This is a genomic window from Streptomyces sp. NPDC028928, from assembly GCF_055564915.1.
Genome location: NZ_JBVHVI010000023.1, coordinates 38203 through 92171, shown reverse-complemented (window position 1 = coordinate 92171; position 53969 = coordinate 38203). Strand labels below are relative to the sequence as shown.

At 72.9% G+C, this 53969-nt stretch carries 54 protein-coding genes and 3 pseudogenes (1 of these 57 running past the window's edge); 20 read left to right on the top strand and 37 right to left on the bottom strand.

The features are described from left to right. Positions 1 to 80: the 3' portion of a hypothetical protein gene (locus ACZ4U1_RS37965; RefSeq protein ID WP_467908732.1), read on the top strand. Its footprint begins 469 nt before the window's first position; only the last 80 of its 549 coding nucleotides appear in the window; its start codon lies off the left edge, out of view; the stop codon is at positions 78 to 80. A gap of 1 nt (position 81) precedes the next feature. On the opposite strand, the gene ACZ4U1_RS37960 is transcribed toward ACZ4U1_RS37965, so the two are convergent. Both ACZ4U1_RS37960 and ACZ4U1_RS37955 read right to left on the bottom strand, forming a co-directional pair. After that, positions 82 to 639 carry a PadR family transcriptional regulator gene (locus ACZ4U1_RS37960; RefSeq protein ID WP_467908731.1) on the bottom strand — a complete coding sequence of 186 codons (558 nt, stop codon included), beginning with the start codon at positions 637 to 639 and terminating at the stop codon, positions 82 to 84. A gap of 40 nt (positions 640 to 679) precedes the next feature. After that, positions 680 to 2695, bottom strand: a complete 2016-nt coding sequence (locus ACZ4U1_RS37955; RefSeq protein ID WP_467908730.1) for an NADPH-dependent 2,4-dienoyl-CoA reductase — start codon at positions 2693 to 2695, stop codon at positions 680 to 682. 159 nt (positions 2696 to 2854) lie between these two features. Here ACZ4U1_RS37955 and ACZ4U1_RS37950 point away from each other — a divergent pair, with 159 nt between their 5' ends. Next, a complete protein-coding gene (locus tag ACZ4U1_RS37950) occupies positions 2855 to 3268 on the top strand; it encodes a tautomerase family protein (RefSeq protein WP_467908729.1) in 414 nt (137 codons plus the stop codon). Positions 3269 to 3271: 3 nt separating this feature from the next. Here the strand turns inward: ACZ4U1_RS37950 and ACZ4U1_RS37945 are convergent, their stop codons facing one another. Next, positions 3272 to 3646: a hypothetical protein gene (locus ACZ4U1_RS37945; RefSeq protein ID WP_467908728.1), complete on the bottom strand. Its 375-nt coding sequence runs from the start codon at positions 3644 to 3646 to the stop codon at positions 3272 to 3274. Between the two features lie 97 nt (positions 3647 to 3743). Then, positions 3744 to 4625, bottom strand: coding sequence for a hypothetical protein (locus ACZ4U1_RS37940; protein ID WP_467908727.1), 882 nt, complete (start codon positions 4623 to 4625; stop codon positions 3744 to 3746). A gap of 322 nt (positions 4626 to 4947) precedes the next feature. On the opposite strand from ACZ4U1_RS37940, the gene ACZ4U1_RS37935 reads away from it, so the two are divergent. Next, the gene (locus tag ACZ4U1_RS37935; RefSeq protein WP_467908726.1) at positions 4948 to 7026 is read left to right on the top strand and encodes a SpoIIE family protein phosphatase; all 2079 of its coding nucleotides are present in this window, start codon (positions 4948 to 4950) and stop codon (positions 7024 to 7026) included. Positions 7027 to 7366: 340 nt separating this feature from the next. Here ACZ4U1_RS37935 and ACZ4U1_RS37930 read toward each other — a convergent pair whose 3' ends face one another. Together ACZ4U1_RS37930 and ACZ4U1_RS37925 are read right to left on the bottom strand one after the other, a co-directional pair. Continuing rightward, on the bottom strand, positions 7367 to 8197 hold the full coding sequence (locus ACZ4U1_RS37930) for a putative protein N(5)-glutamine methyltransferase (protein ID WP_467908725.1): 831 nt from the start codon (positions 8195 to 8197) through the stop codon (positions 7367 to 7369). Between the two features lie 206 nt (positions 8198 to 8403). Continuing rightward, complete coding sequence (locus ACZ4U1_RS37925) at positions 8404 to 9465, bottom strand: ABC-2 transporter permease (RefSeq protein ID WP_467908724.1); 1062 nt, start codon at positions 9463 to 9465, stop codon at positions 8404 to 8406. Between the two features lie 84 nt (positions 9466 to 9549). On the opposite strand from ACZ4U1_RS37925, the gene ACZ4U1_RS37920 reads away from it, so the two are divergent. Then, positions 9550 to 9990 carry a MarR family winged helix-turn-helix transcriptional regulator gene (locus ACZ4U1_RS37920; RefSeq protein WP_467908723.1) on the top strand — a complete coding sequence of 147 codons (441 nt, stop codon included), beginning with the start codon at positions 9550 to 9552 and terminating at the stop codon, positions 9988 to 9990. Between the two features lie 33 nt (positions 9991 to 10023). Here the strand turns inward: ACZ4U1_RS37920 and ACZ4U1_RS37915 are convergent, their stop codons facing one another. Continuing rightward, positions 10024 to 10752 (bottom strand): GNAT family N-acetyltransferase, encoded by a 729-nt coding sequence (locus ACZ4U1_RS37915; protein WP_467908722.1) that lies wholly within the window; start codon positions 10750 to 10752, stop codon positions 10024 to 10026. Between the two features lie 245 nt (positions 10753 to 10997). Between ACZ4U1_RS37915 and ACZ4U1_RS37910 the strand changes: the two genes are divergently transcribed. The 4 genes from ACZ4U1_RS37910 (at position 10998) to ACZ4U1_RS37895 (ending at position 14307) form a co-directional block, all read left to right on the top strand. Further along, on the top strand, positions 10998 to 11603 hold the full coding sequence (locus ACZ4U1_RS37910) for a sulfite oxidase-like oxidoreductase (RefSeq protein ID WP_467908721.1): 606 nt from the start codon (positions 10998 to 11000) through the stop codon (positions 11601 to 11603). Beyond that, a complete protein-coding gene (locus ACZ4U1_RS37905) occupies positions 11596 to 12351 on the top strand; it encodes a ferredoxin reductase (protein ID WP_467908720.1) in 756 nt (251 codons plus the stop codon). Before ACZ4U1_RS37910 ends, ACZ4U1_RS37905 begins: the two co-directional genes overlap by 8 nt. Positions 12352 to 12612: 261 nt before the next feature. After that, positions 12613 to 13197 (top strand): Rv1733c family protein, encoded by a 585-nt coding sequence (locus tag ACZ4U1_RS37900; protein WP_467908751.1) that lies wholly within the window; start codon positions 12613 to 12615, stop codon positions 13195 to 13197. Between the two features lie 141 nt (positions 13198 to 13338). Further along, complete coding sequence (locus tag ACZ4U1_RS37895; RefSeq protein WP_467908719.1) at positions 13339 to 14307, top strand: acetylxylan esterase; 969 nt, start codon at positions 13339 to 13341, stop codon at positions 14305 to 14307. A 33-nt stretch (positions 14308 to 14340) separates the two neighbouring features. Here ACZ4U1_RS37895 and ACZ4U1_RS37890 read toward each other — a convergent pair whose 3' ends face one another. Further along, entirely contained in the window at positions 14341 to 14544 is a 204-nt protein-coding gene (locus ACZ4U1_RS37890) for a hypothetical protein (RefSeq protein WP_467908718.1), read from the bottom strand. Positions 14545 to 14857: 313 nt separating this feature from the next. Here ACZ4U1_RS37890 and ACZ4U1_RS37885 point away from each other — a divergent pair, with 313 nt between their 5' ends. Then, positions 14858 to 15601, top strand: a complete 744-nt coding sequence (locus ACZ4U1_RS37885) for a GntR family transcriptional regulator (protein WP_467908717.1) — start codon at positions 14858 to 14860, stop codon at positions 15599 to 15601. Here ACZ4U1_RS37885 and ACZ4U1_RS37880 read toward each other — a convergent pair. The 4 genes from ACZ4U1_RS37880 to ACZ4U1_RS37865 form a co-directional block, all read right to left on the bottom strand. Further along, the gene (locus ACZ4U1_RS37880) at positions 15571 to 16344 is read right to left on the bottom strand and encodes a class I SAM-dependent methyltransferase (protein WP_467908716.1); all 774 of its coding nucleotides are present in this window, start codon (positions 16342 to 16344) and stop codon (positions 15571 to 15573) included. The two genes, ACZ4U1_RS37885 and ACZ4U1_RS37880, sit on opposite strands and share 31 nt — an antisense overlap. Positions 16345 to 16419: 75 nt before the next feature. Then, positions 16420 to 16902: a hypothetical protein gene (locus tag ACZ4U1_RS37875; protein ID WP_467908715.1), complete on the bottom strand. Its 483-nt coding sequence runs from the start codon at positions 16900 to 16902 to the stop codon at positions 16420 to 16422. 118 nt (positions 16903 to 17020) lie between these two features. Continuing rightward, positions 17021 to 17947 carry a hypothetical protein gene (locus ACZ4U1_RS37870; RefSeq protein ID WP_467908714.1) on the bottom strand — a complete coding sequence of 309 codons (927 nt, stop codon included), beginning with the start codon at positions 17945 to 17947 and terminating at the stop codon, positions 17021 to 17023. A 27-nt stretch (positions 17948 to 17974) separates the two neighbouring features. Further along, entirely contained in the window at positions 17975 to 19264 is a 1290-nt protein-coding gene (locus ACZ4U1_RS37865) for a cytochrome P450 family protein (RefSeq protein ID WP_467908713.1), read from the bottom strand. A 371-nt stretch (positions 19265 to 19635) separates the two neighbouring features. On the opposite strand from ACZ4U1_RS37865, the gene rho reads away from it, so the two are divergent. Further along, complete coding sequence (rho, locus tag ACZ4U1_RS37860; protein WP_467908712.1) at positions 19636 to 20784, top strand: transcription termination factor Rho; 1149 nt, start codon at positions 19636 to 19638, stop codon at positions 20782 to 20784. Positions 20785 to 20896: 112 nt separating this feature from the next. Further along, positions 20897 to 21730 (top strand): annotated as a pseudogene (locus ACZ4U1_RS37855) (D-alanyl-D-alanine carboxypeptidase family protein); the annotation flags it as partial. A gap of 59 nt (positions 21731 to 21789) precedes the next feature. Here the strand turns inward: ACZ4U1_RS37855 and ACZ4U1_RS37850 are convergent. The 15 genes from ACZ4U1_RS37850 to ACZ4U1_RS37780 form a co-directional block, all read right to left on the bottom strand. Next, a complete protein-coding gene (locus tag ACZ4U1_RS37850; protein WP_467908711.1) occupies positions 21790 to 23211 on the bottom strand; it encodes a glycosyltransferase family 87 protein in 1422 nt (473 codons plus the stop codon). Next, positions 23208 to 24611: a polyprenol phosphomannose-dependent alpha 1,6 mannosyltransferase MptB gene (gene mptB, locus ACZ4U1_RS37845; protein ID WP_467908710.1), complete on the bottom strand. Its 1404-nt coding sequence runs from the start codon at positions 24609 to 24611 to the stop codon at positions 23208 to 23210. The genes ACZ4U1_RS37850 and mptB overlap by 4 nt, the downstream gene beginning before the upstream one ends. A gap of 132 nt (positions 24612 to 24743) precedes the next feature. Next, positions 24744 to 25682: a glutaminase gene (locus tag ACZ4U1_RS37840; protein ID WP_467908709.1), complete on the bottom strand. Its 939-nt coding sequence runs from the start codon at positions 25680 to 25682 to the stop codon at positions 24744 to 24746. Between the two features lie 49 nt (positions 25683 to 25731). After that, entirely contained in the window at positions 25732 to 27141 is a 1410-nt protein-coding gene (gene aspA / locus ACZ4U1_RS37835) for an aspartate ammonia-lyase (RefSeq protein WP_467908708.1), read from the bottom strand. A gap of 115 nt (positions 27142 to 27256) precedes the next feature. Next, complete coding sequence (locus ACZ4U1_RS37830) at positions 27257 to 28267, bottom strand: asparaginase (protein ID WP_467908707.1); 1011 nt, start codon at positions 28265 to 28267, stop codon at positions 27257 to 27259. A 41-nt stretch (positions 28268 to 28308) separates the two neighbouring features. Beyond that, complete coding sequence (locus ACZ4U1_RS37825; RefSeq protein WP_467908706.1) at positions 28309 to 29748, bottom strand: amino acid permease; 1440 nt, start codon at positions 29746 to 29748, stop codon at positions 28309 to 28311. Then, entirely contained in the window at positions 29745 to 30422 is a 678-nt protein-coding gene (locus ACZ4U1_RS37820; RefSeq protein ID WP_467908750.1) for a FadR/GntR family transcriptional regulator, read from the bottom strand. The genes ACZ4U1_RS37825 and ACZ4U1_RS37820 overlap by 4 nt, the downstream gene beginning before the upstream one ends. A gap of 172 nt (positions 30423 to 30594) precedes the next feature. Further along, positions 30595 to 31431, bottom strand: coding sequence for an undecaprenyl-diphosphate phosphatase (locus tag ACZ4U1_RS37815; RefSeq protein ID WP_467908705.1), 837 nt, complete (start codon positions 31429 to 31431; stop codon positions 30595 to 30597). Positions 31432 to 31504: 73 nt separating this feature from the next. Next, positions 31505 to 31879: a fluoride efflux transporter CrcB gene (gene crcB / locus ACZ4U1_RS37810; RefSeq protein ID WP_467908704.1), complete on the bottom strand. Its 375-nt coding sequence runs from the start codon at positions 31877 to 31879 to the stop codon at positions 31505 to 31507. Beyond that, on the bottom strand, positions 31876 to 32256 hold the full coding sequence (locus ACZ4U1_RS37805; RefSeq protein WP_467908703.1) for a DUF190 domain-containing protein: 381 nt from the start codon (positions 32254 to 32256) through the stop codon (positions 31876 to 31878). Before ACZ4U1_RS37805 ends, crcB (ACZ4U1_RS37810) begins: the two co-directional genes overlap by 4 nt. Continuing rightward, positions 32253 to 32714, bottom strand: coding sequence for a fluoride efflux transporter CrcB (gene crcB / locus ACZ4U1_RS37800; protein WP_467908702.1), 462 nt, complete (start codon positions 32712 to 32714; stop codon positions 32253 to 32255). The genes ACZ4U1_RS37805 and crcB (ACZ4U1_RS37800) overlap by 4 nt, the downstream gene beginning before the upstream one ends. Before the next feature lie 67 nt (positions 32715 to 32781). Beyond that, the gene (locus tag ACZ4U1_RS37795; protein ID WP_467908701.1) at positions 32782 to 33741 is read right to left on the bottom strand and encodes an SMP-30/gluconolactonase/LRE family protein; all 960 of its coding nucleotides are present in this window, start codon (positions 33739 to 33741) and stop codon (positions 32782 to 32784) included. A 63-nt stretch (positions 33742 to 33804) separates the two neighbouring features. Further along, positions 33805 to 34092: an ArsR family transcriptional regulator gene (locus ACZ4U1_RS37790; protein WP_467908700.1), complete on the bottom strand. Its 288-nt coding sequence runs from the start codon at positions 34090 to 34092 to the stop codon at positions 33805 to 33807. Between the two features lie 192 nt (positions 34093 to 34284). Beyond that, positions 34285 to 35847, bottom strand: coding sequence for a glycoside hydrolase family 53 protein (locus tag ACZ4U1_RS37785; RefSeq protein ID WP_467908699.1), 1563 nt, complete (start codon positions 35845 to 35847; stop codon positions 34285 to 34287). A gap of 109 nt (positions 35848 to 35956) precedes the next feature. Further along, on the bottom strand, positions 35957 to 37978 hold the full coding sequence (locus ACZ4U1_RS37780; RefSeq protein WP_467908698.1) for a beta-galactosidase: 2022 nt from the start codon (positions 37976 to 37978) through the stop codon (positions 35957 to 35959). 236 nt (positions 37979 to 38214) lie between these two features. On the opposite strand from ACZ4U1_RS37780, the gene ACZ4U1_RS37775 reads away from it, so the two are divergent. Genes ACZ4U1_RS37775 through ACZ4U1_RS37760 form a run of 4 tightly spaced genes read left to right on the top strand, consistent with a single transcriptional unit; the run spans position 38215 to position 42408 of the window. After that, complete coding sequence (locus ACZ4U1_RS37775) at positions 38215 to 39531, top strand: ABC transporter substrate-binding protein (RefSeq protein ID WP_467908697.1); 1317 nt, start codon at positions 38215 to 38217, stop codon at positions 39529 to 39531. Further along, positions 39528 to 40454, top strand: coding sequence for a carbohydrate ABC transporter permease (locus ACZ4U1_RS37770; RefSeq protein WP_467908696.1), 927 nt, complete (start codon positions 39528 to 39530; stop codon positions 40452 to 40454). Before ACZ4U1_RS37775 ends, ACZ4U1_RS37770 begins: the two co-directional genes overlap by 4 nt. Next, the gene (locus ACZ4U1_RS37765) at positions 40451 to 41380 is read left to right on the top strand and encodes a carbohydrate ABC transporter permease (protein ID WP_467908695.1); all 930 of its coding nucleotides are present in this window, start codon (positions 40451 to 40453) and stop codon (positions 41378 to 41380) included. Before ACZ4U1_RS37770 ends, ACZ4U1_RS37765 begins: the two co-directional genes overlap by 4 nt. After that, the gene (locus ACZ4U1_RS37760) at positions 41377 to 42408 is read left to right on the top strand and encodes a LacI family DNA-binding transcriptional regulator (RefSeq protein WP_467908694.1); all 1032 of its coding nucleotides are present in this window, start codon (positions 41377 to 41379) and stop codon (positions 42406 to 42408) included. The genes ACZ4U1_RS37765 and ACZ4U1_RS37760 overlap by 4 nt, the downstream gene beginning before the upstream one ends. A gap of 254 nt (positions 42409 to 42662) precedes the next feature. On the opposite strand, the gene ACZ4U1_RS37755 is transcribed toward ACZ4U1_RS37760, so the two are convergent. Both ACZ4U1_RS37755 and ACZ4U1_RS37750 read right to left on the bottom strand, forming a co-directional pair. Then, positions 42663 to 43373 (bottom strand): response regulator, encoded by a 711-nt coding sequence (locus ACZ4U1_RS37755; RefSeq protein ID WP_467908693.1) that lies wholly within the window; start codon positions 43371 to 43373, stop codon positions 42663 to 42665. Beyond that, on the bottom strand, positions 43370 to 44215 hold the full coding sequence (locus ACZ4U1_RS37750; protein ID WP_467908692.1) for a sensor histidine kinase: 846 nt from the start codon (positions 44213 to 44215) through the stop codon (positions 43370 to 43372). The genes ACZ4U1_RS37755 and ACZ4U1_RS37750 overlap by 4 nt, the downstream gene beginning before the upstream one ends. A 140-nt stretch (positions 44216 to 44355) precedes the next feature. Between ACZ4U1_RS37750 and ACZ4U1_RS37745 the strand changes: the two genes are divergently transcribed. From ACZ4U1_RS37745 to ACZ4U1_RS37730, 4 genes are all read left to right on the top strand, one after another. Further along, positions 44356 to 45063, top strand: coding sequence for an ABC transporter ATP-binding protein (locus ACZ4U1_RS37745; protein WP_467908691.1), 708 nt, complete (start codon positions 44356 to 44358; stop codon positions 45061 to 45063). Then, positions 45060 to 47369, top strand: coding sequence for an FtsX-like permease family protein (locus ACZ4U1_RS37740; RefSeq protein ID WP_467908690.1), 2310 nt, complete (start codon positions 45060 to 45062; stop codon positions 47367 to 47369). The genes ACZ4U1_RS37745 and ACZ4U1_RS37740 overlap by 4 nt, the downstream gene beginning before the upstream one ends. A gap of 144 nt (positions 47370 to 47513) precedes the next feature. After that, positions 47514 to 47864 (top strand): VOC family protein, encoded by a 351-nt coding sequence (locus ACZ4U1_RS37735; protein ID WP_467908689.1) that lies wholly within the window; start codon positions 47514 to 47516, stop codon positions 47862 to 47864. Positions 47865 to 47938: 74 nt separating this feature from the next. Next, complete coding sequence (locus tag ACZ4U1_RS37730; protein WP_467908688.1) at positions 47939 to 48337, top strand: MarR family winged helix-turn-helix transcriptional regulator; 399 nt, start codon at positions 47939 to 47941, stop codon at positions 48335 to 48337. Between the two features lie 63 nt (positions 48338 to 48400). On the opposite strand, the gene pqqB is transcribed toward ACZ4U1_RS37730, so the two are convergent. The 8 genes and pseudogenes from pqqB to ACZ4U1_RS37690 all read right to left on the bottom strand — a co-directional run bounded on the left by pqqB (position 48401) and on the right by ACZ4U1_RS37690 (position 53484). Beyond that, positions 48401 to 49297 carry a pyrroloquinoline quinone biosynthesis protein PqqB gene (gene pqqB / locus ACZ4U1_RS37725; protein WP_467908687.1) on the bottom strand — a complete coding sequence of 299 codons (897 nt, stop codon included), beginning with the start codon at positions 49295 to 49297 and terminating at the stop codon, positions 48401 to 48403. A 179-nt stretch (positions 49298 to 49476) separates the two neighbouring features. Then, positions 49477 to 49875: an SseB family protein gene (locus ACZ4U1_RS37720; RefSeq protein WP_467908749.1), complete on the bottom strand. Its 399-nt coding sequence runs from the start codon at positions 49873 to 49875 to the stop codon at positions 49477 to 49479. Between the two features lie 285 nt (positions 49876 to 50160). Continuing rightward, positions 50161 to 50469 (bottom strand): annotated as a pseudogene (locus tag ACZ4U1_RS37715) (UTRA domain-containing protein); the annotation flags it as partial. A gap of 128 nt (positions 50470 to 50597) precedes the next feature. Then, positions 50598 to 50666: pseudogene (locus ACZ4U1_RS37710) on the bottom strand (GntR family transcriptional regulator); the annotation flags it as partial. An 82-nt stretch (positions 50667 to 50748) separates the two neighbouring features. Further along, the gene (locus ACZ4U1_RS37705) at positions 50749 to 51312 is read right to left on the bottom strand and encodes a cysteine hydrolase family protein (RefSeq protein ID WP_467908686.1); all 564 of its coding nucleotides are present in this window, start codon (positions 51310 to 51312) and stop codon (positions 50749 to 50751) included. A 40-nt stretch (positions 51313 to 51352) separates the two neighbouring features. Beyond that, on the bottom strand, positions 51353 to 52879 hold the full coding sequence (locus ACZ4U1_RS37700; protein ID WP_467908685.1) for a purine-cytosine permease family protein: 1527 nt from the start codon (positions 52877 to 52879) through the stop codon (positions 51353 to 51355). Between the two features lie 117 nt (positions 52880 to 52996). After that, a complete protein-coding gene (locus ACZ4U1_RS37695; RefSeq protein ID WP_467908684.1) occupies positions 52997 to 53320 on the bottom strand; it encodes a DUF2795 domain-containing protein in 324 nt (107 codons plus the stop codon). Between the two features lie 8 nt (positions 53321 to 53328). After that, entirely contained in the window at positions 53329 to 53484 is a 156-nt protein-coding gene (locus ACZ4U1_RS37690; protein WP_388319293.1) for a hypothetical protein, read from the bottom strand. A gap of 185 nt (positions 53485 to 53669) precedes the next feature. Here ACZ4U1_RS37690 and ACZ4U1_RS37685 point away from each other — a divergent pair, with 185 nt between their 5' ends. Further along, on the top strand, positions 53670 to 53864 hold the full coding sequence (locus tag ACZ4U1_RS37685) for a DUF2795 domain-containing protein (RefSeq protein ID WP_014670942.1): 195 nt from the start codon (positions 53670 to 53672) through the stop codon (positions 53862 to 53864). Positions 53865 to 53969 lie beyond the last annotated feature (105 nt).

Sequence of the window (53969 nt, the reverse complement as noted above, 5' to 3'; positions counted from 1 at the left end):
TCGGCGGCGCCCTGGTCGGCGCGGGGGTCGTGGCCACCGCCTGGGTACTGCGCCGCCGCTCGAAGCCGTACCGGCTCTGAGTCAGCTCTGCTCGCGCTCCTCGGCGGGCAGTTCCGCGAACTCCGCCAGGGCGTGCGTGAGCCACCGGGTCCAGAAGGTCTCCAGGTCGATGCCGGCCCGCAGGACCAGGTGGCGCAGCCGGTCCTCCGGGGCGTCCCGCTCCGGAGGGAAGTCGCGCTTCTCGATCTCCTGGTACTCGGCCAGCTGCCGCCTGTGCAGCTCCAGATGGCGGCGCAGATCGGTCTCCAGGCCCGCGGTGCCGACCACGGCCGCCGCGCGCAGCCGCAGCAGGAGCGGGTCCCGCAGGATCTTGGGGTCCTGTGCGGCGGCGGTCCAGCGGGCCAGTTCGGCGCGGCCCGCGGGCAGGACCTCGTAGCTCTTCTTCTGCCCGCGGGCCGGCTGCGCGGACGGCAGTGTGCGGATGAGGCCCTCGGCCTCCAGCTTCCCCAGCTCGCGGTAGATCTGCTGGTGCGTCGCGGACCAGAAGTAGCCGATCGACTTGTCGAACCGGCGGGTCAGCTCCAGCCCCGACGACGGCTTTTCCAGCAGGGCGGTGAGGATCGCGTGCGGGAGTGACATGGGCTCATCCTAGGGACCGCCCCCACGGCCCCCGCGGTGCCTACAGGGCCGCCGCCAGCTCGGTGCCCTGCTTGATGGCGCGCTTGGCGTCCAGTTCGGCGGCCACGTCGGCGCCGCCGATCAGGTGCGCGCTGCGGCCGGCGGCGACCAGCTCCTCGTACAGGTCGCGGCGCGGCTCCTGGCCGGTGCAGAGCACCACGGTGTCGACGTCCAGGACGGTGCTCTCCTCGCCGACGGTGATGTGCAGGCCGGCGTCGTCGATCCGGTCGTAGCGCACGCCCGGCACCATGGTCACGCCCCGGTGCTTCAGCTCGGTGCGGTGGATCCAGCCGGTGGTCTTGCCGAGTCCGGCGCCGACCTTGGTGGTCTTGCGCTGGAGCAGGTGGACCTGGCGGGGCGGGGCGGGCCGCTGCGGAGCGGCGAGGCCACCGGGCGCCCGGTAGTCCATGTCGACGCCCCAGTGGCGGAAGTAGGTCTGCGGGTCCTCGCTCGCCTTGTCGCCGCCGTCGGTGAGGAACTCGGCGACATCGAAGCCGATGCCGCCGGCGCCGAGGATGGCGACCCGGTCGCCGACGGGGGCGCCCTCGCGCAGGACGTCGAGGTAGCCGAGGACGCGGGGGTGGTCGACGCCGGGGATGTCCGGGGTGCGCGGGGTGACGCCGGTGGCGACGACGACCTCGTCGTAGCCCTCCAGGTCACCGGCCGCTACCCAGGTGTCCAGGCGTACCTCGACGCCGTGGGCGTCGAGCTGGTGGCGGAAGTAGCGCAGGGTCTCGTCGAACTCCTGCTTGCCGGGCACCTTGCGGGCGACGTTGAGCTGTCCGCCGATCTCGCTCCCCGCGTCGAACAGGGTGACGGCGTGACCGCGTTCGGCGGCGGAGACGGCGCAGGCGAGTCCGGCCGGACCGGCGCCGACGACGGCGACGCGCTTCTTCAGCCGGGTCGGCGCGAGCACCAGCTCGGTCTCGTGGCAGGCGCGCGGGTTGACCAGGCAGGAGGTGATCTGGCCGCTGAAGGTGTGGTCGAGGCAGGCCTGGTTGCAGCCGATGCAGGTGTTGATGGCCTCCGGGGTGCCGGCGGCGGCCTTGGCGACGAAGTCGGGGTCGGCGAGCATCGGGCGGGCCATGGAGACCATGTCCGCGCAGCCGCCGGCCAGCAGCTCCTCGGCGAGTTCCGGGGTGTTGATGCGGTTGGTGGTCACCAGGGGCACGGAGACCTCGCCCATGAGCTTCTTGGTGACCCAGGTGTAGGCGCCGCGCGGCACGGAGGTGGCGATGGTGGGGATGCGGGCCTCGTGCCAGCCGATGCCGGTGTTGATGATCGTGGCCCCGGCGGCCTCGACGGCCTTGCCGAGCGCGATCACCTCGTCCAGCGAGGAGCCGCCCGGGACCAGGTCCAGCATGGACAGCCGGTAGACGACGATGAAGTCCTCGCCGACGGCCTCGCGGACCCGCCGGACGATCTCGACCGGGAACCGCATGCGGTTCTCGTAGGAGCCGCCCCAGCGGTCGGTGCGCTGGTTCGTCTGCGCGGCGGTGAACTCGTTGATCAGGTAGCCCTCGGAGCCCATGATCTCCACGCCGTCGTAGCCGGCCCGGCGGGCCAGGCGGGCGGCGCGCGCGTAGTCCTCGATGGTGCGCTCGATGTCGGCGTCGGTCAGCTCGCGGGGCACGAAGGGGCTGATCGGCGCCTGGAGGGGGCTGGGGGCGACGAGGTCCTGGTGGTAGGCGTACCGGCCGAAGTGCAGGATCTGCATCGCGATCCGGCCGCCCTCGCGGTGCACGGCCTCGGTGACCACCCGGTGCTGCTCGGCCTCCGCCTCGGTGGTGAGCTTGGCTCCGCCCTCGTACGGCCGTCCCTCCTCGTTGGGGGCGATGCCGCCGGTGACGATGAGTCCCACTCCCCCGCGCGCGCGGGCCGCGTAGAACGCCGCCATCCGCTCGAAGCCGCGCTCGGCCTCTTCCAGGCCGACGTGCATCGAGCCCATGAGCACGCGGTTGGGCAGCGTGGTGAAGCCCAGGTCGAGCGGGGTCATCAGGTGGGGGTAACGGCTCATCGGGCCCTCCGTGCACGGTGTCGTTCCGCCTCTTGTTGTAGAGGAAGCCCGCCGCTTTATGCAACTAGTTGCACAACCACTCGACGGTGACACCGGCCACTCTGTACCTACTAGTATGTACATCTCGCGCCCACGTTCGCCCCGAAAGGACGCCTCCGCATGCCCTTCGTCCGCATCGACACGCTCGGCACCGACCCCGCTCGCCTCGAGGCGCTCGGCCAGGCCGTCCAGGACGCCCTGGTGGAGACACTGGGCGTCCCGCCCGAGGACCGCTTCCAGGTGCTGACCGGCCACGACGGGGTCACCAGCACCGTGCGCCACGGCGACTTCCCGGGCATCCAGCGGGACGACTCGCTCGTCTTCGTCGCGATCACCCTGCGCGCGGGGCGCGGCGCGGACCGCAAGCGAGCGATGTACCGGCGGATCGCCGAGCTGGTGCACGAGCGCACCGGCACCGAGCCGCGCAACGTGTTCGTCACCCTGACCGAGAACGGCGACGCCGACTGGTCCTTCGGTCACGGCCTGGCGCAGTACGCCCCGGCCGGCGAGGGGCCGGCCGGGGCGCTGCCTTAGGAATCAGCGGTTCTCCAGGCGCAGGTGCAGATCCCGCTCCTGGTCGCCGGAGGCCGTGCAGGTCTCCTGCACGCGGAACATCGAGTCCAGGGTGTGGCAAAAGCGCTCCACCGCCCAGTAGCTGCCCTGCACGTCCGCCTGGACGGGGGAGCCGAGGTGGACCGGCGGACAGCCCCCGCCGCGGGAGTCCGCGACGTCGTACGTGCCGAGCCACACCATCGGACGGGTCTCGTGGAGTTGCTGTGGTACTTCTTCGGGAGCCCGGTCGGAGGCGAAGCAGGCGCTGAGCGCTTCGAAGACGAGCCGGGCGTCGTCCTTGGAATATCCGCTGATCTCCACCGAGACGGTTTCCGGATGCGACCGCTCCGTGTCTGCCATTGATCGCTCCTTTCATGGCCGCGCTGCGGTGGAACGGGGTACCCCGCCGCACCGCGTCCATCCCCTCAGCAAAGCACCACCGACCGCGGGGCACACCTCAGCCGCGGGAGAACTTGTACGTCTTGCTGTCCGTCAGCACGCAGAAGCCGGGCGAGATCACGATCACGCGCAGGGTGCCGCTGCGGCGGTCGTAGTCGATGCCCTCCGCCTCGAACCCGCCGGAGCAGGAGCTGCGCAGCGGCAGCCTGCGCAGCGCGGTGACATGGCCGGAGACGTCCGAGGTGCCGTTCGGCGCGGCCGACAGGTCGATCTGGAGCAGCGGCTTGGTGAGCCCGAAGAGGCTGCCCTCCGGGTCGTCGGAGGAGCACAGCAGGGTGGTCGGCCCGGAGAAGTCGCAGCCCTGGACGTCACGGACGGCGTGGTCCAGGCGGACGGTGGAGGCCTGCGGCAGGTTCGCCGAGGGAGAGGTGGACGGGTTGACGCCCGGGGTCGGGAAGACGAGCAGCCGGATCATCGTGCCCCACTCGCCGGACAGCATCCACTGGCCGTCGGGCGAGATCGCGACCCAGGAGTTGTTCAGCGCCTCGCCCGCGCCGAGCGTGTGGACGTACTCCGACCAGGCACCGCCGGGCGCCCGCACGCGGAACATCTTGGAGTTGCCGGAGTCCCGCTGGTAGGGCTCGATGGAGTAGCCGTCGTAGGAGGCGTCGGGGTCGCCGACGTGGTTCCAGCCGCGGCTGGAGACGCCGAGGGGGATGGTGCCGATGCCGGTGTAGTGGTTGGGGCTGCCCGCGGGGACCTCCACCGAGGTCAGGCCCTGGCTCTCGGTCAGCGGGTCGGCGCGGTCGGAGCCGGTCTCGGTCCAGATGTCGGTCGCGCCGGCGGGCGTGGGCGCGGCGAGGGACACGACGGCGGCGGTGGCGAGGGTGACGAGTCCGGCGAGGACTGCGTGACAGCGTTGCCGGGCGGACGCGGGCATGGCCGACTCCTCGGACGGGGTGTGGGGTGGCACTCGGTCGGCGGACAGTCTGGCGTGGCGAGTTGGTCATGTACAGGCCAATCGCGCACCCTGTGCGTGAACTCTCACGGCCCGCCGGACATCGCTGTACGGTCTCGGCAGGAGGACCCGCAGCGCGTGCGGCACCCGGCGCGGCGACTTCGGCGGACGCCCCGGGCCGGGTTGAGAGATGGTGGAGGTAGTCGGGCGAAGACGTCGGAGAGTCGGGTGTGAGCGCGGTAGAACAAGGGGAGTCGGCACGGGGGACGACGTGCCGTGCGGACGGGCGAAGGCGGTGCGTGGCATGAGTGCAGCCGAGGCTCCGGTGACGGAGAGCGGCGAGCCGGCGCGCGGGCCGGTGCCCCCGGGCGGGCTGCTCGACGTCCTGGGCGTGGCGTCGGTGGTGCTGGACACCGACGGCCGGATCGTGCTGTGGAGCCCGCAGGCGGAGGAGCTGTTCGGCTACACCGCGCCGGAGGCCCTCGGGCAGAACGCCGCCCGGCTGATGGTGCACGAACGGCACAGCCGGCTGGTCGGCCGGCTCTTCGCCGACGTGATCCGCACCGGGCAGAGCTGGGCCGGCGGCTTCCCGGTCCGGCACAAGGACGGCAGCACCCGTCTGGTGGAGTTCCGCAACATGCGGCTGCTGGACGACCGCGGGGACGTGTACGCGCTCGGGCTGGCCGCCGACCAGTCGACCGTCCGGCGGCTGGAGCAGGACGTGGCGCTGTCCGAGCGCATGGTGAAGCAGTCACCGATCGGGTACGCCGTGCTCGACACCGAGCTGCGGTTCGTCTCGGTCAACCCGGCCCTGGAGAGGATCAACGGGGTGCCGGCCGCCGAGCACATGGGCCGGACGCTGCGCGAGGTGCTGCCGATGCTGGACGCCGGCCCGGTGGAGGCCTCCGCCCGGCGGGTGCTGGAGACCGGGGTGCCCGTGATCGACGAGACGCTGGTCGGCCGTACCCCCGCCGACCCGGACGAGGACCACACCTGGGCGCAGTCGCTGTACCGGCTCGAGGACGCGATGGGCAAGGTGCTGGGCGTGGCGGTCTCGGTGGTCGACATCACCGAGCAGCACCGGGCGTCCGTGGAGGCGGAGGCCGCACGGCGCCGGCTCGCGGTCATCGCGGACGCCTCCGCCCGGATCGGGACGACGCTCGAACTGGAGCGGACCGCCTGCGAGCTGGCCGAGGTCGCCGTACCGGAACTGGCCGACGTCGCCGCCGTGGACCTGCTGGACGCCGTGGTCGAGGGCCGGCAGAGCACACTGGGCCCCTCGGAAGCCGCGGTGATCCGGGCACTCGCGGTGCGTCCGGCGGACGGCACGGAGGCCGTGTGCGCCGCCGACCCGCCCGGCCAGATCGCCCGGTACGCGCCCGACCGCCTGGTCACCGAGTGCGTGCGCACCGGCGAGGCGGTGCTGGTGCCGCACGTCAAGGACGAGGACGTGCCGCGCATCGCCCGCTCCCCCGAGGCGGCCGTCCTGCTCGGCCGGGCGGGCCTGCACTCGTACCTCGCGGTGCCGCTGATCGCGCGCGGCGAGGTGCTGGGCGCGCTCGACCTGAAACGCACCCGCAATCCGGCCCCCTTCGACGAGGACGACGTCCTGCTGGCGCGGGAGCTGGCCGCCCGCGCGGCCGTGCAGATCGACAACGCGCGCTGGTACCAGAACGCCCGCGACACCGCCCTCACCCTGCAGCGCAGCCTGCTGCCCAGCCATCCGCCGGTCACCACCGGCCTGGAGGTGGCCTCCCGCTACCAGCCGGCGGGTGCCACCATCGAGGTCGGCGGGGACTGGTTCGACGTCATCCCGCTGGACGGCGGCAAGACGGCGCTCGTCGTGGGGGACGTGATGGGCAGTGGCATCAGCGCCGCCGCGACGATGGGCCGGCTGCGCACCGCGACGACCACCCTGGCCGCCCTCGACCTGGACCCGGCCCGGCTGCTGGAGCACCTGGACAAGACGACCTCGGCGCTGGACCACTCCATCGCCACCTGTGTGTACGCGGTCCACGACCCGCATCTGCGCCAGTGCCGGATCGCCAACGCCGGCCATCTGCCGCCGGCCCGGGTACGGCCCGGCCGCCCGGCGGAGCTGCTGGACCTGCCCACCGGGGTGCCCCTGGGGGTGGGCGGGGTCGGCTTCTTCACCGTCACGGTCGATTTCGAACCGGGCGACGAGCTGGTGTTCTACACCGACGGTCTGGTGGAGACCCGCTGGCACTCGCTGGACGAGCGCCTGGCCACCCTGCTGTCCCTGCTGGACGACCCCGCCCGCCCGCTGGAGGAGGCCTGCGACCTCCTCCTGCGCACGCTGCACCACCCGGACAACCACGACGACGTGGCCCTGCTCATCGCCCGGGCGCAGCAGCTGCCGTAGCCGCCCGTAGGACCTGGAGGGCTCAACGGCTCACGGCGGTCGCCCGCGGCTCCGTGCACCCAGGGTCGGGCGCGGTGCTCACGGCCTCGCGGCCCGCAGCGGTCTCGGCGCCGTCGTCGGCGACTGCGCGGCGGTGCCGGGAGCCCGGTCCGCCCGCGTCCTCGCCGCGCCCGAGGCCGAGGCAGAGGCCGCGCACGGGGCCGCCGACCTGCTCCGCCCGCCCCGGGGCCGCGGGTCCGAGCCGTACACCCCCGGTACCTCGTCCGGGCCGTCAGCCTCGGCCGGAGGGACGCGGCGGGCCGGTCCGCCCGCCGCGACGACACCCGGCGGCGGGGAAACGTCACCGGGCGCACCGCGATGGCGGTAGCTGGGGCCGTACGCCGATCACCACATGCGCGTACAGGTCCTCGTGCACGGCCAGACGGGCCGTCAGGCCCGCCTGCTCAAAGGCCTGTAGGGCGGCCGGTGCCTGGCGTGCGCTGGTCTCGGTCAGCAGGCAGCCGCCGGGGGCGAGCCATGCGGGGGCCCCGGCGGCCACCCGGCGCAGTACGTCGAGTCCGTCGGCGCCGCCGTCCAGCGCGACCAGCGGCTCGTGGTCGCGGGCCTCCGCCGGCAGCAGGGCCACCTCGGCGGTGGGGACGTAGGGCACGTTGGCCGTCAGGATGCCCACCCGGCCGCGCAGGCGGGCGGGCAGGGCGTCGTACAGGTCGCCCTGGTGGGCCCGGCCGCCGGAGGCGACGAGATTGCGGCGGGCACAGCGTACGGCGGCCGGGTCGATGTCGGCGGCGTGCACCTCGGCGTCGTCCAGGGCGGCGGCGAGGGCCGCGCCGAGCGCGCCGGAGCCGCAGCACAGGTCCACCACCACGGTGGCGTCCGGTGCGGCGGCCAGCGCCTGGTCGACCAGGAACTCGGTACGGCGGCGGGGCACGAACACCCCTGGTTCCACGGTGACGCGCAAGCCGTGGAACTCGGCCCAGCCGAGGACGTGTTCGAGCGGCAGACCGGCGGTCCGCCGCTCCACCATGCCGGCCGCCTCCTCGGGGGTGCGGGCGGTGGCGAGGATCAACTCGGCCTCGTCCTCGGCGAAGACGCACCCGGCGGCGCGCAACGCGGAGACGACGGCGGCGGGAGAGGGCCGGGAGAACGGGGGGAACGGTACGGGTGTGGGCATGGAAGCCGGGACCTTTCGGGAGCGCGAAGCCTTCAGGGCGCTCCCGCGGTCACCGCTGCCGGTGTACCGCGCCGTCACGAGGAGAGAGCACCCCAGCCGACACAGCGGTAATGGGTCTCACCTCCTCGCCATCGGGGCCGCGCGTGTCCGCGACCGGACGGCCACTTTATCCCACGGCTCCCGACGGGCCCTCGGGGACGCCGGGTTCAGACGCCGACCGTCTCCTCGACCTCTTCCTCGGCCTCTTCCTCGCCCTCCTGTGCGGCCTTCTGTGCGGCCTCCGCCCCGGTGTCCTGCCCGGCCTGCGTGGTGCGGCGGGCGCGTTCGTACAGGGCGGCGACCGCGGTCACCGCGAGGCCGGCCAGCAGCCAGGCGACCAGGGTCCACACCGTGCGGGCGAGGCCGTCGTCGCCGAAGTAGAGCAGACTGCGGACGCCCTCGACGAAACCGGCGCCGTTCCAGAAGGAGTGCAGGGTGCCGAAGAAGCCGTTCTGCAGTTCGGGCCGGAACAACCCGCCGGAGCTGGTGAAGTTCAGCATCACGAACAGCACCATCATGGTCAGCGTGGTCCACCGCTTCAGGAAGGTGTGCAGGCCGACGCCGATGAAGAGGATGCCCGCCGAGTACAGCCAGGCCATGCCCCAGACGCCCGCGAGGTCGTGGTGGGCGAGGTGGAACACCGGCCCGGCGAGCAGCGCGCCGATACCGCTGACCACGGCGGAGACGCCGAGTGCGAGCAGGGCCCGGACGCGCATGGCGAGGGCGGCGCCCGCGGCGCCGAGGGCGGCGACCGAGGCGTAGGAGCCGATGCTGACCGCGATCAGCAGGAAGAACAGGCCCTGGCCGGTGGGGTCGTCGGCGACGGGCCTGGCGACGTCGGTGACCTTCAGCGGGACGCCGGCCTGGGCGGCGACCGGCGTGAAGACCTTCTCCACGGCCGTGGCACCCATGTCGGAGGCGGCGCTCGCCACCAGCAGCTCGGGTTCCTTGGCGCTCGGCACGTAGGCGCCGGTGACCTCGCGGGACGTGAGCAGGTCGACGGCGGCGGCGCGGGTGGCGACCGTACGGACGTCGAGCTTGTCCCCCGCGGTGTCCTTGACCGTCTGCGCGAAGACCTTGGCCTTCGGGGCGGTGCCGACGACGGCGACCGGCAGGTGGTTCGGCTCGGGCGTGACGAACGCCCCCATGTACGCGAGCCCCATGCCGATGCACATCAGCAGCGGGGTGATCAGGTGCGTGAGCACATGGCGCAGTGCCGGTGACCTCATCGCGCGCGGCCCTCCAAAGGTTGGCTTATACAACTCTCAGTTCAAGTTGTACTATACAACTAGAACGCCGGAGGAGGTATTCCCGTGAGCGCAGCGGAGTCGGCCGTGGAGACGATCCAGCGCGAGATGACCATCTTCGCCCGCCGGGCCCGCGCCTCGGCAGGCCGTATGCACCCCGAGCTGTCCCTGGTGTCGTACACCCTGCTCGGCCACCTGGAGGAGAGCGGCGGCTGCCGGGCTACGGACCTGGCGGCGCACTACGCCCTGGACAAGTCCACGGTGAGCCGCCAGGTGGCGGCGCTGGAGCGGGCCGAACTGATCGAACGCCGGCTGGACCCGGAGGACCACCGGGTCCAGGTGCTGCATCTGACGGAGGCCGGCCAGGACATCCTGGCCCAGGTCACCCGCAGCCGCCGTGCCGCGTTCCGCGAACGGCTCGCCGGCTGGCCGGAGGAGGACCTGGTCCGCTTCGCGGCGTACCTGGAGCGGTACAACGCGGGACCGGCCGGCCCGGACCCGGCCTGAGGCAGTGGCCGGGCCGCGGTAAGCGGCGCCGGGTCACGGCACCGGCACCGCCGCGCGGTCGTCCGCCGGCCGCTGCGGTGCCCGGGCCGCGAGGAACGCGGTGCGGCGGCGCAGGCGGAAGCCGAGGGACTCGTACAGGCGGATGGCGCCCGTGTTCCTGGCGCTGGTGTGCAGGAACGGCGTCTCCCCGCGCTCGCGGATGCCGTAGGCGACGGCGAGGATCAGCCGGGTGGCCAGGCCCTCGCCACGGAACGCGGGGTCGGTGCAGACCGCGCTGATCTCCGTCCAGCCCGGCGGGTGCAGCCGCTCCCCCGCCATGGCGATCAGCGCGCCGTCACGGCGGATGCCCAGGTACGTGCCGAGTTCCACGGTGCGCGGCAGGAACGGTCCCGGCTGGGTACGGGCCACCAGGTCGAGCATCTCGGGCACGTCCGCCGGGCCGAGGCGGACCGCCTCCGGGTCCGGCGCGGCGGCGAGCCCGCCGTCCACGAACTGCACACCCTCGATCCGGGCGGTGACCTCCCAGTCCTCCGGGACCTCCCCGCGGAAACCGGGCAGCGGAACCTCGGAGCCGGGGCCGGCCAGCGCGGCGAGGTCCGCCCAGTCCCGCGCAGCCGGTTCATCGGGCAGCGCCAGCCACGGCGAGACGTCGACCGGGTAGCGCAGCACCCGCCCGCGCCGCTCGGCGAAGCGGGCGTGCGGGCCGGTCAGGGAGGCGAGGGCCGGGTTGTCGAGGACGTGCGGGCTGCTCACGACGCTCATCCGGTCACCTCGATCACCGACTTGAAGAACCTGGAGACGTACGCCTGGGGCATCCTCGTTCCCTCGCTTCCCTCGTGCTGTCGCCGACGCACCGCAGCCGCCGGCACCGATCGGCAAGGAGCGGCGCCGGGCCGGTATTCCCGGCCCCGCGCAGAGTTCATACGGCCGCAACGCGTTCATACGGCGGCAACGAGGGGGCGTCGACCAGGGCCGGAGCACCCGGAGCGACAGCGTACGGTTGAACCATGAACGTCACGCGAGGCTTCACGGGCCGTCCGCGCGTCGACAACCCGGGGCTGCCGCCCGGGCAGTACGACGCGCGCGACGACTGGCCCGTCCTGTCCGCCGAGGTCACCCCGGATCTCGCGCCCGCCGACTGGTCCTTCCGCATCGACGGCCTGGTCGACCGCGCGCACACCTGGGACTGGGACACCGCACACGCGCTGCCCGCGTCGGCGTACGCGGGCGACATCCACTGTGTGACCGGCTGGTCGAAGTTCGGCGTGCGGTTCGGCGGTGTCTCGCTGGACGCCTTCTTCGATGTGGTGCGGCCCCATGGGTCCGCCACCCATGCGCTCGCCCGCTCCCACACCGGCTACACCACGAACCTGCCGCTCGCCGACCTCACCGGCGGGCGGGCCTGGATCGTCTGGGAGTACGACGGCGCACCGCTGCCGCCGGAGCACGGCGGCCCGGCGCGGCTGCTGGTGCCCCACCTCTACTTCTGGAAGAGCGCCAAGTGGATCGCGGGCATCACGCTCCTGGACCACGACGAGCCGGGCTTCTGGGAGAGCAACGGCTACCACGCGCGCGGCAATCCCTGGGAGGAGCAGCGGTACTCCGGTGACTGAGACGACGACTCCCGTGACGCGGTTCGCGGTGCCCGGGCGGATCGCCGTGAGCGAGCGGGCGGCGGCGGTGTGGCAGACCGCCACCCTGACGGAGATCCGGCGCGAGACACCGCGTGCGGCCACCTTCCGCCTCGCGGTACCGGGCTGGGCGGGGCATCTGCCGGGCCAGCACCTACTGCTGCGGCTGACCGCCGCGGACGGATACACGGCCCAGCGCCACTACTCGATCGCGTCCGCGCCGGACGACTTCGGCCACATCGAGCTGACCCTGGACCGGGTGCCGGACGGCGAGGTCTCCGGCTGGTTCCACACCGTGGCGCGGCCCGGTGACACGGTCGAGGTGCGCGGCCCGCTCAGCGGCTTCTTCGCCTGGCCGGGCGACCGGCCCGCGCTGCTGCTCGGGGCCGGCTCCGGTGTCGTACCGCTGATGTCGATGGTGCGGCACCACCGGGCGCGCGGCCTGTCCGTCCCGCTGCGGATGCTGGTGTCGGCGCGCAGCCCCGAGGAGCTGATCTACGCGGCCGAGCTGGGCGCGGAGGCAACGCCCGTGTTCACCCGGAGCGCTCCGCCCGGGGTGCCGGTGGGACGTATGACGGCCGCACATGTGGCGCCGCTCCTGGCCGAGCAGCCCGCCCATGGGTGGGAGGCCTATGTGTGCGGGTCCAACGCGTTCGCCGAGCACGCGTCCCGGCTGCTGGTCGCGGCCGGCCAGCCGGTGGAGCGGATCCGGATCGAGCGGTTCGGCTGAGGCCGAAGCCCGGGGTCCGGCCGAGGTCGAGGGGCGGGCCCGGGGTCCGGGTCGCGCGGGGCGGCACGGCGCGCGATCGTGGGGCGCATGGCGCGTGCCGTGCTCCATATGGGCTGGAACTCGCGGTTCACGGCATGCGCGAGGTGCGCCGAACGGGGTACGAGACGGATGTGGACGCTCGTGTACGTGAGCGGCGGGGGCGGCGGACCGGAGACCCGGCTCCTCCCGCTCTCCGGCCCTGGCGGTGGCGAGGAGGTGGACATGCGTACCCGGGTGCGTGGCTGGCGCTGGCGGCGCAATCCGCTGCGGCGCCGGTCGGACGTCGTGGAGGCGTGGACGGTGCTGGTGGTCGCCGTCCTGCTGTTCGTGGTCGCGCCCCTGGTCGGCGTGGCCGCGGGCCTGCACGCGCATGACCAGGCCCGGGCGCTGGCCGCGGCCCAGCGAGCCGAGCGTCACCAGGTGCGGGCCGTGCTGATCGGCGACGTGCCCGAGCGGGCGTCCGAGGTGCAGAGCGACCGCCGGCACCCCTACCGCGCCCAGGTCCGCTGGACCGAGCCGGGCCAGGGCGTCCGGACGGCGTGGGCCCGGGTTCCGGCGGGGACCCGCGCCGGGGAGCCGGTCTCGGTGTGGTTCGACTCCCGGGGCCGCAACGTCGCCCCGCCGCCGGACGACGTCGCGGTCTGGCAGCACGCGGTCACCATCGGGCTGTGCGCGGCGGGCGGCACGGCCACCGTGGTGGTCCTCGGCCACGCGGTCGAACGCCGGATCGCCCTGCGCCACCGGCTGGCCGAGTGGGAGCGGGAATGGGCCCGGACCGGGCCGCGCTGGACCCAGCCACGGACGTGACGGGGCGGGTGGCCCTTCCACGGGAAGCGTGAGCCATCCCCCTCGCCGCACGGCAGCAAGCGCTTGCTGAACACCTCTGGCAGTCATCCGATCACCCACGTACGGTGGGGCCACCCAGTCCCTTCACAAAGGCGGTTGTTGATGGCCCTGTTCGATCTGCCGCTCGACGAACTCCGCGCGTACCGCAGCGAGTCCACCGAACCGGAGGACTTCGACGCGTTCTGGAACAAGACGCTCCAGGAGGCCCGCGAGCACGGCCTGGACGCGCGCTTCGAACCGGTGGAGACCGGACTGTCCACGGTCGAGGTGTACGACGTGACGTTCGCCGGGTTCGGCGGCCACCCCGTCAAGGGCTGGCTGCGCCTGCCGGCCGGGGCCACGGAACCGCTGCCGCTCGTGGTGGAGTTCCTCGGGTACGGCGGCGGGCGCGGCCTGCCGCACGAGGACCTGCTGTGGGCGTCGACGGGCCGGGCGCACTTCCTCATGGACACCCGCGGACAGGGCAGCGCCTGGGGCGGCGGAGGCGGCACCCCGGACCCGGTGGGCGCGGCGCCCGCGTACCCCGGGTACATGACGCGGGGCATCGACGCGCCCGAGAACTACTACTACCGCCGGGTGTTCACCGACGCCGTGCGCGCGGTCGAGGCGGCCCGCTCCCATCCGCTGACCGACGCGGGGCGGACCGCGGTCACCGGCGGAAGCCAGGGCGGCGGCATCGCCCTGGCCGTCGGCGGGCTGGTTCCCGACGTGGCGGCGGTCGCCCCGGACGTGCCGTTCCTGTGCGACTTCCCGCGCGCCACGACCCTGACGGACCGTCACCCGTACCGGGAGATCGCCCTGTTCCTCAAGACGCACCGCGGCCGCTCGGCCGACGTGCTGCGCACGCTCTCCTACTTCGACGGGGTGCACTTCGCGGCCCGGGGCCGGGCGCCCGCCCTGTTCTCGGCGGCCCTGGAGGACCAGACCTGCCCGCCGTCGACCGTGTTCGCGGCGTTCAACGCGTGGGCGCACCAGGACAAGGCGATCGAGGTGTACGACTTCAACGACCACGAGGGCGGCGGCCCGTTCCAGGAGGCGGCGAAGGTGCGCTGGCTGGGGTCGTACGCCTGAGACCCCGACCTCCGGCCGCCGGCGGGCCGGTGCTCAGCCGAGCAGGTGACTGATGCCGCCGTGGCCGTCCGGCCCGTTCCAGGCCACGGCGGCGAGCCAGATCGGATACCAGAGGATCCGCTCCGGCAGGAACAGACCCGCGGTGAGCCACAGCAGGGGCGGAACGGCGAACAGCAGCAGGCAGCACCAGCCGCTCCGGCCGCCGGCGGCCGGATGTGGTGTCGGGTACTCGGGCACCCGGAGACGGTAGGCGGGCGCAGGCGGCCCGCGCATGAGTACCCGTACTCAGGGGACCACCCCGCTCGCGAACCCGTGCGTCCGCGGTCTTTCGGCCATGCCGCATCGCCGGTGATCCACGGAGAACAGTGCGGGTCGACGCCCTGCCCGCACCCTGCGGGCGGACGTCGCGGCGCCAGGTGACCGCCGCGCGTGCGGGTGGATTTCGGACGAACCGGCAGACCACTCTTCCCCCGTGGTTTAGACCAATGCTAATTGTGGTCGCGCAACGAGCCCGCACGACTACGTTTTGTCACCGACAGGAGGGCGCGGCATGGCCCGCACCACCCCGCACGATCCCCCGCCCAGCGACGTCCGGCCCCTGTACGGGCGGATCGCCGCTCTGCTGCTCGACGAACTGCGCGACGGCACCGTTCCGCCGGGCGAACGGCTGCCCGGCGAGCGGCATCTGGCCGCGCGCTACGGGGTCAGCCGGGAGACCGTCCGCCAGGCGCTGGAGGTGCTGCGCCGGAGCGGTCTGGTCGCCACCGACCGGCGGGGCAGCCACGCCACGCTGCCCGGCCGGCCGGTCGAGACGCCGGAGTCGCTCACCTTCCCGGTGGGCGCCCGGCCGGCGGACCCGTGCGCGGTCGACCGGGCCACGGTGACCTGGGAGGCGCCGCCGCCGGAGCACGCCCGGGCGCTGGGCCTGGCCCCGCACCGGCCGACCCTGGTCCACCGCTACCTGTCGGTGACACCGGACGGGCGCTCGCTGCGGACGGCGGTGACCTCGTTCTCGGCGGTGGTGCTGGCCGAGGTGGCGGAGCTGGCCCGGTACCGTGGCCGGGCCGACGGGACGACGCCCGCGCAGCTGCGGCGGGCCTACGACTGGATGCGCAAGGCCGGGCTGACGCTGCACCACCGGGACTCCATCACCCAGGTCGGCGACGCCTCCTCGGTGCGGGTGACCCGGCGCGTCCACGACCAGTACGCCCGCCCGCTGGAGATCACCGATCTGGTGGTGAACGCCGAACAGGACGCTCTCGTCTACGAGTTCACGCTCCCCGCGGCCGGCTGACCCCCCACGGGCGGGGCGTCGGCTCGGCGGGCCACCACCAGCCGGGCGCGCGGGCTGCCGTCGGCTCGCCGGCCGAACCCGGGCAGCACGCCCAGCTCGACCGTCAGGCCCGCGCGCTCCAACTCGCCCAGCACGGTGCCGAGCCGGAAGGCCCGGTAGTACATGACGAACGGCGGACGCCACAGCGCGTTGCGCACCCGCATCACCGTGTCGAAGCCCAGCAGCAGCCAGAAGCCGGGGTGGGCCGGGCGGGGCGGCGCGAACACCGGGAAGGCGAACCGGCCGCCCGGCCGCAGCACCGAGCGGACCTGGGTGAACAGCCCCGGCAGTTCCCGCGGCAGGAAGTGACCGAACGCCCCGAAGGAGACGACGAGATCGAAGGCGGCCGTGAACGGCAGGGCCCGGGCGTCGCCGCGCACCCAGGCGATCCCGGGCCCGTCCGCGGGCCGCACCCGGTGCCGGGCGATGTCGAGCATGCCGGCGCTGAAGTCGACCCCGGTGACACTGCGGCGGCACAGTCCGGTCAGCACCCGCGTCCCGGCGCCGGTGCCGCAGCACAGGTCGAGCCCGTCCTCGAAGGGGCCGAGCGGCGCCAGCGCCTTCGCCACGGAGTCCAGCACGTCGTCGGGCGTCCGGAAGGGGGTGTGGTCGAACTTCGGCGCGAGCAGGTCGTAACCGTGCTCGACGGACGACAGCGCCTGCACGGCGAGTTCGCGGAGCGTGGGGCCTTCGGGACCGAACATGGCGCCAGCCTATGCTGGGGGTCCGTGCGGCGGCAGAGGCGGCGGGCCGGCCGTGGCCGGTCCCAGCCGCCCCGCTCAGCCGAAGGTGTCGTGGCAGAGCTTCACGATTCCGGGTGCGGCCACGCCGTCCGCCTGGCGGCACAGCTCGCGCATGTGGGCCGTGGCGGGCTGCCGGGGGGCCGGGCGGGGGCGCGGGGCCGGGCGTCGTACGGGCGGCCTGCGCTCCGGGCGGGGGTGTCGCACCGGCGGGGCGGCGGGCGCGACGGCCCGGGGCGGTGCGGCGGGCACCGGTGCGCGGCCGGGAGCGGGGTTGCGCCTCGGCGCGGCCGCCGGACCGGGGCGTTTCCGGTGCGCGTGGCCGGTGCGGACCAGGGCCGCCTGCCCGGACGGCTCTCTCAGCGGCTCCTGGACGACCGAGGGGCGGACGGCCGTGTCGGGCGCGAGGGACTGCCGGGGGCGGGCGGCGTCGGGGACGGGGACGGGGGCGGAGCTGACGGTGGTGCAGCCGGCGAGGCTCATCAGCGCCGCCGCCAGCAGCGGGAGAAGTCGGCGAGGCACCCGCCCACTGTGCCCCACCACCCCAGGTCACGGCCCAAGCCGCCGGGCATCACCACCCCCACGGGCGACCGGCCGGTACGACGGCTTACGGCACCGGCCCGCCGACGTGCCGCGCAGCTCAGTCCTGGAGCCGGCGCAGCGTGGCCTTGGCGTCGGTCTTCAGCCAGTCGGTGACGTCGGTCAGCGCGGGCGGGTCCTTGTCCTTGTCGTAGGAGGTGAGGTAGGTGCTGTAGCTCATCGTGTACGTCACCCAGCCGTCGCGGACGGCGAGTGTGGCGTAACGGGAGCCGCTGGAGGAGCCGTTCGTGGTGTCCTGGCTGACCAGGTAGGCCTCGTCACCGATGCCCTCGACCGGGTCGACGTCGTAATCCTTGTGGCTCTCCCCGTAGTTCTTCCAGGTGGCGGTGAACTCCGGTCCCGGCTCGGTCTTCTTGTGCAGGTCCAGCTGCAGGCTCAGGTAGGCGTCCGCGTACGACGAGCCGGGTTTCTTCAGACTGAGGCTGCAGTAACTCTCGTCCAGCGCCTTGTCCTTGAGGGAGTTGTGGGTCGGTGAGGAGTCGTTCTCGGTGTACTCGTCCTTGAAGGAGGAGTAGTCGGCGTCGGAGCACAGGTTGGAGGGCGCCGAGTAGCCGCGCAGGTCCGCGCTGTCGCCCTTCCCGCCGACGAGGAAGACACCGGCCGCCCAGGCGGCGGACGCCACCACCGCGCCGACGGCCGCCCACAGCACCGCCCGGCCGGCTCCTCCGCCGGCACCGGAGGGGGGTACGGGCGGCACGGGCCCGTAGGGCGACTGCGCGTAGGGGTTCCCCGGCTGCGGCTGCCCAGGCTGTCCCGGTATTCCCGGCTGTCCCGGCTGTCCCGGCGCGGGCTGGCCGACCAGCGTGGGCTGTGCGTAGAAGGCTCCCGGCGGGGGTGACTGAGGGTTCGGGTACGGGTAGGCCGTCGGCTGCGGTGGTACGGCCGGCTGCTGCGCGGGCTGATGGGGCGGCTGGGGATGCTGCGCGGGCTGGTCGGCCGGCTGCGGGGGCTGCGGTGGCGTGGACATGTCGCGAAGATAGTACAGGGTTGGCGGTCAAGTCCCCCGACGTCCGGGATCGTTATGGTCTGCGGACTTCTGCTCCGGTGCGAGCCGTACCGGCAGGCTCCGTACGCTGTTGCCGACGAACCCCGCGTGGGGCACCAGATCCGCTTCGGGCACGGCGAGTTGGAGCGACGGGAAGCGCGCGAACAGCCGCTCCAGCGCGACCGTGGCCTCCAGCCGGGCCAGTGGTGCGCCCAGGCAGTAGTGGGCACCGTGGCCGAGGGACAGATGACGTGCGGCGCCGGGCCGGGCGGAGCGGGTGAGGTCGAAGCGGTCGGCGTCCGGTCCGTGCGCCGCCGGGTCCCGGCCGGCGGCGGAGTAACCGGCGAGCACGGGGGTGCCGGCGGGTATGAGCGTGCCGGCGACGGTCAGGTCCCGCACGGGGTAACGGAACGGGAAGTAGCTGACCGGCGCGTCCCAGCGCAGCGTCTCCTCCACCACGTCCGCCCAGCTCGCCTCGCCCGCGCGCACCAGGCCGAGTTGCCCGGGGTGGGCGCACAGGGCGCGTACGGCGTTGGTGATCAGGTTCAGGGTGGTCTCGTGGCCGGCGATGATCATCAGCAGCAGGGTGCCGATCAGTTCCCGCTGCCCGAGCCGGTCGCCGCCCTCGTCCCGGGCGGCGATGAGCGCGCTGGTCAGGTCGTCGCCGGGCTGCGCCGCCTTCGCCGTGGCGATCTCGGTCAGGACGGCGACGAGTTCCCGGTTGGCGGCGACGGCCTCGACGGGTCCGGTGTCCGTGGCCACGACCTGGCTGCCGAGCCGGTGCAGCCGGTCGCGGAACTCCACGTCCACACCGAGGAGTTCGCAGATCACGCCCATCGGCAGCGGCAGCGCGAAGTGCCGCCGCAGGTCGGCGACCCCGTCGCCGGCCGCGGCCCGCGCCAGGCCGTCGAGCAGCGTGTCGGTCAACTCCTCGATGCGCGGCCGTAGTTCCGCCACGCGGCGCGGGGTGAAGGCGCGGGCGGCCAGGGACCGCAGCCGCCGGTGGTCGTCCCCGTCGGCGGTGGTCATGCCGGGGACGGTGGCGAACGTCAGCAGCGGCCAGCCCTCGGCGACCCTTCCCTCGCGCAGCGCCGTGAAATGGCGGGCGTTCTTGGCCACGTCGGGGTGCTGTACGAACTCCTTCAGCGCGTCGTGCCCGAGTACGGCCATGCCCTCGATGCCACCGGGCAGTTCGACCGGGGCCACGGCGCCCTGCGCCAGCAGCCGGGCGTTGACGGCGTGCGGGCAGCCGCCGGCGGGGTCGAGGCGGTACGGGGTGCGGGCGGGAGAGGGGTCCACCGGATCCTCCTGACGTTTCCCTGACAGGACCATCGATCATCCCACCCCGGGAATAGCCCGATCCGGCGGTTTGTTGAGCCGATCACGGACGCGGCACACCGTCGAGTGGTACCGTGCTATCAGCACCTGTGCACGCCCGTCGTGGGCGCCGGTGCCCGTTTCTCTCCTTCACGCTGATCCGCCCGCCGTTCTCCGGATGTCCGGCTCCCTGCGCGTCAGCTTCCCGGCACCATCTCAGGCAGGCATTCGCCGCCGTACCCGAGGTGCCGTTCCCCCCGCCCGGAGGCAGTCGCAGACGCCTCCCGCTCGCGGCCTCACTCCCTTCCTCCCCGTAGCGCATCCCTTCTCCGTCCGTGAAAGGACCCCTTCTCATGACCACCACACTCGAACACCCTCCCGCGGCCCCGCAGGCCCCGGCCGCCCCGCTCGTCACCGGTGTCCTCGACATCGACGCGCACGGAAAGGGGCATCTGAGGGCCGCCAGCCTCCTTGCCTCCCCCGCCGATCCGCAGGTCACGCCGGCGCTGATCCGCCGCCACGGACTGCGCAAGGGCGACCTGGTCGAGGGCGTCCGGGGCGCGCAGCGGGCCCTGACCGAGGTCGCGCGCGTCAACGGGCGGGCCCCCGGGGAATCGCACTCCCGGCGGCACTTCCGCGACCTCACCCCGCTCCACCCGCACCGGCGCCTCCGCCTCGAACACCCCGCCTCCGGCCTGGCCGGACGCGTCACCGACCTGCTCGCACCGGTCGGCAAGGGCCAGCGCGGCCTCCTCGTGGCCCCGCCGAAGAGCGGCAAGACCGTGCTGCTCCAGCAACTCGCCGCCGCCGTGGCCGGCAACCACCCCGAGTGCCGGCTGATGGTCCTGCTGCTGGACGAGCGGCCCGAGGAGGTCACCGAGATGCGCCGCTCGGTGCGCGGCGAGGTGTACGCCTCCACCTTCGACCGGTCGCCCAAGGAGCACATCGCCCTCGCCGACCTCGTCGTGGAGCGGGCCAAGCGCCTGGTCGAGGCCGGTGAGGACGTCGTCGTCCTGCTGGACTCGCTGACCCGGCTGTGCCGGGCCCACAACAACGCCTCCGCCGCCGGCGGCCGGACCCTGAGCGGCGGTGTCGACGCCGGTGCGCTGCTCGGGCCCAAGCGGTTCTTCGGCGCCGCGCGCCAGGCCGAGGAGGGCGGCTCGCTCACCATCCTCGCCACGGCCCTGGTGGACACCGGCTCCCGTGCCGACGGCTACTTCTTCGAGGAGCTGAAGAGCACCGGCAACATGGAACTCCGCCTGGACCGGGAACTCGCCGGCCGCCGGGTCTTCCCCGCCGTGGACATCGACGGCAGCGGCACCCGGCGCGAGGAACTCCTGCTCACCCCTGCGGAGTTGACGGCCGTACGCGGCCTGCGCCGTGCCCTGCGCTCCCGTGAGGCCGGGCCGTCCGCCCTGGAGACCCTGCTGGAACGGCTGCGCGCCACCCCCGACAACGCCGCGTTCCTGCGGCAGGTCCGGCCCACCCTGCCGGCCGGCTGAGCCCCCGCCACGGGACGGCCGCGGGACGGCCGGGTGCGGCATCCGGGTTGCCCGGCGACCCGAACGGCCCGGGCAGCGTGGTGCACGCGGACCATCTTCGTACGTTGATCGTATGGTCACCGGATTCTCTTCTCGCGCGGCTGTGTCGGCCTGCTCCCTCTGTGTGGCGGGCCTGCTGGCGCTCACGCCGGCCGCTGCCGCCGCCGGACCCCGGGCCGGGGAACCCCTCCCACCGCCTCCCCGGACGGCGGTACCCGCGCCGTCCCTGCTCTACCACTCCGGCACCCAGGTCCGGCCGCACCGCGACACCCCCGAGCTGCCGGACGTCTCGGCGCTGTCCTGGCTCGTCGCCGACGCGGACAGCGGCGAGGTGCTGGCCGCGAGCGACGCGCACCGCGAACTGCCCCCCGCCAGCACCCTGAAGACCCTCTTCGCGCTCACCGTCCTGCCGACGCTGCCCAGCGGGCTCCAGCACACCGTGCGGTACGAGGAACTGGAGGACGTCGGCGAGGGCAGCAGCCTGGTCGGCGTCGAGGAGGGGCACACCTACACGGTGGCGGACCTGTGGCGCGGGGTCTTCCTCAGCTCCGGGAACGACGCCGTGCACGTCCTCGCCCAGCTGGGCGGAGGCTGGCAGGCCACGGCCCGCCGGATGCAGGACAAGGCCCGCTCGCTCGGCGCCCTCGACACCCACGTGGTCTCCCCGGACGGCTACGACGCCCCCGGCCAGGTGTCCTCCGCCTACGACCTGGCGGTGTTCGGGCGGGCGGGCCTGCGCAACCCCGACTTCGCCCGGTACTGCGCCACCATCGAGGCACCCTTCCCCGGTGACGGGTCGTCGTACCCGATCGAGAACACCAACCGGCTGCTGACCGGCGAGGACGGCGTGGCGCCGTACCCCGGGATCATCGGGATCAAGAACGGCTACACCAGCAACGCGGGCAACACCCTGGTGGCCGCGGCGCGCCGGGACGGGCGCACCCTCGTGGTGAGCGTGCTCAACCCTCAGGCCGACGGCGGACTGACCGTGTACGAGGAGGCCCGTGCCCTGCTCGACTGGGGTTTCGCGGCGGCCGGGCGAGTGGACCCGGTCGGCTCGCTGGACGGGCTGCGCCCGCCCTCCCGTACGACCGCGTCCGCCACGCCGGTGGCGGCGGCCGTGGCGACGGACGACGGCTCGGACTGGTCCGGCACCGCCGTCGTCGCGGGGCTCACCGGGCTCGGCGCGGGGGCCGTGGCGCTGGCGCTGCGGGCCAAGGGGGGCCGGTCGTCCCGCGGCTGACCGATCGGCAGGCCGAGCAGCAGGCCCAGCGCGATCCAGGTGTAGAGGTTGCCGCCGAGGAACCCGCCCGGTCCGGAGGCGTCGTCGACCCACAGCCACACCACGCTGGTGCACAGCACCGCGTACAGGGCGGCAGCGATCCGCCGGCGCCCGGCGCGCACCAGCACCGCGAAGGACGGCAGCAGCCACACCAGGTGGTGCACCCAGGTGATCGGGCTGACCAGGCAGGCCGCCGCACCGGTGAGCGCGAACGCCGCCGCACAGTCGCCGGCCGCGGCCGCCCGGCGGCCGCGCCACGCCCAGACGCCGAGGGTCAGCAGGACCGCCGTCGCCCACAGCGGGCGGCCGGTCTCGCCGAGGCGGGCCAGCACCCCTTGCAGCGACTGGTTCGACACGTAGTCGAGGCGGCCCACCCGGCCGGTGTCCCAGAGCGCCTCGGTCCAGTAGAAGCGGGAGGCCGCCGGGTCCGCCCAGAAGGCCAGCGCGGTCGCCGCTCCGGCGACGGCCAGCGCGGTACAGGCCGCCCGCCGGCGCCCGGCGAGCAGCAGCAGGCCGACGAAGAGGGCGGGCGTGAGCTTCACGGCGGCGGCGAGTCCGATCCCGGCGCCCGCCCAGCGGCCCCGGCCGGTCGCCAGCAGCCAGGAGTCGCCCAGGACCAGGGCGAGCAGCACCAGATTGACCTGGCCGAAGCTGACGGTGTCCCGCAGCGGCTCGAACAGGGCGAGCAGGCACAGGCACAGCGCCCACCGGTACCAGCCGTGCCGGCGCCGGCCGGGACCGGCCAGGATCCGCAGGACCGCGGCGAGCACGGCCAGGTTCACCAGCAGGGACATCACGATCGCCGTGGTGCGGCCGAGCAGGGCCAGCGGCAGCATGGCGAGGGCCGCGAACGGCGGGTAGGTGAAGCCGTACGAGGTGCCCGGCACCCGGTAGTCGTAGATCCGGCCGCCGTGGTGTGCCCAGGTGTGGACGGTGCCGTAGTACACGCGCAGGTCGAAGAAGCCGCGCAGCAGCGGCACGGTCGCCGTGAACACGGTCACCGCGGCCACCAGGAGCAGGACGAGCAGCAGCCGGCCCCGGTCCGTGCGCGGGCCCGGCGGTCGCAGCCGCCCGGGCAGTGCCGGCCGTCCCCGCGGCCCCGTCATGCCGTGCGTCCCGGGACCGGGGCGCGGCCGGCCTGGCGGGTCTGGTGCGCCTGCCACAGGACGACCACGCCGAGGACCGCGCCGCAGACCGCGAGCACCAGTTGGCCGGCGTCGGCCGGACCGCCGCTCGGGAGTACGGCGAGGGCGAGCACGCCCGCCGGCGCGGCCACCCGGTGCCGTACCGAGGTGCTGGGCGCGGCGGCGGCGATGAGGAACAGGCCCCACAGCACGTACCAGGGCCGGATGGCCGGGCCGAGGACGGCGACCGCGAGCAGGCTCAGGCCCAGCGCGTACACCGGCCGGGGACGCAGCCGGAGCCATATCAGCAGGACGGTCACGGCGGTGGCCGCGAGGCCGAGCAGATGCCAGGCCGGGACGGCCAGCGGGGCCAGGCCGCTGCCGAGGTGGACGAGCAGGGTGCCGGTGGCGCGGCCGAGCAGGCTGGTCGGTGCCCAGTTGTGCGGGGAGACCGGGGTGTCCAGGGCGCCGATCCAGCCGTAGCCGGTGCCGGCGAGGGCGGTGGCGGCGACCGTGGTCGCGGCGGAGACCGCCGCGGTGCTCAGCGCGGCCGGCAGCGGGCGGCGGCCGGAGCGGACCCGCAGGGCCACGACGGCGAGCAGACCGAGCGCCGCCGGCGCCTTGACCAGGGCGGCGAGGGTGACGAGGACCGCGCCGACGGCGGGTCTGCGGCCCCGCGCGGCCACCAGGCCGGACCCCAGCAGACCGAGCATGAGGGCGTCGTTGTGGGCGCCCGCGACCAGGTGCAGCAGCACGAGCGGGTTGAGGGCGCCGAGCCACAGCGCGGCGGCCGCGTCGGCGCCGCTGTGCCGGGCGAGCCGGGGCAGCGCCACCGCCATGAGGGCCACGCCGAACAGGGCGACCAGACGCATGCCGAGCAGGCCCGCGGGCACCTCGCCACTGGTCAACCCGGACAGCGCGGCGGCCAGGGCCAGGAAGGCGGGGCCGTAGGGGGCGCCGGTGTGCCGCCACATCGGGGCGACCTCGTCGGCGAGCGGGCCGCCGAGCTGCGCCGGGCCGTGGGCGTACACGTCCATGTGGGCGTCGACCATGGCGCCCTGCGCGAGGTAGCTGTACACGTCCCGGCTGAACAGCGGCGGGGCGAGCAGCAGCGGGGCCGCCCAGACGGCGAGCACGAGCAGCAGGGCGCGCGGGGTGGGCGGCTCGGGGCCCCGGACCAGACGGCCGAGGAGCACCCAGGCCGCGAGCAGCAGGACGACGCCGAAGTACACCCCGACCAGGCCCAGCGCCGCCCGCGCCGGGGGCGGCGTCAGGAGGTCCCGGACGGGCAGGGCGCCGGCCGTCTCACCGCCGAGCGCGAGGAAGGCGGTACCGGCCAGGCCCAGCGCCTGGCAGCGGCGGAGATCGACGGGACATGCCATGGCCAACACCGGGGCAGCGTGTCAACGCCGGGTGGCCGGAAGGAGACGCTCCCTCCACCTGCGGGCGGCCCGCGTGTGACCGGCGTGTGAGGAGCGGTGACCGCTGGGGTCCCAGGTGGAGCGGCCCGGTGCTCAGAACACCGACAGGCCGGTGAGCGTGGTGAACCGGTCCAGGGCCGCGACACCGGCCACGGAGTTCCCGCGTTCGTCCAGGCCCGGGCTCCACACGCACAGGGTGCACCGGCCCGGTACGACGGCGATGATCCCGCCGCCGACCCCGCTCTTGCCGGGCAGGCCCACGCGGTAGGCGAAGTCGCCGGCCGCGTCGTACGTGCCGCAGGTCAGCATGACCGCGTTGACCTGCTTGGCCTGGCTGCGGCTGAGCAGCCGGCTGCCGTCGGCGCGGATGCCGTGCCGGGCGAGGAAGCCGGTGGCGAGGGCCAGGTCGGCGCAGGAGGCGGCGATGGAGCACTGCCGGAAGTACTGGTCGAGGAGGACCGGCACCTCGTTGTCGATGTTGCCGTAGGACGCCATGAAATGGGCGAGGGCGGCGTTGCGGTCGCCGTGCGCGGTCTCGGAGGCGGCGACCTCCTTGTCGAAGTCCAGGTCCGGGTTGCCGCTCTCGGCGCGCAGGAAGGCCAGCAGCTCGCCGGCCGCGTCTCCGGTGCGGGTCTGCAGGCGGTCGGTGACGACGAGGGCACCCGCGTTGATGAAAGGATTCCGCGGGATGCCGTTCTCGTACTCCAGCTGGACCAGGGAGTTGAACGGGTTGCCGGAGGGCTCCCGGCTCACGTGCTCCCAGAGTTCGTCGCCCTCGCGGGCCAGGTCCAGGGCGAGCGTGAAGACCTTGGTGATCGACTGGGCGGAGAAGGGCTGCCGCCAGTCCCCCACCCCGTACACCGTGCCGTCCAGCTCGGCGACGGCCATGCCGAAACTGCGGGGGTCGCAGGCGGCGAGCGCCGGGATGTAGTCGGCGGCACGGCCGCGCCCGGGGGTGCGGCTGATCTCCTCGGCGATGCGCTCCAGGACCGGCAGGAAGGGGAGGGACGACGTCGTTGTCATGATCACCATTGTGCCTCCCGCCGGCCCCGGAGCGTCATCGTGCTCGCGTCACCGCACGTCAGGCGGCCGGTGCCCCGCTGCCGGCGACGATCTCGGGACGCAGCAGGTCGGCCAGCCTCTCGGCGGGCAGCAGACCCTTCTCCAGCACCAGTTCGGCCACGCCCCGGCCGGTGACGAGGGCTTCCTTGGCGATGTCGGTCGCCGCCGTGTAGCCGATGTGCGGGTTGAGCGCGGTGACCAGGCCGATGGAGTTCTCCACGGTGGCGCGCAGCCGCTCGGTGTTGGCGGTGATGCCGGACACGCAGCGCTCGGCCAGGGTGCGGCAGGCGCTCTGCAGGTGCGTGATCGACTCCGACAGGGAGTGCAGGATGATCGGCTCGAAGGCGTTGAGCTGGAGCTGCCCGGCCTCGGCGGCCATGGTGATGGCGACGTCGTTGCCGATCACCTCGAAGGCGACCTGGTTGACCACCTCGGGGATGACCGGGTTGACCTTGCCCGGCATGATCGACGAACCGGCCTGCACCGGCGGCAGGTTGATCTCGCCGAGACCCGCGCGCGGGCCGGAGGACAGCAGCCGCAGGTCGTTGCAGCTCTTGGAGAGCTTGACCGCGATCCGCTTGAGGACGCCGGACATCTGGACGAAGGCGCCGCAGTCCTGGGTGGCCTCGACCAGGTTGGCGGCGGTGACCAGGTGCAGTCCGGTGATGGCGGACAGGTGGCGGCGGGCGGCCTCGGCGTAGCCGGCGGGGGCGTTGAGGCCGGTGCCGATGGCCGTGGCACCGAGGTTGATCTCATGGATCAGCTCGACGGCCTCGGCAAGACGGCTGCGGTCCTCCTCGATCATGACGGCGAACGCGGAGAACTCCTGACCGAGCGTCATCGGTACCGCGTCCTGCAACTGCGTACGGCCCATCTTGAGCACGTCACGGAACTCGACGGCCTTGCGGGCGAAGGCGTCCTGCAGTACGGCCATCGACTTCAGCAGTCCACGTACCGCGAAGACCGTCGCCACCTTGACGGCTGTCGGGTAGACGTCGTTGGTCGACTGGCCCAGGTTGACGTCCTCGTTGGGGTGCAGATGCGTGTACTGCCCCTTGGCGTGGCCCATCAGCTCCAGCGCACGGTTGGCCACGACCTCGTTGGCGTTCATGTTCGTGGAGGTGCCGGCACCGCCCTGGATGACGTCCACGACGAACTGGTCGTGCAGCTTGCCGGAGCGGATCTCCCGGCAGGCGGCGACGATCGCGGCGGCCTTCTCCGGCGCCAGCAGCCCGAGTTCCTCGTTGGCGAGCGCGGCGGCCTCCTTGACGGCGGCCAGGGCGTCGATCAGGTGCGGGTAGGCGGAGATCGGGGTGCCGGTGATGGGGAAGTTCTCCGTCGCGCGCAGGGTGTGGATGCCCCAGTACGCGTCGGCGGGGACGTCGCGGTCGCCGAGCAGGTCGTGCTCGCTGCGGGTGGCGGCGGTCATGAGGGTTCAGGTCCTCTTTCCGAGGGTTGAGGGTGAGCGCCCCGAAGGGGCGCGGGGAACTGCGCGATCAACCACAACGGACCCGCGGGTCCGAGACGGCCGATCCAGCGGAGCGCTACACGGTGAGCGGAACCGGATCCAGGGCACGCACGGGCCGCACACACCCCACCGGCTCCCCGCCCCCGAGCAGCGGCTCCCCCGCGAACTCGGTGAGCAGCTCGGGGTCCACGCCCGCGCGGGCCAGCGCGGCGGCCGCGACCGGTACACGGGCCCTGTTCGCCCCGTCGGCGATCTTCACCGCGACGGCCCGGCCATCAGGCAGCGCAGCGACCTGCACGCCCTCGAAGCCGTCCTTGGCGAGCAGCCCGGGCACGGCCCGCATGAGCGCGGCGACATCGCGGCCGGAGCCGGAGGCCATCTCGGCGTGCTCGCGCATCGCGTCGGCGACCCGGGCCTCGGGGGTGCCGGGCACGGCCGTGGTGATCCGGGCCAGGGCGCGGGCGAGGCCGTGCAGGGAGATGGAGAACAGCGGGGCGCCGCAGCCGTCGACGGTGACCCGGGCGACGCGCTGACCGGTCAGTTCCTCGACGGTCGCGGCGATGCTCTGCTGGAGCGGGTGCGCCGGGTCCAGGTAGTCCTCCAGGGACCAGCCGTTGAGGTGGGCGGTCCAGAGCATGGCGGCGTGCTTGCCGGAGCAGTTCTGGGCGAGGCGGGAGGGCAGCCGGCCCTCGCGGATCCAGGCGTCCCGGACGACCGGGTCGAACGGCATGTCGGGCACGTTGCGCAGGTCGTCCTCGGCGAGCCCGGCGAGTTCGAGGATGCGCCGGGTGCCGGCGAGGTGGCGCTCCTCGCCGGAGTGGCTCGCGGCGGCCAGCGACAGCAGTTCGCCGTCGAGCGGGAGTCCGGCCCGCAGCATGGCCACGGCCTGGACGGGCTTGAGGGCCGAGCGCGGGTAGAAGGCCGCCTCGATGTCGCCGAGCTGGAACTGCACCTGGCCGTCGCCGCCGAGGACGACGACGGAGCCGTGGTGGAGGCCCTCGACGACCCCGCCGCGTATGAGGTGGGCGACGGGGGCGTGGAGGGGTTCGCGGACGACGGGTGCGTCGGCGGGGGAACTGCTGTACATCACTGCCTGGGGTCTCGGGTCGGGGTCGGCCGGAACGCGGGTCACGCGTCGGCGCCGGTGGACGTGCGGGTGGCGCGGGCGCGGATGGCGTACCAGCCCGCGACCAGTGCTGCGACGATCAGCGGCAGACAGAGCACGGTGGTGCGTCCGGCGCCGCCGTCGGCGTACATGAGGACCAGGACGGAGGCGAGGAACGCCAGCGTCACGATCTCGGTCCAGGGGGAGCCCGGCAGGCGGTACGAGGGCCGGGTCAGCTCGCCGCTGCGGGTCTTCCGCCAGAAGAGCAGGTGACAGACCATGATCATGCCCCAGGTCGCGAGGATGCCGATCGCCGCGAAGTTCAGGACGATCTCGAACGCGTCGGCGGGGACCACGTAGTTCAGGCCCACGCCGAGGACACAGATACCGCTGGTGAGCAGGATTCCGCCGTACGGGACCTGGCTGCGGCTCATCCGGCCGGTGAACTTCGGGGCGGAGCCGCTCATCGCCATGGAGCGCAGGATGCGGCCGGTGGAGTACAGGCCGGAGTTCAGGGACGACATGGCCGCGGTCAGGACGACCAGGTTCATCACGCCGCCCGCCGCCGGGACACCGATGTTGGACAGGACCGTGACGAAGGGGCTCTCGCCGGCCGCGTACTTGTTCCACGGGAGCAGCATCGACAGCAGGACGACGGAGCCGACGTAGAACAGGCCCACGCGCCACATGATCGAGTTGATCGCCTTCGGCATGATCTTCTCGGGGTTCTCGGTCTCGCCGGCGGCGACGCCGACCAGCTCGACGGAGGCGTAGGCGAAGACGACGCCCTGGATGATCAGCAGCATGGGCAGCAGGCCGTTGGGGAAGACGCCGCCGTTGTCGGTGATCAGGGACGGGCCGGGCTGGTGGCCGTCGACCGGGTGCTGCGTGACCAGCAGGAAGATGCCGATGCACATGAAGACGACGAGCGCGCTGACCTTGACGATCGCGAACCAGAACTCCAGTTCGCCGAAGATCTTGACGGAGATCAGGTTGACGGTCAACACGACCGCGAGGGCGATCAATGCGATCAACCATTGCGGGATGTCGGAGAACATGCCCCAGTAGTGGGTGTAGGTGGCGACCGCCGTGATGTCGGCGATACCGGTGGTCGCCCAGTTGAGGAAGTACATCCAGCCCGCGGTGTAGGCGCCCTTCTCGCCCAGGAACTCCCGGGCGTACGACACGAAGGCGCCGGAGGACGGGCGGTACAGGACGAGTTCGCCGAGGGCGCGGACGACCAGGAAGGCGAAGACGCCGCACACGGCGTACGCGATGAAGAGGGAGGGCCCGGCGTCGGCGAGCCGGCCGCCCGCGCCGAGGAAGAGGCCGGTGCCGATGGCGCCGCCGATGGCGATCATGTTGACGTGCCGGTGCTTCAGGCCTTTGCTGTAGCCGGCGTCTCCGGCGTCGACATGGCCGGACGAGGGGCGCGTCTCGTCTTTGAGGTGCTGCTCGCTCACGCCTCGGGTCCGCCTTCCGTTGGGGGGTCCGTCCGCTGGGGACGGACGATGTCGGTGAGGGTCGTCTCGACGCGGTCCAGGTGGTGGCTCATGGCCTCCACCGCGTCGTGTTCGGAACCGTCGACCAGCGCCTCGACGATCGCCCGGTGCTCGCGGTTGGACTGCTCGCGGCGGCCGCCCAGCTCGTTGAGGAAGGCCGACTGACGCGCCAGTGCGTCGCGGATCTCCTCGATGACCCGGCGGAAGACCGGGTTCTGGGCGGCCTCGGCCACGGCGAGGTGGAAGAGGGTGTCCATCGCGACCCAGGCGGTGGTGTCCGTCTCCCGCTCCATGCGGTCGAGCAGGTGGGCCAGGTGGTCCAGGTTCTCCGGGGTACGGCGCAGGGCCGCGTACCCGGCGACCGGGATCTCGACGTGGCGGCGCACTTCGAGCAGGTCACTGGCCGCGTAGTCGCCGAAGGTGGGGTCCTCGACGGTGTTCGCGACGACGAAGGTGCCCTTGCCGGTCCGGGAGACCGTGAGGCCCATCGTCTGCAGCGCGCGCAGTGCCTCGCGCAGGACGGGCCGGGACACCTCCAGGGTGCGGCACAGCTCGGCCTCGGAGGGGAGCTTGTCGCCGATGGCGTACCGGCCGCGTTCGATGGCGCCGCGGAGGTGGTCGAGCACCGCTTCCATGGCGCTGACGCGCCGGGGGACCGGACCACCTGTCTGGCTGTCTGACAGGTTCACGGGAGCGATCCTGCGGGTTGCGGGCCGGGACTGTCAAGGCGTCCGGTAAGGAAACATTCACGGGGTGCGGTGCCTGAATGCAGGCATCCGCACCCCGTGGGTGACCAGCGGCGTCGGCTCAGCTGCTGAGCGTGCCGGTGGCGAGCAGACCGAGGAGGAGCGCACCGACGACGATCCGGTAGATCACGAAGGCGTTGAAGGAGTGCTTGGCGACGAACTTGAGCAGCCAGGCGATGGAGGCGTAGGCGACGACGAACGAGACGACGGTGCCGACGGCCAGCGGGGCGGCGCCGACGCCCGCGCCGAGGGCGTCCTTCAGCTCGTACAGACCGGCGCCGGTCAGGGCGGGGATGCCGAGGAAGAAGGAGAGCCGGGTGGCGGCGACGCGGTCCAGGTCCAGGATGAGCGCGGTGGACATGGTGGCGCCGGAGCGGGAGAAGCCGGGGAAGAGCAGGGCGAGGATCTGGGAGCAGCCGACCCACATCGCGTCCCTGAAGGAGGTGTCGTCCTCACCGCGCTTGTGCCGGCCCATCTGGTCGGCGGCCCACATCACGCCCGAGCCGATGATCAGCGAGCCGGCGACCACCCACAGCGAGGCGAGCGGGCCGTCGATCAGCGGCTTCGCGGCCAGGCCCACCAGCACGATCGGAACGGTGGCGGCGATGACCCACCAGGCGAACTTGTAGTCGTGGTGGTAGCGCTCCTCGCGGTTGGCCAGACCGCGGAACCAGGCGGTGACGATCCGCCTGATGTCCTTGAAGAAGTACACGAGCACGGCGGCGATGGCGCCGACCTGGATGACGGCGGAGAACCCGACGACGGACTTGTCGTCGACGGGGATGTCCATGAGCCCCTCGGCGATCTTGAGGTGGCCGGTGGAGGACACGGGCAGGAACTCGGTCACCCCCTCGACTACTCCGAGGACGACGGCCTGACCGACGGAGATGGCGCTCATGGGATCCAGTTCTGGGGAGTTGGTCGACAGTGCGGTAGACAGTAATTGCTGTGTCCCGCCGGGTGGCAAGCGCTCAGGCCCACAGGGCACCGGCGAGTGAGACCCCGGTAAAGGCCGCCGCGAGCCCCGCCGGCACGCTTGCCACGACGTTCAGGGCAGCGTAGAGCCCGGAGCCCGCCTCGGTCAGTCGCAGGGTCTCGTAGGAGAAGGTCGAGTACGTCGTCAGCGCACCGCACAGCCCGGTGCCCACCAGGAGCCGCAGATGAGGCCCGGCCACCCCGGCCGAGACGGCGCCGGTGAGCAGCCCGAGGACCAGGCAGCCGACCACGTTCACCACGAAGGTGCCCCAGGGGAAGAGCGAGTCGTGGCGGGCCTGCACGGCACGGTCGGTGAGATAGCGCAGGGGCGCCCCGACGACGGCTCCCGCGACGACCAGCAGCCAGTTCACAACGACTTCTTACCTTCCCGGTCCGTTCCGTCCGGGCCGGGAGTGCGCCCCGGGTACCGGACGACCTCGCACTCCTCCAGGGTCACGAGGCCCTCGCCGACGAGTTCGTCCAGCTGCGGCAGGAAGGCCCGGACCCGCTCCTCGGTGTCCACGACGACCACCGCGACCGGCAGGTCCTCGCTCAGGGACAGCAGGCGGGAGGTGTGGATGCGGGAGGAGGCGCCGTAGCCCTCGACGCCCCGGAAGACGCTGGCCCCGGCGAGTCCGGCGGCGTGCGCGCGGTGGACGATCTCGGAGTAGAGGGGCTTGTGGTGCCAGGTGTCGTTCTCACCGATGTACACGGTGAGCCGGAGGGCACGGCCGGTGGGGGACGTCATCGCTGCCTCCTGATCAGCAGCGCGCGGGCGGCGGCCGAGGCGAGCCACACCACCGCGAGGGCCGCCAGGAGCGTCGCGGCGAGATAGGCGACGCCCAGGCCCGGGCGGCCGGCGTCGACCAGACCGCGCGTGTCGACCGCGTAGGTGGAGAAGGTGGTGAAGCCGCCGAGGACACCGGTGCCGAGGAACGGCCGCAGCAGCCGGTGGGCCGCCCACACCTCGGTGACCAGCACCATGAGCACGCCCATGGCGGCGCAGCCGGAGACGTTGGTCCAGAACGTCGCCCAGGGGAAGCCGCCGGCGGGCGTCGGCCAGGCGAGCGTGAGCGCGTAGCGGGCTACCGCGCCGAGCGCGCCGCCGGCCGCCACGACCGCGACGACGGGCGCCTGCGTACGCCACTCGGGCCGCCGCGCCGGCGCGGGGCGGACGCCGCGGGTCTCCGTCTCCGGGGCTGTCATCTGGTGCGTCTCCTCTTCGGCCCCTGCCCCGACGGGCGATCAAGGCCGGGACCAGGGTACCGCCGCCTCAGTCGGCGGCAGGGCGGGCGCAGACCGCCACCCCCGGCTCCCGGAGACTGCCCAGCACCAGGTGGTCACCGACCGCGCACACGCTGGTGACCATGCGGAAGCCGGAGCGCCGGCGGGTGAGGTGGTGGACGGTGCGGCCCTCGTCGTCCACGGCGACGACGCCGACGGTGCCGCTCGGGCGGTACGGCGCGTGCACGGCGGCCCGGGCGGCGGCCCGGCGGACGGCCTGCGGGGTGCGGTGCAGCAGGTCCAGCGGGGGGACGCGGGGACTGGCCAGGGCGACCCAGACGGGACCGTCGGGGCCCTCGCGCCAGAGGTTGTCCGGCATGCCGGGCAGCTCGGCGAAGGGTTCGGCCTGGCCGGCGCGCGGGCCGGTGAGCCGGCAGCGGGTGAGGCGGCAGGCGCCGGTCTCGGCGATCACCAGGAAGGAGCCGTCGCCGCTCGGGGCGAGCCCGTTGGCGAACTGGAGGCCGTCCAGCACGACGTCGGGTTCCCCGCCCTCGGGGGCGAGCCGCAGCAGGCGACCGGTGCCGGTGTGCTCGACGATGTCGCCGATCCATCGGCGCAGGGGGTAGCGGCGGCTGGAGACGGTGACGTACACGGTTCCGTCGGGCAGGGCGACGGCGTTGCTGCAGAAGCGGAGCCGCTCCCCCGCCACGGAGTCCACGAGGACCCGTACGGTGCCGTCGTCCGTGCCCACGCGCAGCAGGCCGCGTTCCGCGTCGCACACCAACAGGTCGCCGTACGGCAGCAGTTCGAGTCCGAGGGGACGGCCGCCGGTCTCGGCCAGCACCTCCACGCGGGCGGTGTGCGGGTCGCCCAGGTGGTGGACGCGGAGGATGCGCCCGTCCGCGACTCCGGTCAGCACGCGCCCGTGCGGGTCGGCGACGACGTCCTCGGGGCCGCGGCCGCCCAGGGCGACGTAGTGGAGCGGCACGAGTGCCGTGGGTCGGTCCATGTACGGTCCTTCCTCCGCCGGGAGCCTCCGCCCCCTGCCGGCAGCTGCCCGCGGCCGCCGCCGTCACCAGCCCTTCTCGAACATCCGGGCCACCTCGGCGATGCGGATCTCGTCGCGCCGGTAGTAGGTGCGGCAGCGCGTGCGGTGGGTGCGCAGGAGGCCGAGGCGGGTGAGGAAGTCCAGGTGGGAGCGGGCGGTCCGGCTGGGCACGCCCAGCTTGGCGGCGACGGCCCGCGCGGTGACGCCGGTCTCGGCGTGGTCGCGGCGGCGCGCTGCGGGGAAGTGGACCGACGGGTCCTTGAGCCACTCCAGGATGGTCTGCCGCATCCGGCCCGCGGGAGTACCCATCATCCGTCCGCCCTCCCGTTCCCGGCCTCCTCCTACGCAGTGTTCCCACTGTGGACCCGGCGACGCCGTCCCGTCCGGGACTCGGCGCCCGTTGTCCGGTACCGAACGGCAGTGCGACCGAGGAGGGTTCCCGCCGGCCCGCGCACACGACGGGGGCCCGGCCGCGGGGGCGCGGCCGGGCCCGTCACGGACGGCTCAGCGGTGGCTGAACCACGTCATCGAGGAGAGCGCCCTGTCGTCGTAGCCGAACAGGGCCTGGTTCTCCCAGCCGTTGCCGGAGGCGGCGTCCGCCGGGTCCCAGCCGTTGCCGGTGACGGCGGTCCAGGTCGCCTCCCAGTAGAAGACGCCGAGACCGCGGCCGTTCGGGACGGCCTCCACGATGCTCGCCACGTCGTTCATCCACTTGGTCTGGCCTGCCACGCTCGCCGGGTAGCCGGAGACCAGCTCGCCGGTGGTGTCGATCTGGTTGGTGAGCGAGTCGTCGCTGTCCAGGCGGAAGGGGTAGGCCGTCTCGGCGACGAACACCGGCTTGCCGTAGCGGGAGGCCGCGTCGTCCAGGGTGCTCTGGAAGTCGGACAGCGGACCGTGCCAGTAGCCGTAGTACGACAGGCCGATCGCGTCGAACTTCACTCCCTTGGCCACCGCGTTGTCGAACCACCACTCGGTGCCGGCCTTGTCCCCGCCCTTGGCCAGGTGCAGCGCGACGACGGTGGACGAGTTGACCGCCTTGACGGCGTCGTAGCCCGAGTTGATCAACCCGGCGAGCTGGCTCCAGTTGTCCGTGGATCCCTCGGACCACAGCATGCCGCCATTGATCTCATTGCCCACCTGGACCATGTCGGCGGTGGTGCCTTGAGCCTTCAAGGCGTTCAACACGTCGTACGTGTGGTTGTACACGTCCGTCTTCAGTTGACTGTATGTATGGCCCGTCCATGCGGCCGGCTTGTTCTGCTGGCCCGGGTCGGCCCAGCTGTCCGAGTAGTGGAAGTCGACCAGGAGCTTCATGCCCTGCGCCTTGACGCGTTTGGCCATGGCCAGGACGTGCGCCTTGTCGTTGAAGCCGTCGGCCGGGTTCACCCAGACCTTCAGCCGCGCGTAGTTCATGCCGGACGACTTGAGGATCGGGAGGGCGTCGCCGGTGGTGCCCGAACTCGTCCTGTAGACCCCGCCCTTGGCCTCGCTCTTGGCGAGGGAGGAGATGTCGGCGCCATGGATGGATGTACCAGTGGTGCCGGACGTGAAGCTCAGATCGTCAACATTGATCCAGTTACCGGCATTCGCGTCACTGTTGATGCTGATGGTGCACTGGTTGTTGGTCACCTTGACCGACGTGACGATCCGGATCCACCCACTGGACGATGTCGGCAGATCCGTGCGCTGCTCCGCACTCCCGCAGTTCCTGAGCGCTATGTACGCGGCGTTCTGCCCGCCACCGGACCGGACCCACGCCGTGAGCGTGTAGTTCCCGTTGGTCAGCCCGGACAGGTACTGGTACGTCTCCGCCTTGTACGCGGAGGACGAGTAGTGGCTGAGGCGGTAACCGCCGCTGTGGCCGCCGGACTCGGTGTACGAGGCGCCGGTGTCGCCGTACTCGGACCAGCCGGCCGGGGTGGCCGTGCCGGCGCCGTCGGACTCGAAGCCGCCGTTGGTGAGGGTGCTCGCGGCCTGGGCGGTCTGGGCGGGCAGGGCGGTGAGGGCGAGCCCGGCCGCGAGCGGCAGCAGCAGGGCCCTGATGGTGCGTCTGGGATGGAACTTCATCGTCCGTCGTCCCTTCGACGTAACTGGGGAGGGGTGCCCTCCTGTGGGGCTGGAGGAGAACCCCTCCGCCCGCGGCTCTCGTGGCACACACGGGCGGAGGGGAGCCGGCTCAGCCGTCGAGTCGTACGACCCGGACGGCCCCCGCCGGGACCGCGAGGCGGCCCGCGGCGCGTTCGCCCGTCAGCAGCTCGGTGCCGGGCGCGTCCAGCGGCACCTTGGTGTCGCCGGCGGTGTGGTTGATGACGAAGAGGTAGCTGCCCGACTCGCCGCGGCGGCGCACGACCTCCACGTCGCGGGGCAGGTCGGCGCGCGGGGCGAGACCTGCGTCCTCGGCCGCCCGGCCGAGGAGCATGTCCAGGCCCTCGGCGCCGAGGCGGGTGGAGACGTACCAGGCGGTGCCCCGGCCGTACCGGTGGCGGGTGACGGCCGGGCGGCCCGCGGTGAGCCCGTCGGCGTACGTCCACACGGTCTCGGCGCCGCGCGGGACCACGAACTCCGTCCACACGTCCCCGGTCGGCCCGGAGCCGTCCGGGCCGGTCAGACGGACCCGCTCGTCCTCGAGCAGCGGCGAGAACTCCTCCACGGTGAGCCCGAGGACATCGCGCAGCACGCCCGGACAGGCGCCCTCGTGGACGGCGTCGTGCTCGTCCACGATGCCGGAGAAGTACGACACCACGAGCGTGCCGCCGTTCTCGACGTACTCCCGGACGTTGTCCCCGGCGGCCTCCGTCATCAGGTACAGGGCCGGCACGACGACCAGCGGGTACCGCGACAGGTCGGCTTCGGGGTGGGCGAAGTCGACCGTGAGGTGGCGGTCGTAGAGGGCCTCGTAGAAGGAGTCGGCGCGCTCGCGCGGGTCGTGGTCCTCGCTGGGGCGCCAGGCGAGGTTCTGCGCCCACCAGGACTGCCAGTCCCACAGCATGGCCGCGTCGGCCTCGGTGCGGGTCCCCCTGATCCAGCCCAACGCGCCTACTGAGGCGCCGAGTTCGACCACCTCGCGCCAGACGCGGGTGTCGGTGCCGGCGTGCGGCAGCATCGCCGAGTGGAACTTCTCGGCGCCGCGCCGGGACTGGCGCCACTGGAAGAACATCGCGCCGTCGGAGCCGCGCGCCACGTGGGCGAGGGAGTTGCGGGCCATCTGGCCGGGGGCCTTCGCGGGGTTGCGGGGCTGCCAGTTGACGCCCGAGGTGGAGTGCTCCAGCAGCAGCCAGGGCGCGCCGCCGGCGACCGAGCGAGTGAGGTCGGCGGCCATGGCCAGGTTGACGTGGGTGCGGCGGCCGTCGGTGATCAGGTAGTGGTCGTTGGTGACGAGGTCGACCTCGCGGCCCCACGCCCAGTAGTCCATGGAGTCGCACTGGCTGAGGGCGGTCATGAAGTTGGTGGTGACCGGCACCCCGGGCGAGAGGCGGTGCAGGATGTCCCGCTCCGCGCGGAAGTTCTCCCGGATGGTGGCGTCGGCGAAGCGCTTGTAGTCGAGGGCCTGGCCCGGATTGCCGACGGTCGGGGTGGCCCGGGGCGGGTTGATCTGCGCGAAGTCGGTGTACCACTGACCCCAGAAGGCGGTGCCCCAGGCCTCGTTGACGGCTTCCACGCTGCCGTAGGTGTCCGCGAGCCAGCGGCGGAACCGGTCCGCGCAGGACTCGCAGTAGCAGGCTGAGACGGGGACGCCGTACTCGTTGTGGACGTGCCACATCGCGAGTGCCGGGTGGTCGCCGTAGCGCTCGGCGAGCTGTGTGGTGATGTTCGCGGCGGCGGCGCGGTAGTCGGCGTTGCTGTGGCAGATCGCGCCGCGAGAGCCGAACTCGTAGCGCACGCCCTCGGCGGTGACCGGCAGCGCCTCGGGGTGGGCCCGGTAGAACCAGACGGGCGGCACCACGGTGGGGGTGCCGAGGTCGACCCGGATGCCGTTGTCGTGCAGCAGGCCGATGACCCGGTCCAGCCAGCCGAAGTCGTACTCCCCCGGTGCCGGCTCCAGCAGGGCCCAGGAGAAGATCCCGACGCTCACCATCGTGACGCCGGCCTCGCGCATCAGCCGGACGTCCTCCTGCCAGACGGATTCCGGCCACTGCTCGGGGTTGTAGTCCCCGCCGAAGGCGAGCCTGGTGAGGCCCCTGAGGCTGGTGTCCGGCATGGATCTCTCCCGGGAAATCGATCATTTGGGAACGTGCACACACATCATCGGCGGTGCGAGCCCAACATAACCGCACAGCAACAACCATTGACAAGTGTCCGGGATGTTTCTCTACTGTGAACGCTCACAGAAGCATGGCAGGGGCTCCCCCGTGGCGAGCACCCGGGTCATGTGAACGTGCACATCTGCATGGCAGGTCCCCGCAGCGGGCGGGGACCCAGGTCAGGGGAGAAACCATGCCGCACACGAAGCGCCGTCGCCTCGTGACAACCGCCGTCGCCGTGTCCCTCGGCGCCACCGCCCTCGCCGCCTGCGGTTCCGAGGACGGCAGCAAGGCCGAGTCGGGTCCCGTCTCGCTGACGTACTGGACCTGGACGCCCGGCATGGACAAGGTCGTGGACCTGTGGAACAAGGGGCCGGGGAAGAAGGACCAGATCACCGTCACGGTGAAGAAGCAGGCGTCCGGCGACACGCTGGTCACCAAGATCCTCACCGCGCACAAGGCCAAGAAGGCCCCGGACCTGGTGCAGGCCGAGTACCAGGCACTGCCGACCCTGGTCAGCAATGACGCCCTCGCCGACATCTCCGACGAGGTCGGCGGCGTCGAGGGCAAGTTCGCCGAGGGTGTGTGGCAGCAGACCACGCTCGGCACGGACGCGGTCTACGCGGTGCCGCAGGACATCGGCCCGATGATGTTCTACTACCGCGAGGACCTCTTCAAGAGGTACGGCCTGAAGGTCCCGACCACCTGGGAGCAGTTCGCCGAGACCGCCCGCCAGCTGAAGAAGAAGGCGCCGGACAAGGACCTGACCACCTTCTCCGCCAACGACTCCGGCCTCTTCGCCGGGCTCGCCCAGCAGGCCGGAGCCAAGTGGTGGACCACCTCGGGCGACAAGTGGAAGGTCGGCATCGATGACGCGGCCACCCAGAAGGTCGCCAAGTTCTGGGGCGGGCTGGTCAAGGAAGGTGTCATCGACAACCAGCCGATGTACACCCCGTCCTGGAACAAGGCGTTGAACACGGGCAAGCAGATCGCCTGGGTCAGCGCCGTGTGGGCGCCCGGCACGCTGAACACGGCGGCGCCGGACACCAAGGGCAAGTGGGCCATGGCCCCGCTCCCCCAGTGGTCGCTCGACCAGGACGTCACCGGCAGCTGGGGCGGCTCCTCGACGGCGGTCACCACCGACTCCGCGCACAAGGAGGCCGCCGCCAAGTTCGCGGCCTGGCTGAACACCGACCACGACGCCCTGAACGCGCTGGCGAAGGAGGGCGGCATCTACCCGGCCTCCACCTCCGCCCAGCTCAGCGGCGCCTTCTCCAACCCGCCCGGGTACTTCTCCAACCAGGCGGACTTCTACACCAAGGCCGCCGACATCGCGAAGACCACCGCGCCGTCCGCGTGGGGCCCGAACGTGAACGTCGCCTACACGTCCTTCAAGGACGCCTTCGGCGCCGCCGCCAAGAACAAGTCGGACTTCACCGCCGCCCTGAAGACGATGCAGGACGACACGGTCGCCGACATGAAGAAGCAGGGCTTCGAGGTTTCTCAGTGAGCAGCTCCACAAGCCGGAGGTCGTACGGGGTCAAGGGGGCCCCGTACGGCTTCCTCCTCCCCGCCACGATCCTGTTCGCCCTCTTCTTCGCGCTGCCCATCGGCTACGCGGTCTGGCTCAGCTTCCGCAAGGTGCGCGTCTCCGGGCTCGGCCTGGGCTCGGGCGCCCGGACCGAGGTCTGGGCCGGTTTCGGGAACTACACCGAGGCCTTCCGGGACAGCGAACTGCTGGACGGCGCGCTGCGCGTGCTCGGCTACGGCTGCATCGTCGTCCCGGTGATGCTGGGCCTCGCGCTGCTGTTCGCGCTGATGCTGGACTCCGAGAAGGTGCGGCTCGCCCCCTTCACCCGGCTCGCGATCTTCCTGCCGTACGCCATCCCCGGCGTGGTGGCCGCGCTGCTGTGGGGCTTTTTGTACCTGCCGGACGTCAGCCCGTTCTACTTCGTGCTCGACAGGCTGGGCCTGCCGCAGCCGGACCTGCTGGACGGCGGTCCGCTCTACCTCGCCCTGTCGAACATCGCGGTCTGGGGCGGCACCGGCTTCAACATGATCGTCATCTACACCTCGCTCAGGTCCATCCCGGCCGAGGTGTACGAGGCGGCCAGGCTGGACGGCGCCACGCCGCTGCAGATCGCGCTGCGGATCAAGATCCCGATGGTGGCGCCCTCGCTGGTGCTGACCTTCTTCTTCTCGATCATCGCGACGCTCCAGGTGTTCAACGAGCCGACCACCCTGAAGCCGCTCACCAACTCGGTCAACACGACCTGGAGCCCGCTGATGAAGGTGTACCAGGACGCCTTCGGCCGGAACGACATGTACTCGGCGGCGGCCGAGGCGACGCTGATCGCCGTGGTCACGCTGCTGCTGTCGTTCGGCTTCCTGCGGGCCGCGAACCGACGGAACAAGCAGGAGGCAGCGGGATGAGCACTCTCGCCGTCCGCAAGGCCGCACCGGCCGCCGGCACCACCCCGGGTACCGCGCAGGGCCCTCCCCCTGCCTTCGGCGGGGGGACCCCCATGCGCCGCCGGATCGCCCTGATCCCCACGGTGACGCTGCTGCTCGGCGCGGTCTACACCCTCCTCCCGGTCGCGTGGGTGGTGATCGCGTCGACGAAGTCCGGGCACGAGCTGTTCTCCACGTTCACCTTCCTGCCCGGCACCGGCTTCGCCGACAACCTCAAGGACCTCAACGCCTACCGGGACGGCGTCTACTGGACGTGGATGGGCAACTCCGCCCTGTACGCGGGTCTCGGCGCCCTGCTGTCCACCGCCGTGTCGGCGTTCAGCGGCTACGCGCTCGCGACGTACCGCTTCAAGGGCCGCGAGACGATGTTCAACGTACTGCTCGCGGGCGTGCTGATGCCGCCGGTGATCCTCGCGATCCCGCAGTACCTGCTGCTGGCGAAGGCCGACCTCACGGACTCCTACCTGTCCGTGCTGCTGCCGCAGATCCTCTCCCCGTACGGTGTCTACCTCGCCCGGATCTACGCGGCTGCCGCCGTCCCGGCCGACGTGGTGGAGGCGGGACGGATGGACGGGGCGAGCGAGTGGCGGATCTTCACCCGGATCGCGCTGCCGATGATGATCCCCGGCATGGTCACGGTGTTCCTGTTCCAGTTCGTCGCGATCTGGAACAACTTCCTGCTGCCGTACATCATGCTCAGCGACGACGAGAAGTTCCCGCTCACGCTGGGCCTGTACACGCTGCTGGAGCAGGGCGCGAACACGCCCGCGCTGTACACCCTGGTGATCACGGGCGCGTTCCTCGCGGTGTTCCCGCTGATCGCCCTCTTCCTGGTCATCCAGCGCTTCTGGAGCCTCGATCTGCTGTCCGGGGCCGTAAAGTCATGACCATGAGCCAAACGGGGGGCCGGCGCAAACCGCCGACGATCCATGACGTGGCGCGCGAGGCAGGCGTCTCGCGCGGCACCGTCTCGCGCGTGCTCAACGGCGGGCACTACGTCAGCCCCGCCGCCCAGGAGGCGGTCAACGCCGCCATCCGCAGGACCGGGTACGTCGTGAACCGGCACGCCCGTTCGCTGATCACGGGCCGCTCCGACTCGGTGGGCTTCCTGCTCACCGAGCCGCAGGAGCGGTTCTTCGAGGACCCCAACTTCAACGTCCTGCTGCGCGGCTGCACCCAGGCGCTGGCCGCGCACGACATCCCGCTGCTGCTGATGCTGGCGGGAACCGAGGACGAACGTCGGCGCATCACGCGGTACATCACCGCCGGACACGTCGACGGGGTGCTGCTGGTCTCCAGCCACTCCGGTGATCCGGTCGCCGAGGAGCTGCGGGAGGCGGGGGTGCCGCTGGTCGCCTGCGGCAAGCCGATCGGGCTCGGCTCGAAGGTGAGTTACGTGGCGGCCGACGACCGGGACGGCGCCCGGGACATGGTCCGGCATCTGCTGTCGCTGGGCCGGCGCCGGATCGGCGTGGTCACCGGTCCGCTGGACACCCCGGGCGGTGTGGAGCGGCTCGCCGGATACCGGGAGGTGCTCGCCGAGGCGGGCATCGCGGTGGACGAGCGGCTCATCGTCTCCGGCGACTACAGCCGGGCCAGCGGTGAGGCGGGCGCGGAACGCCTGCTGGCGCAGGCGCCGGACATGGACGCCGTGTTCGTCGCCTCCGACCTGATGGCGCAGGGCGTGCTGGCGGCCCTGCACCGGGCCGGGAAGCGGGTGCCGCGGGACATCGCCGTCGGCGGTTTCGACGACTCTCCGGCGGCGACCGCCGCCACCCCCGAACTCACCACGATCCGGCAGCCGTGGGACCGGATCAGCAGCGAGATGGTGCGGGTGCTGCTCGCCCAGATAGGCGGTGAGGACCCGGCCGCGGTGATCCTGCCGACGGAGCTGGTCAGACGCGCTTCGACGTGACGCCGGGTGCCTTCGTCCGGTGCTCCGGGCCGTCGATGCGCTCGTCATCCGGGCAACCGAGGCAGCGCAGCGTGTCCGTGACCTGGTCCGGCGTGGGCGGGGCGTCTTCCGGAGGGCTTCGGTGATCCGACGGGCGCGCACGCGGGCCTGGCACTTCTCCACGGCGTCCAGCGCCACCTCCTCGCGGGGGGGGCCGCCGCTTCCCCGGCTCGGACGGCTCGGGCGAACCGGTGGCCGGGCGTGAGTACGGCTGCTCAGTTCCCCGCCCCGCGCGGGCGTGGCTGCTCGCCCGGTCGCACCAGCCCGGTCTCGTAGGCGAGGACCACCGCCTGGGCGCGGTCGCGCAGGCCGAGCTTGGCGAAGATGCGGGCCACGTGGGACTTGACCGTGGCCTCGCTCAGGGTCAGCTCGGCGGCCAGTTCGCCGTTGGACAGGCCGCGGCCCATCAGCGTCAGCACCTCCCGCTCGCGGGGTGTGAGGGCGGCCAGGCCCTCGGGCACGGCGATGGGGGTGCGCTCCTCGGCCTCCGCCGCGTACCGCTCCACCAGGCGCCGGGTGATCTGCGGTGCCAGCAGGGCGTCGCCGGTGCCGACGAGCCGTACGGCCGCCGCCAGGTGCTGCGGGGTGACGTCCTTGAGCAGGAAGCCGCTGGCCCCCATCGACAGGGCCGTGTACACATACCGGTCCAGGTCGAAGGTGGTGAGCATGAGCACCCGGCAGTCGGGGGCCTCGGCCAGGATGTGCCGGGTGGCCTCCAGGCCGTCCATGACCGGCATCCGGATGTCCATGAGGACCACGTCCGGCCGCAGCCGGCGCACCGCGGCGACCGCCTCGGCACCGTCGGCGGCCTCGCCGGCCACCTCGATGCCCCGGGCGTTGAGGATCAGCCGGAAACCGGTCCGGATCAGCGTCTGGTCGTCGGCGATCAGGACCCGGGGCGCCCGCTCGGGCGCGTCCGCGGTCACGACCGGTCCAGGGGGATGCGCGCCCGGACGCGGAAGCCGCCGCCGAGTCTGCGGCGGGCGTCGAGATCACCGCCGTAGACGGCGACCCGCTCGCGCAGACCGAGCAGGCCGCGTCCGGTGCCCTCGCCGTGCGGTCTCGGGCGGACCGGTGCGGTGCCGGTGAGCACGCTGGGGCCGGTGTTGAGGATCTCGACGCGCAGGGCGTGGTCGGCGTAGCGGACGGTCACCTCGGCCTTGCCGCCGTCGCCGTGCCGGAGCGCGTTGGTCAGGGCCTCCTGGACGATGCGGTAGGCGGTCACGTCGATGCCCTGCGGCAGCGGGCGCGGCTCGCCCGAGACGCGGACCTCGACGGGCAGCCCGGCGAACGATATCCGGTCCACCAGCGGGCCGAGCCGGTCCAGGCCGGGCTGCGGGGTGAGCGGCGTGGACACCGTGTCCGCGCCCGGTCCCGGGTCGTCGTCCGTGCCGTCCTGGGCCGGCGCCAGCAGGCCCAGCAGATGTCTGAGGTCGGTCATCGCGCCCCGGCCCGCGTCCTCCACGGCCCGGAGGGCGGTGGCCGCCTCGTCCGGCATGGTGCCGAGCACTTCGCGGGCGGCGCTCGCCTGGACGACCATCAGGCTGACGTTGTGGCTGACGATGTCGTGCAACTCGCGGGCGATCCGGTCGCGTTCCGCAGCGACCGCCGCCTCGGCGGCGCTCTCCCGCTCCCGCTCCAGCAGCCAGCCGCGTTCCCCCACCGCCGCCTGCCAGCGGCGCCGGGTGCGCACCAGCGCCACGGCCAGCCCCAGAACGGCCGCGCACGCCACCACGAGCGCCGCCGTCAGCATGTCGTACTCCCCCATGGCCCTCACTCTCGCAGACGGCACTGACATCCGCATCGGCCTGGGGATTCAGCGTCCTGCATCCCCGGGATGAGTCCGGCGGCCGACTGCCGTCCCGGGAGGGATGCCCGGGGCGTGGGCCCGCGTCTAGCGTCCTGCCCATGGTCACAGAGGTGAGAACGGGAGACACCGTCGTACGGCTCGACGGTGTGCGCAAGGAGTACGGCGAGACGGTCGCGCTCGACGGGGTGTCGCTGGAGATACGGGCCGGGGAGGCGGTCGCGGTGATGGGCCCCTCCGGGTGCGGCAAGTCCACGCTGCTCAACATGATCGCGGGACTGGACCGGCCGACGGCCGGCCGGGTCGTCGTCCACGGCGAGGACGTCGGGGAGTTGAGCGAGAAGGGTCTGGCGCTGTACCGGCGGCGCCGGATCGGCATGATCTTCCAGTTCTTCAACCTCATCGACGACCTGTCGGCCCTCGACAACGTGGCGCTCGCGGCCCAGTTGACGGGCACACCGGCCCGGCAGGCCCGGCGGCGCGCGCTGGAGCTGTTCGAGGAGCTGGGCATCGCCGGCCGGCGCCACGCCTATCCGGCGGTGCTCAGCGGCGGCGAGCGGCAACGGGTGGCGGTGGCCCGGGCGTTGATGAACCGGCCCGCGCTGCTGCTGGCCGACGAGCCGACCGGCGCGCTGGACAGCCGGGCCGGGGAGCAGGTGATGGACCTGCTGATCGACCTGAACCAGATCGGCCAGACCCTGGTCATCGTCACGCACGACGAGCGGCTCGCGCAGCGCTGCGCGAGCCGACTGGTGCTGGTGGCCGACGGCAGGGTGACCGGCGAGCACACCCTGGAGCCGTCGGCATGAGGGCGGTGTGGCAGGCCGCGCGGGCGGCCGTACGCAGGCGGCGGCTCCAGACGCTGGTGATCTGGCTGGTCACACTGGTGTCGACGGGGGCGCTCGTGGTGGCACTGGGGCTGGTCGACGCGGCTTCGGCGCCGTTCGACCGCGCTTTCGAGCGGCTGCACGGGCCGCATGTCGTGGCCGCCTTCGACAGCGACAGGGTGTCGGACGCCCGACTGGCGCGCGCGGCCCGGCAGCCGGGGGTGGAGGCGGTGGCGGGGCCGTTCCGGCAGGCGACGGTCGGTATTCCGCACGGTGCCGGCGACTTCGGTCTCGGCAGCCAGATCACGGTGGTGGGCCGCTCGGGTCCCGGCGGTCCGGTGGACCGGGTTGACCTGTGGGCGGGCCGCTGGCCCAGCCGGCCGGGCGAGATGGTCCTGAACCGGCAGCGCGACTGGACCGCCGACGACCTCGGCAAGACGTTCCAGGTGCCGTCCGGTCCGAAGCTCACCATCGTCGGGTTCGCCTTCGACCTGAGTCACACGGCGGACGCCTGGGTCGCCCCGGACCAGATCGGGGCCCTGCATCCGACCGGTCGGCAGATGCTGTTCCGGTTCTCCGACGCGTCGACGGAGGACGGACTGCGCGCGGGACTGTCGGAGGTGACCGAGGGGCTGCCGCCGGGCGCGCTCGCCGGGTCCCGGACGTACCTGGCGCTCAAGCACCGGATCGGCAGCAACGCGCGCGCGTACGCGCCGTATCTGATGGCGTTCGGCGTCCTCGGCATCCTGGTGGCGGTGCTGATCGTCGCCAACGTGGTCGGCGGGGCCGTGGTCTCCGGGTTCCGGCACATCGGCATCCTGAAGGCGCTGGGCTTCACCCCGGGGCAGGTGCTGGGCGTGTACCTGATGATGATCTCCGTACCGGCCGTCCTGGGCTGTGCGCTCGGCACGCTGGTGGGCAATCTGCTGGCGGAACCGTTCCTGGAGTTCGTGTTCAGCGGGCCGGCCTCGGGGGTGCTGCACGACGGCCTGGGCATCGCGCCCTGGGTGAACCTGCTCGCCCTGCTCGGCATGCCCCTGGTGTGCGTGCTGGCCGCGCTGGGCCCCTCGATGCGGGCGCGGCGGCTGTCGGCGGCGCGGGCCATCAGCGCGGGCAGTGCTCCCCGGGCCGGCCGGGCGCTCGGCATCCAGCGGCGGCTGGCGCGTGCCCGGTTGCCCCGGTCGGTGACGCTCGGCGCGGGGCTCCCGTTCGCCCGTCCCGCGCGCAGCGCGCTCACGCTGGCCGCCGTGGTCCTGGGCGTGACGACGGTGACCTTCGCGACCGGCCTGGCGGCGACGCTGAACAGCTACGGCAACGGCGGTGCCCACACCTACGACGTCACCGTCTACGTGGGTGCCTTCCGGCACGGCAAGGAGGTGCGGCCGGTGCACGGCGACCGTGAACTCGAAGCCTTGTTGGGCTCGTTGCCGGGCGCACGCCATGTGACGGCGCGGTCGGACGACGAGGCGGTTCTCGTCGGCAGCACCCAGGTGGTCATGTTCGAGGGCCGGCGCGGGGGGCCGTCCCTGGACACCGTGCTCACGAAGGGGCGGTGGATGCGCCGGACCGGGGAGGTCGTGGCCGGCACGCCGTTCCTGCGCCGCAACGGGGTGCACCTCGGGGACCGGCTGCGGCTGCGCAAGGACGGCCGCGAGGAGCAGGTGACCGTCGTCGGCGAGACGATGGACACCGACGACCGGCTGGTCATCGGGAACTGGCCGACGGTCACCGCCCTGATGCCGCGGGTGCGGCCCATCGCCTACCACGTCCGGCTGAGCGAGGGCGCGGACCAGAAGGCGTACGCGCGCGCGGCCGAGGCAGCCGACCCGGCGCTGTCGGTGCAGCTGAGCGGTCCGAACAGCGTCACCGGCACCATCGTCGGCTCGGCGACCGCTCTCACCCTGATGCTGGCCCTGGTCGCCTCGCTGGGCGTGTTCAACACCGCCGTCCTCAACACGCACGACCGGCGCCGCGACCTCGGCATGCTGAAGTCGATCGGCATGACCCCGCGCCAGGTCACGGTGATGACGGTGACGTCGATGGCCGCGCTCGGCGCCCTCGGGTCGCTGCTGGGCGTGCCGCTGGGCATGGCCGCGCACCGGGTGGTGGTCCCGCGCATGGCGGCCGGGCTCGACATCACCCTGCCCCGGTACATGACGGACGTCTGGCACGCGCCCCTGCTGGCCGTCCTGGCGCTCGCCGGCGTGGGGATCGCCGTGCTGGGTGCGCTGGTCCCGGCCCGCCGGGCGGCTCGCCTGACCGTCGCCGAGGTGCTGCACAACGAGTGACGGCACCGACCGGTGAGGATCTCGGACCGGTCAGGACCTTCGACCGGTCAGGATCGGAGAAGCCGCCGGGGGCTTCCGGGGCCTAGCGTGAGAGCACCGACGAGGAACCCGTCGGGTCCCCGCCTCCCCGAAGGAGTGAGCACCATGGCTGCCGGCCTGCAGACGATCATCTACCCGGTGAAGGACCTGGAGCGCGCCAAGGCCCTGTTCGGCGCGCTGCTGGGCGTCGAGCCGTACGCGGACGAGCCCTACTACGTCGGTTTCAAGGCCGCCGGCCAGGACGTCGGCCTCGACCCGAACGGGCACGCCAAGGGCATGACGGGCCCGGTGCCGTACTGGCACGTGACGGATCTGCGGGAGCGGCTCGCGGCGCTGCTGGCGGCGGGCGCCGAACTGCTCCAGGACGTGCAGGACGTCGGCGGCGGCCGGCTGATCGCCTTCGTGAAGGACGCCGACGGCAACCTCGTGGGGCTGTTGCAGGACCCGGGGGCCTGAGCCCGGACGAACCGCCTGCACCCACCACTAGTTGCACACTCAATGACTGGCCGGATCGGTGCTACGGTGCGGTTATGGCAGTCACGACCGCCGACACCCGGCTCGAAGAACGCTGGCGGGACATCCTCGCCGTCCACGCGCGCACGATGTGCGAGATCGACCGTGCCCTGCATCCGCACGGGCTGGGCGCCAGCGACTTCGAGGTGCTGGACATCCTGGCGGCGGAGTCGCCCGAGCAGGGTGACCAGTGCCGGGTGCAGAACCTGGTCGGCCGGGTCCACCTCAGCCAGAGCGCGCTCTCCCGGCTGATCGGCCGGCTGGAGAAGGACGGCCTGGTCGAACGCTCGGTGTGCGCGGAGGACCGGCGCGGGGTGTGGGTCGCGCTCACCCCCAAGGGCCGCGCGCTGCACGCCGAGGTGCTGCCGGTGCAACGGGCGGTCCTGCGGCGCGTGCTGGCGGCGCAGGAGGCCTAGCCCTTCGCACGCCCCCGACAGCCCCTACAGCCCGTACGCCCCTACAGGCGGACACCCGGCCCGCTAGAGCACCAGCTCGGCGCCGTCCGGCAGGATCTCGGCGCCGTGCTCGGCCACGTGCGCGCGGGCCGCCGAGGCGGGGTCGAGCAGCGGGTTGGTGTTGTTGAGGTGGGTGTAGACCCGGCGCCGGCCGGGATGCCTGGCCAGCGCGGCCAGGGAGCCGTCCGGCCCGCAGACCGGGAGATGGCCCATGGCCGCCTGCCCGGCACCGGAGCGCACCGCCGTCCCCATCTCGTCGGCGGCGAAGAACGTGCCGTCCAGCAGTACGCAGTCGGCGTCGGCGCACAGTTCGTCCAGGACGGGGCTCCAGGCGCCGACGCAGGGCGCGTACACCAGCACTCCCCCGCTGGCCAGGTCCTCGACGCGGTACGCCGTCACCCACGGCTCCGCGGCCGCGGGCCCCTGCACCGGTACGTACTTCGGGATCTTCACGCCCACCGGATGGGCCGTCACGACGAGTCCGCCGGCCAGCACGAAGCCCCCGTCGGCCAGGCTGTCGGGCCACTCCCAGGGGGCGTAGCGGCCGAGGGCGGCACGGGCGGGGGCGAGGACGGCCCGCACCGGCGGCGCGGCGTAGACCTTCAGGCCCGCCGCCCCGCGCAGCTCGGCCAGGCCGGCGACGTGGTCCGCCTCGGCGTCGGTGAGCAGCACTCCGCGCAGCGGGGTGTCCCGGGGGCCGGGACCGGGCCACAGGGGCGGGGTGGCGGTGAGCTGGGTCCGCAGGTCGGGCGAGGCGTTCAGCAGCCACCAGTCCCGGCCGTTGCCGGTGACGGCGGCGCACTCCTGGCTCCGGGAGGGCAGCCTGCCGTCCCGGGCGGCGGTGCAGAGCGCGCAGGCGCAGTTCCACTGCGGGAAGCCGCCCCCGGCGGCGGTACCCAGCAGGACGACCCTCACGACCATCGGCTCCTTCGCGTCCGCCCGGACTCGTCTCCGCTGGGATCTTCCCTCCCGAAAGGCCGGTGACTACCGGCGGCAGGGAGCAGTTCCGGCCGTCCTTCGGCGGAGGTCTCCGGGTCGTGTACGCGGGTGCGGGTGGTGTGGGGGCCGCCCGTGGGGTCCCTGTCCTTCCGAGGTCGGGGTCAGCGCGCCAGCAGGGTGCGCACTCCCTGTGAGGTGAGGGTCAGCCCGTGGGCGGAGCTGCCGTCGATGGCGAGGGAGAGGTCCCCCTCGGGCCACTGCGCGGCGAGCGCGCCGAGCGGGATCAGGCGGTAACGCGAGACGAACGGCAGCAGGCCGGCCATCTCGCCCTCCGAGGTGAACACCGGGACGACCGGGTCGCCCCCGGGCTGTTCCAGGACGGGCAGGGCCACCGTCGTGGCGTCGGCGCCGTCCCCGTCCACCGCGTCGTCCGGTACCGGGACGAGTACGTCGCTGTGGGCGAGGGTGTCCAGCGCGGTCTGGTCCTCGGCGTTCACGGCGAGGGCGTCCAGTGCCTGCTGGGCCGGCGTCGGCAGGTCCTCGTGTGCGGGTGTCTCCATGGCTGATCCCCAGGTAGCGGTGGTCGTACGGGCCGTCCGGGCAGGCTGCCGCCCGGGCGTGCTCCGCCTCGCGTACCCGGTGGGGTGCGGGGCATGCGTGGCGATCGGCGGGAGGTCGGGTGGGGAGGCGGTGCGGATGGTGGGCGGGCGGACCTGACGGGGCCCGGCCGCACAGCCGAAGGTGAGGGTCAGCTCGACGTGGCCGGGGTCGAGGAGGCCGGCGAGGTGCTCCACGAGGGAACCGTCGGCGGCCCGGCTGGTGCGGCGCGCGGCGAGGAACCAGTCGCCCGGCGCGCGCCGCGGCAGCTCGGCCTCCCCGGCGTCGATCCGGCGCCCGGACACCCGCTGTTCCCCGTGGTCGGGCCGCAGCCCGGCCCGGCGCAGCACCTCGCCGAGCGGCTCCCGGGCGAGGCCCCGGGCGGGCAGCTCGCGGATCCCGGGCACGGGCGGCAGGAAGCTGCGCTCGTACGACAGCACGGTCCCGCCGGCGACCAGCTCCCGGGTCCGCTCCACGCAGACGGACGCGTCCTTCTCCAGACCGAGTGCGGCGGCCGGCCTGCTGTCGCGGATCTCGCGGACGGCGAGGGTCCGCACGGTGCTGTCCTCGCCCCGCAGGGCCCGGGCGTGGGCCCGGCCGAGCCGGTCCTCCGGCGGGCGGCCGTCGAAGAGGACGTGGAGCCCTTGCCGGTGCGGGTGGTGATGAGGCCCTGCTCGGTGAGTTCGGCGAGGGCCGCGCGGATCGTCGTACGGCTGACGCCGAACCGCTCGGCGAGGGCGTGCTCGCCGGGCAGCCGCGCGCCGGCCGGCGGCTGCCGGTACGGATCTCCCGGGCGAGGATCCGGCTGATCCGCTGGTGCCTGAGCGGGACGGCGGTCACGTCCCGGCCTCCGCGAGCAGGTCGGCGATGGTGGTGACCCGGACCAGCGGCCGGTACAGGTCCATGACCCGCAGGGCCCTGAGGTGGGAGTCGTCGTCCACGCCGGCGCAGGCGTCGGCCACGACCAGCACCTCGGTGCCGGCGTCCGCGGCGGCCAGAGCGGTGGACAGCACACAGCATTCGGTGCTGACGCCGGCCAGGACCAGGCGCCCGTCCGGGCCGAGCCGGGCGGCGAGTTCAGGGGTCCACTTGCCGAAGGTGGTGGTGTCCAGGACGTGGTCGGCGAGGCCGGTGAACTCGTCGGTCAGCGCCCAGAGTCCGGCGTCCGGGGGCCGGCGGGCGAAGGGGAACTGGTCGTAGTAGGCGCGCCAGGCGCCGGCCGGCTGCTCCGGGGCCAGGAAGCGGGTGAAGGTGACGCGGCCGGCGAAGGCCGGCAGCAGGGCGAGTACGCCGGCTGCCGCGTCGGCGTACCGGGGGGTGGCCCAGGGGCTCTCCGGGTCGGCGAAGACACGCTGCATGTCGATGACGGCGAGATGGCCGGGGCTCGTGCTCGTGCTCATGCGCGGGGCGCCTCCTGCGGTACGGCGGGGTCGGCGGCGCTCACGGGTTCAGCACCTCCGCGTCGAGCGCCGGGCTCGGCGCCTGGGCCTCCTGGGCCCGCACCCGGCCCCGGGCCAGCAGCAGGGTGCCGAGGAAGGCGAGGGCCAGGGCGACCAGGACGCCCAGGTTGGCGTAGGCCCAGGCGCCGGTCCTGCCGCCGAGGCCGAAGGGTTCCAGCAGATAGCCCTGCCAGGTCAGCCAGCGCGCGGCGGTGTTGGTGACCAGGCCCCACCCGACGGCGGTGGCGGCGAGGGTGAGGAACAGCGGGGCGAGGGGGACGTCGCCGTAGCGGCCGTGCGGGCGGAACAGGTCGCCCTCGTCGTAGTCGCGGCGGCGCAGCGCGAGGTCGGCGAGCATGACGCCGGCCCAGGCGGCGATGGGCACGCCGAGTGTGGTGAGGAAACCCATGAACTGGCCGAGGAAGTTGTCGGCGAAGAACACGATGTAGACGGCGCCGGCGATCATCAGCACCCCGTCGAAGAGCGCGGCCAGATAGCGGGGCACCCGCAGGCCGGCCGAGAGCAGGGCCAGGCCGGAGGAGTAGATGTCGAGGACGGCGCCGCCGACCAGGCCGAGGACGGCGACCACGGCGAACGGCACCAGGAACCAGGTCGGCAGCAGCGTGGTCAGCGCACCGATCGGGTCGGCCGCGATCGCCTCGCTCAGCTGCCCGGAGGAGCCGGCCAGCAGCAGGCCGAAGACCAGCAGGACGAAGGGGGCCAGGGAGGCGCCGAAGGCGGTCCAGCCGATCACTCCCCGGCTGGAGGAGCCGCGGGGAAGGTAGCGGGAGTAGTCGGCGGCGGCGTTGACCCAGCCCAGGCCGAAGCCGGTCATCATGAACACCAGCGCGCCGATGAACTCCTGGGCCGACCCGGCCGGGATCGCGTCGACCGTGCTCCAGTGGATGTGGTCGGCGACGAGGGCGACGTAGACGAGCGTGAGGACGCCGGTGATCAGCGTGATCCAGGTCTGCAGCCGCATGATCAGGTCGAAGCCCATGACCCCGCCGACGACGGTCAGCGCTGCGACCACCAGGAGGGCGACCGCCTTGGTCTCGGTGCCGCCGCCCCAGCCCAGGCTGCTGAAAACGGTGGCGGTGGCCATCGTGGCGAGCGCGGTCAGGACGGTCTCCCAGCCGACGGTGAGCATCCAGGAGATGACGGACGGCAGCCGGTTGCCGCGCACGCCGTAGGCGGCCCGGCTGAGGACCATGGTGGGGGCCGAGCCGCGCTTCCCGGCGACCGCTATGAAACCGCACAGCAGGAACGAGACGGCGATGCCGAGCACACCGGCGGCGAAGGCCTGCCAGAAGGAGATGCCGAAGCCGAGCGCGAAGGCGCCGTAGCTGAGGCCGAGGACGGAGACGTTGGCCCCGAACCAGGGCCAGAACAGGGAGCGCGGGGTGCCCCGGCGCTCCGCGTCCGCGATCACGTCGAGCCCGTGCGTCTCCACCTGGAGGGGGCGTCCGTCCACCTGGAGGGGGCGGCCCGCGGCTCCGCCGCCGAGCGGGTCGTGCGGTTGCGTCATCGCCGAAGCACCTGCCCCACCTGCCCTACGTCCCGACGTGTCCGGTGCGTGCGAGCACGCTAGGGCGGCCCCCAGGGGCCGTCAAGGCGGGCTCCGCGGCGGGCCCGGTTCATCCGGTCAGCGGTCGAACTCCTCCTGGATCGGGGTCTTCGGCTCCTCCCGCAGATGCTGGGAGAGTCCCGGTTTGCCGCCGTGCCGTGCCTGTTCCGCCCGCTGGGTGACGTTGGTGCCGAGGTCCGAGTCGGGGTCCACGCGGACCGACCTCGCGACGTCCTCGCGGTTGGTGTACTCCTCGGCGGGCATGCCGCGCAGGGCCTTGACGACCTCCTCGGAGGCCCCGGCCTGCCGTGCGGCCGAGACCAGCCCGTCCTTGTCGGCCGGATAGGTCACGTCCTTCAGCGCGTCCAGCACCTCGGGGACGCTGGTGTGTGCCGTGCTCATGACGCCTCCTACGCGTCGTCGCTCTCGTCCGTGCTCTCGTTCGCGTTCTCGTCGCCGGGGTCCGCTCCCTCCGCCTGGGACGGGGTGGTGCGGGGCGGCTGCTCCGCCTCGGGGGCGCCCGGTTCCGGTTCGCCCTCGGCCTGGGAAGGGGTGTTCTCGCTCATCGGATGCTCTCGGTTCTCTCACACGCGTGGCGCGCTGTTCCGGAGCCCCGGGTACCCGTGCGACACGGGACCCATCACCCGCGGAATCTCTGAATCCGCTTCCTCCGGATGGGTACCTGACCAGTCCGGCGCAGCATGCGGCGCCGGCCCGATGATCGTGAACCAACTCACCGCCTGGAGGAGCCATGGCGGGTATCACCCCACCTGACCTGCAGAAAGCCCTGTCGGGCGCGGACTACCCGGCCACTTCCGACCAGCTTCGGAAGGTCGCCGAGAACAACCACGCGCCGAAGGAGATCACCGAGCGGATCTCTCACCTCGGGAAGAAGAAGTTCGAGAACCCCGCCGAGGTCAGCAAGGCCGTCTTCCAGAACGAGTGACGGCGACCGGACACGGGTGCGGGGGGGGGGGGGGGGGGGGGGGGTGGGGGGGGGGGGGGGGGGGGGGGGGGCGGGGAACGGGGAAGGGGGAGGACACACAAAGCG

What these genes read in the sequence shown, in the direction of transcription:
- ACZ4U1_RS37960 (WP_467908731.1), bottom strand. Translation starts at nt 639, where the DNA reads ATGTCACTCCCGCACGCGATCCTCACCGCCCTGCTGGAAAAGCCGTCG.
- ACZ4U1_RS37955 (WP_467908730.1), bottom strand. Translation starts at nt 2,695, where the DNA reads ATGAGCCGTTACCCCCACCTGATGACCCCGCTCGACCTGGGCTTCACC.
- ACZ4U1_RS37950 (WP_467908729.1), top strand. Translation starts at nt 2,855, where the DNA reads ATGCCCTTCGTCCGCATCGACACGCTCGGCACCGACCCCGCTCGCCTC.
- ACZ4U1_RS37945 (WP_467908728.1), bottom strand. Translation starts at nt 3,646, where the DNA reads ATGGCAGACACGGAGCGGTCGCATCCGGAAACCGTCTCGGTGGAGATC.
- ACZ4U1_RS37940 (WP_467908727.1), bottom strand. Translation starts at nt 4,625, where the DNA reads ATGCCCGCGTCCGCCCGGCAACGCTGTCACGCAGTCCTCGCCGGACTC.
- ACZ4U1_RS37935 (WP_467908726.1), top strand. Translation starts at nt 4,948, where the DNA reads ATGAGTGCAGCCGAGGCTCCGGTGACGGAGAGCGGCGAGCCGGCGCGC.
- ACZ4U1_RS37930 (WP_467908725.1), bottom strand. Translation starts at nt 8,197, where the DNA reads ATGCCCACACCCGTACCGTTCCCCCCGTTCTCCCGGCCCTCTCCCGCC.
- ACZ4U1_RS37925 (WP_467908724.1), bottom strand. Translation starts at nt 9,465, where the DNA reads ATGAGGTCACCGGCACTGCGCCATGTGCTCACGCACCTGATCACCCCG.
- ACZ4U1_RS37915 (WP_467908722.1), bottom strand. Translation starts at nt 10,752, where the DNA reads ATGAGCGTCGTGAGCAGCCCGCACGTCCTCGACAACCCGGCCCTCGCC.
- ACZ4U1_RS37910 (WP_467908721.1), top strand. Translation starts at nt 10,998, where the DNA reads ATGAACGTCACGCGAGGCTTCACGGGCCGTCCGCGCGTCGACAACCCG.
- ACZ4U1_RS37900 (WP_467908751.1), top strand. Translation starts at nt 12,613, where the DNA reads ATGCGTACCCGGGTGCGTGGCTGGCGCTGGCGGCGCAATCCGCTGCGG.
- ACZ4U1_RS37895 (WP_467908719.1), top strand. Translation starts at nt 13,339, where the DNA reads ATGGCCCTGTTCGATCTGCCGCTCGACGAACTCCGCGCGTACCGCAGC.
- ACZ4U1_RS37885 (WP_467908717.1), top strand. Translation starts at nt 14,858, where the DNA reads ATGGCCCGCACCACCCCGCACGATCCCCCGCCCAGCGACGTCCGGCCC.
- ACZ4U1_RS37880 (WP_467908716.1), bottom strand. Translation starts at nt 16,344, where the DNA reads ATGTTCGGTCCCGAAGGCCCCACGCTCCGCGAACTCGCCGTGCAGGCG.
- ACZ4U1_RS37870 (WP_467908714.1), bottom strand. Translation starts at nt 17,947, where the DNA reads ATGTCCACGCCACCGCAGCCCCCGCAGCCGGCCGACCAGCCCGCGCAG.
- rho (WP_467908712.1), top strand. Translation starts at nt 19,636, where the DNA reads ATGACCACCACACTCGAACACCCTCCCGCGGCCCCGCAGGCCCCGGCC.
- ACZ4U1_RS37850 (WP_467908711.1), bottom strand. Translation starts at nt 23,211, where the DNA reads ATGACGGGGCCGCGGGGACGGCCGGCACTGCCCGGGCGGCTGCGACCG.
- mptB (WP_467908710.1), bottom strand. Translation starts at nt 24,611, where the DNA reads ATGGCATGTCCCGTCGATCTCCGCCGCTGCCAGGCGCTGGGCCTGGCC.
- ACZ4U1_RS37840 (WP_467908709.1), bottom strand. Translation starts at nt 25,682, where the DNA reads ATGGTGATCATGACAACGACGTCGTCCCTCCCCTTCCTGCCGGTCCTG.
- aspA (WP_467908708.1), bottom strand. Translation starts at nt 27,141, where the DNA reads ATGACCGCCGCCACCCGCAGCGAGCACGACCTGCTCGGCGACCGCGAC.
- ACZ4U1_RS37830 (WP_467908707.1), bottom strand. Translation starts at nt 28,267, where the DNA reads ATGTACAGCAGTTCCCCCGCCGACGCACCCGTCGTCCGCGAACCCCTC.
- ACZ4U1_RS37820 (WP_467908750.1), bottom strand. Translation starts at nt 30,422, where the DNA reads ATGGAAGCGGTGCTCGACCACCTCCGCGGCGCCATCGAACGCGGCCGG.
- ACZ4U1_RS37815 (WP_467908705.1), bottom strand. Translation starts at nt 31,431, where the DNA reads ATGAGCGCCATCTCCGTCGGTCAGGCCGTCGTCCTCGGAGTAGTCGAG.
- ACZ4U1_RS37805 (WP_467908703.1), bottom strand. Translation starts at nt 32,256, where the DNA reads ATGACGTCCCCCACCGGCCGTGCCCTCCGGCTCACCGTGTACATCGGT.
- crcB (WP_467908702.1), bottom strand. Translation starts at nt 32,714, where the DNA reads ATGACAGCCCCGGAGACGGAGACCCGCGGCGTCCGCCCCGCGCCGGCG.
- ACZ4U1_RS37795 (WP_467908701.1), bottom strand. Translation starts at nt 33,741, where the DNA reads ATGGACCGACCCACGGCACTCGTGCCGCTCCACTACGTCGCCCTGGGC.
- ACZ4U1_RS37790 (WP_467908700.1), bottom strand. Translation starts at nt 34,092, where the DNA reads ATGATGGGTACTCCCGCGGGCCGGATGCGGCAGACCATCCTGGAGTGG.
- ACZ4U1_RS37785 (WP_467908699.1), bottom strand. Translation starts at nt 35,847, where the DNA reads ATGAAGTTCCATCCCAGACGCACCATCAGGGCCCTGCTGCTGCCGCTC.
- ACZ4U1_RS37780 (WP_467908698.1), bottom strand. Translation starts at nt 37,978, where the DNA reads ATGCCGGACACCAGCCTCAGGGGCCTCACCAGGCTCGCCTTCGGCGGG.
- ACZ4U1_RS37775 (WP_467908697.1), top strand. Translation starts at nt 38,215, where the DNA reads ATGCCGCACACGAAGCGCCGTCGCCTCGTGACAACCGCCGTCGCCGTG.
- ACZ4U1_RS37765 (WP_467908695.1), top strand. Translation starts at nt 40,451, where the DNA reads ATGAGCACTCTCGCCGTCCGCAAGGCCGCACCGGCCGCCGGCACCACC.
- ACZ4U1_RS37760 (WP_467908694.1), top strand. Translation starts at nt 41,377, where the DNA reads ATGACCATGAGCCAAACGGGGGGCCGGCGCAAACCGCCGACGATCCAT.
- ACZ4U1_RS37750 (WP_467908692.1), bottom strand. Translation starts at nt 44,215, where the DNA reads ATGGGGGAGTACGACATGCTGACGGCGGCGCTCGTGGTGGCGTGCGCG.
- ACZ4U1_RS37745 (WP_467908691.1), top strand. Translation starts at nt 44,356, where the DNA reads ATGGTCACAGAGGTGAGAACGGGAGACACCGTCGTACGGCTCGACGGT.
- ACZ4U1_RS37740 (WP_467908690.1), top strand. Translation starts at nt 45,060, where the DNA reads ATGAGGGCGGTGTGGCAGGCCGCGCGGGCGGCCGTACGCAGGCGGCGG.
- ACZ4U1_RS37735 (WP_467908689.1), top strand. Translation starts at nt 47,514, where the DNA reads ATGGCTGCCGGCCTGCAGACGATCATCTACCCGGTGAAGGACCTGGAG.
- ACZ4U1_RS37730 (WP_467908688.1), top strand. Translation starts at nt 47,939, where the DNA reads ATGGCAGTCACGACCGCCGACACCCGGCTCGAAGAACGCTGGCGGGAC.
- pqqB (WP_467908687.1), bottom strand. Translation starts at nt 49,297, where the DNA reads ATGGTCGTGAGGGTCGTCCTGCTGGGTACCGCCGCCGGGGGCGGCTTC.
- ACZ4U1_RS37720 (WP_467908749.1), bottom strand. Translation starts at nt 49,875, where the DNA reads ATGGAGACACCCGCACACGAGGACCTGCCGACGCCGGCCCAGCAGGCA.
- ACZ4U1_RS37705 (WP_467908686.1), bottom strand. Translation starts at nt 51,312, where the DNA reads ATGAGCACGAGCACGAGCCCCGGCCATCTCGCCGTCATCGACATGCAG.
- ACZ4U1_RS37700 (WP_467908685.1), bottom strand. Translation starts at nt 52,879, where the DNA reads ATGACGCAACCGCACGACCCGCTCGGCGGCGGAGCCGCGGGCCGCCCC.
- ACZ4U1_RS37695 (WP_467908684.1), bottom strand. Translation starts at nt 53,320, where the DNA reads ATGAGCACGGCACACACCAGCGTCCCCGAGGTGCTGGACGCGCTGAAG.
- ACZ4U1_RS37690 (WP_388319293.1), bottom strand. Translation starts at nt 53,484, where the DNA reads ATGAGCGAGAACACCCCTTCCCAGGCCGAGGGCGAACCGGAACCGGGC.
- ACZ4U1_RS37685 (WP_014670942.1), top strand. Translation starts at nt 53,670, where the DNA reads ATGGCGGGTATCACCCCACCTGACCTGCAGAAAGCCCTGTCGGGCGCG.